The following is a 57368-nucleotide window of genomic DNA, read 5'->3' as shown; positions in this document are numbered from 1 at the left end:
TGCCGCAGACCGATGTTGGTCTGGTACAGGTTGGCCTGCGCGTTGACCGCAGACACATTGGTGACGACCGAGAACGATGCCATGCCTACTCCTCCGGGTGCGGAGCCTTAAGGGGCTCACAAGGGCAAATCGGCGGGTGTGTGCGCAGCTTGAGCGGTAGGCGCACACGCGCCGCACACCGCCCTCTCACCAGCCACACCGGGACAATCCAACATCCATGCCGGTTTCCTGATCGGATTCGGGGCTGGCCTCCCGTTTGCTCCTGTCTGCAGCAGCATGGAGACCTCGATGCTCACACTTCGCGTAGATTCCACGTTAATCCCCGGCGTCAACGTGCCGATTACGGTCGATGCGGTGCTGTCGGCCGTCGAGCCGGTGCTCGCGCAAGGCAAGCGCATAGTGACGGCCGTCCGCATCAATGGTGTCGACGAACCGGCATTCCGCGAGTCCGGGGTGCTGGAGCGGGTCCTGCACGACGCCGATGCCCTCGACGTGGACACCACTCCGGCGGGGGAGATGGCTGCCTCGGCACTCGGTGACGCCCTGCGGTACCTGCCCGAGCTGTCGCAGGAAGCCCGCGGACTCGCGACGACGCTGCGTGGGGCCAGTGCGCAGGAGGCCGGTCCCCAACTGGCGCCGCTGGCCGACAACCTCGCGCTGCTGGCCGCCCTGGTCCATACCGCAGACCTCTGGGCGCGGCAGGCGGGCTTGGCACCGACCGACTGGTTGGGGGACGATGTGGCCGAGATCGACCGGGTGGCCGCCGTCCTGACGGGCGCGGCCGAGAGCGCGGATTGGGTTGCCGTCGCCGACGCCCTGGAACACGACCTGACCACGGCGCTCGCGTCCTGGCAGGTCAGGCTGGCCGAAGGCCGGGCGCAACTGCACGCCCTGCAGTCGGCGCCGGTGGCCTGACGGCCACCCACTCGAGCCGACGAGCGACCATGTCCACCGGCCCCAGAGGCCAGACCGGCCCCGCCTTCGTGCCCCTCGCGCGCCCCGACATGGGCGACGCCGAGTTGTCGGCACTCGCCGAGGTCATGGCGTCCGGCTGGCTGACGACCGGGCCGAAGGTGAAGGCCTTCGAGGCCGCCTTCGCGCAGTTCACCGGCGCACCGGAAGCGGTCGCCCTCAATTCCTGCACGGCGGGGCTGCACCTTTCGCTGCTGGCGTGCGGGGTCGGGCCGGGCGACCAGGTGCTTACCTCGCCGCTGACGTTCTGCGCCACGGCCAACACCGTGCTCCACGCCGGCGGGACCCCGGTCTTCGTGGACGTCGACCGGGACACCGGCACGATGGATCCCGGCGCGACGGCCGCGGCGGTGTCCGAGCGGACCCGAGTGCTGTTGCCGGTCCACTACGCGGGGCGGCCTGCCGACCCGCTGGCGTTCCGCGCCCTGGCCGACGCGCGAGGGCTCCGCCTGGTGGAGGACGCCGCGCACTGCATCGATGCGCGCGTCGACGGCCGCCGCATCGGCACCATCGCCGACTTCACCGCCTTCAGCTTCTACTCGACCAAGAACCTCGCCACCGGCGAAGGGGGGATGGTCACCACGGCCTCCTCCGAGGATGCCGACTGGATGCGGGTCGCCGCGCTGCACGGCCTGTCGCGCAACGCCTGGGCGCGCTACGCTCCCGGTGCGCCGGCGCAGTACGACGTGGAGATGCCCGGCTACAAGTACAACATGATGGACCTGCAGGCGGCGCTCGGCCTGGTGCAGCTCTCGCGCCTCGAGCAGATGCAGGCCCATCGCGAGGCGTTGTGGGCGCGATACGAAGCCGGGGTCGTGGGGCTGCCGCTGGTCCGCCCCGCGCCGCTGCCCGCCGGCTGGACCCATGCGCGCCACCTCTATACCGTCCTGGTGGACCCCGCGCACTGCGGCTGGACGCGCGATGCCCTCCAGGTTGCGCTCGCACGGGAAGGGATCGGCACGAGCGTCCATTTCCGCGCGCTGCACCTGCACACCTATTACGCGCAGCGCTTCGGGCTCGCGCGCGGCATGTTCCCGAACGCCGAGTACCACAGCGACCACTCCTTGTCCCTGCCGTTCTGGAGCGGGATGCCCCTTGCCGACGTCGATCGCGTGATCGAGACGCTCGACCGGCTGCTGGCGGCGGCCCCGTGACCTTCGCTCTCCTTCGCGTCGCGGCCGGACCTCGACTCGGACACGGCCACCTGCGTCGCGCCGAGGTGCTGGCGCGCGCGCTCGGCCGCCCGTGCGTCGTGAGCATCCGCGGACGCGGCGCGCCCGATCTCACGCTCCCGACCATTGCCGGCGGGGCCGCCGGCGCCATCCTCGATGCGGTGCGGCCACGCGTGCTGGTCCTCGACGATCCGAGGGAGCGCGCCAGCCGCCCGTGGTGCGTCGCGGCGCGACGCCGGTCGGTGCCGGTGGTCTCGATGCACGATCTCGGTCTGGGACCCCTCCCGTCCGACCTCGCGGTCGACGGCAGCATCGTCTGTCGCGGCCGGCTGCCGGCCAGGCGCGTGCTGCGCGGCCCCGCATATGCAACCGTTGCCGCGCGGCCAGCGCGGCGCGGCGATCAGGTGCGCCGCGTGCTGGTGTCGCTGGGCGGCGGCCCGCGCGCCGCCCTGACCCGTCGCATCGCGTCGACGCTGACGCGTCGGTGGCCGTCGCTCGACGTGATTGCCACGGGAGGCTCGGGGCCCGCCGATGGGTTCGCGTGGGTCGCGGCGCCGGCGGGCCTGTCGCCCTGGATGGCGCAGGTCGACGTGGCGGTGGTCGGTGGTGGCGTGACGCTCTACGAAGCCGTCGGCAGCGGCGTGCCGGCCATCGGCGTCGCCGTGGTGGCGGCCCAACGGCCCACCATCCGCGGCTTCGCGGCCCGAGGACTTGCGCTCGACGGCGGCCTGGCCGCCGGGGGTCGCGATGTCGTCCCGTCGGTGTGTCGCGCCATGACCAGGCTCCTTGCAGACGCGCCCTGGCGACGTCGCGTGGCGATCGAGGGACCGCGCCTCATCGACGGCCGCGGCGCGGATCGCGTGGCGCGGGCGATCCGCGACCTCGCGGAGGGACGCGGTCGTGCCTGAGCCTGTGGCGGTCATCTTCGACCTCGACGACACGCTCTACCGGGAGCGGCGGTTCGTGCTCAGTGGCCACGCGGCGCTGGCGCGGGTCGTGGCCGACGAGACCGGGATGCCGGCCCGGGTCCTCTTCCGGTTCCTGGCGCGCCGCTTCCGGCGTCACGGCAGGGAGGGGCTCCTGCAGGCGTTCTGCGCCGCCTACGCCCTGCCGGTCGCCGAGGTGCCGAGGTACGTCGAGATCATCAGGACCCATGCGCCGCGGCTGCGGCTGCCACGCACCTCGCGCGAGGTGCTCGCCGCGTTGCGGGGGCAGGGGCGTCGCCTGGGCGTGCTGACCAACGGCCTGCCCGGCACGCAGCGCGCCAAGGTGGCCGCGCTCGGCCTGGCCGCGCACGTCGACGTCGTGACGTACGCGCAGGAGCACGCTCCGGAAGGCAAGCCCGCCCGTGGATGCTTCGTCGCGGCTCTCCGCGCCCTCGGCGTCGACGCGGGCCGCGCCGTCTTCGTGGGCGACCATCCGCAGAAGGACATCGCCGGCGCCGCGGCCCTCGGCCTGCGTACGATCTGGCTGCCGGATCGGGCCACCGCGATCGCGACGACGCCGGCCGATGCCGTCGCGCGCACGCTCGCCGACGTGCCGCCCCTGGTGGCACGCTTGCTGGAGGATCGCCATGTCCGTGCCTGCTGAGATTGCCGGGCAGTCGATCGCGCCGGGCGCACCGATGCGCGTCATCGCCGAAATCGGCCTCAATCACAATGGCGACCCGTCGCTGGCGCATCGCCTGGTGGACGCCTGTGCCGATGCCGGCGCCTGGGCGGTCAAGCTGCAGGTCTTCGATGCCGACGAGCTGCTGGTGGCCGACGCGCCAGCGCCGGTGCACGTCCAGGCGGCCTCGCTGCGTGCCTTCTTCGGCCGCTTCGAACTGGCCGACGAGGCCTATGCGGACCTGGTCCAGCACGCCCGCGATCGGCAGCTGGCTGTCATCGCCACCGCCTTCGACAGCCGGTCGGTCGAGATGCTCGATGGTCTCGGCATCGACGCGTTCAAGGTGGCCAGCGGGGATCTGACCCACGTGATGCTCATCGAGCAGGTGGCCAGGACCGGACGTCCGGTGGTGCTGTCGACCGGCATGAGCAACGAGGGCGACGTCTGGAACGCCATCGACTGGGCGGTCGGGTCCGGAGCCCGGTCGCTCGCGCTGTTGCACTGCGTGTCGGCGTACCCGACGCCTGATGCGCAGCAGAACCTGCGTGCGGTGGGCACGCTGGCGGGCGAGTACAAGCTGCCCACCGGCCTGAGCGACCACGGGATGGGCGGCGACGCGGCGTTGCTGGCCTACGCGCAGGGGGCGACGTTGTACGAGCGTCACGTCCACCTGCCGGGCACCGATGCGATCGACGCACCCGTGTCGTCCTCGCCCGAACAGCTGCGGGACATCGTCGACCGTCTCGCGCGGGCGCACGCCGCGACGGGCGAGGGGCGCCGCGCCCCGATGCCGGCCGAGGTCGCCAACATCGTCCCCAGCCGGCGTGGGCTGTATGCGCGCCGGGCGATCGCGGCCGGGGCGCGCATCGAGGCGGCCGACGTCGCGGCCCTGCGACCGCAGGGCGCGCTCGGCGCCGAGTACGCCCGCGCCCTCATCGGCGCGCGTGCCCCGCGCGCCATTGCCGCGGGTGCCGCGTTCGAGCCCGCGGATCTCGGCCCGCACTCCGACGGAGGAGGCCACCGTGATCCGGCCTGACGTGCTGGTGACGGCGGCGTCGCGTCGCGTCGCGCTCGTCCGCGCGCTGCAGCAGGCGCAGGGGCGGCTGACGCCGCGCGGGCGCGTCATCGCCACCGACATCGACCCGTTCTCGCCGGCCGTGCACGTCGCCGACCTGGCCGCCGCGGTCCCGCGCAGCGACGCGCCCGACTACGTGGACGCGCTGCTGGACGTGTGCGTCGCCCACGACGTGGGCGTGCTCGTGCCGACCATCGACGACGAACTCGGGATCATCGCGCAGGCCGCTGACCGCTTCGCGCGCGCCGGCGTCGTGGTCATGGCACCGAGTGCCGCGACGGCGCACATCTGCCGAGACAAGCTGCGCACGGCCAGGCACCTGCAGTCGCATGGCATCCCCGTGGCCGACACGTGGACGCCCGACGAGGTGCGGGCGCGCGGCCTGCCGCCACCCTTGTTCGTCAAGCCGCGGCGCGGTCGTGGCAGCGTCGGCGCGTTCCCGGCCCTGACGCCGGCACACCTCGACTTCTTCCTCGAGTACGTCGAGGACCCCGTCGTGCAGCAGTACCTCGACGGTCCGGAGTACACGATCGACATGTTCTGCGACCTTCAGGGCCGGCCGATCTCGGTCGTGCCTCGCCAGCGCCTGGTGATCAGGTCGGGCGTGAGCGATCGCGGCCGCACCGTGAAGAGTCCCGTCCTGATGGACCTGGCGGTCCGGTGTGCCGAGGTGCTCGAGTTCCGCGGCGCCGTCAACGTGCAGTGCCGGGTCGTCGACGGCACGCCGATCATCTTCGAGATCAACCCGCGGTTCAGCGGCGGCATCCAGTTGACCCTCGCGGCGGGCGCCGACTTCGCGGAGTGGACGATCCGGGCGGGGCGCCGTGAGGCACTTCGCCCGTGCATCGGCGAGTTCACCGACGGCCTGCGGATGAGCAGCCACGAGGCCTCGCTCTTCCTCACCGACGCCGACGCCGAAGTGCTCGCGCCGAGGATGCGCAGCCTGGCCGGAGGGAACGCGTGACGGCGCTGGTCGTCCTGCAGGCGCGGCTCGGGTCGCACCGGCTGCCCGGCAAGGTGCTGGCCCCGATCGGTCGCTGGCCGCTGCTCGAGTACTGCGTCACCCGGCTGCGTGCGGCCGCGGTCGGTCCCGTGGTCGTCGCCACCACGACGCGTCCGGAGGACCGGGAGGTGGTCGCGGCTGCCGAGCGGCTCGGCGCGCAGGCCTTCGCCGGGCCGGAAGACGACGTGCTGGCGCGCTATGCGCTGGTGGCGCAGGCCCATCCCGACGCCGAGATCGTCCTCAGGGCCACCGCCGACAACCCGTTCGTGGACTCCGAGGCGCCCGCGCGCATCCTCAAGGCGCTCGCCGACGGTGCCGATTACGGCGTCGAGGAGGGCCTGCCTGTGGGGACGGCCGTGGAAGGCGTGCGTCGCGACATCCTGCTGCAGGCGCAGCGCGAGGCCTCGACGCCCTACGATCGCGAGCACGTGACGCCGTGGGTCCGCCGGGCCGAGGGCGTCGTGCGCACGGTCCCGTCCGCGCCGCCCGCGCTCCGGGCGCCCGACCTCCATCTCACCGTGGACACGCCCGCCGACCTCGCATTCGCCCGCTGCCTCGCCGATGCCCTGTGGGCCGACGGCCTCGACCCGCGTGCGGCGCCGCTGTCGCGGGTCATCGCGGCGGCGCGCCGCCTGCCCGCCCCGGAGGTCGCATGATCCGCGTCACTCGCCTCGATGGCACGGCGTTGCTGGTGAACATCGACCAGATCACGTGGATCGAGTTCAACCCCGACACCGTCATCGCGCTCGCCAACGGCGAGAAGCTGCTCGTCCGTGATGCGCCCGACGACATCGTCGCGCGGGTCCAGGAGTACAAGCGCGGGTTGCTGGCGCCGCCGGTGCGGGAGCGTCGTGGGGAGGTCACGGCGCTCCGCGCCGTGGAGTAGCGCGTGGCCACCAGGACCCCCGCTCGCGCCTGGGATTCGCTGTCGCTGATCGGGCTGCCACTCGGCGTGGCGATGATCGTCGGCGGACACGTGGCCGAGGGCGGGAAGCTCGCCTCGCTGCTGCAGGGCGCGGCCGCGCTCATCGTCTTCGGCGGCACGCTCGGCGCCGTCCTGCTCAGCCATCCGCTGCGTGACGTGAAGCAGGCCTGGCGCAGCCTTCGCGACGTGTTCGTCGACGACCTCCCGCCGGCCACCCAGGTGCTCGACGTGATCGGTCGCCTGGCGATCAAGGCCCGCAAGGACGGCATCCTCTCGCTCGAGGACGAACTGGACTCGATCCCCGATCCCTTCATGCGCCGCGGACTGCGCCTGGCGGTGGATGGCACCAACCCCACGACGCTCCGCGCCATGCTCGAAGCCGAGAACGACGGGCGCGAGGAGTTCGAGGAAGGTCCGGCGCGTGTGTACGAGGCGGCCGGCGGATACGCTCCGACGGTCGGCATCCTCGGCGCGGTGCTCGGGCTCATCCACGTGATGGAGAACCTCAGCGATCCGAGCAAGCTCGGCGCCGGCATCGCCGTGGCGTTCGTGGCCACGGTCTACGGCGTCGGATCGGCCAACCTGATCCTGTTGCCGATCGCGGCCAAGCTGCGCGGGCGGGCGCAGCGCCGGGCGCGGCGCCGCGAGGTGATCCTCGAAGGCGTGCTCGCGATCCAGGAAGGCCAGAACCCGCGGATGATCGACCAGAAGCTGCGCGGCCTGCTCGCCGCCGATGAAGCCGCAGCTCCGGCGGGGGCGAGGCGGAGGGCCGCGTGACGGCCGACCGGCGCGGGCGCCGCAAGCGCGTCGCGCACGCACCGAGTCACGAGCGTTGGCTGGTCTCCTACGCCGACTTCATCACCCTGCTGTTTGCGTTCTTCACGACGATGTACGCCATCTCCACCGTCGACGCCAGGAAGCTGTCGTCCATGGTGGAGTCGATGAACGAAGCCTTCGACTCGCGTGGCCTCGCGGTGCCGTCGCCCGACACGGCGCCGGCGCGCAAGGCCGATGGCAAGACGCGGGCCGTCCCCTCCCCGGAGGAGCGGGAGCGACGACTGGCGCAGATCATCAGGGAGCGTCTCGCGGGCACGGCCGTGGACGTCGAGATCGACAGGCGGGGCATCGTGGTGTCGCTGCGCGAGGCCGGCAGCTTCCCGACCGGGAGCGCGGATCTCGCGCCCGAGGCGCGCGAGATCCTGGCCGGGCTGGCGGCCACCATCGGCAGCGACCCCGACACGAAGCTCCGCGTCGAGGGGCATACCGACGACGTCCCGATCCAGGGCGGTCGGTTCCGGTCGAACTGGGAGCTCTCGACGGCACGCGCCACCTCGGTGGTCACGTTCCTGGTCGAGCAGGTCGGCGTCCTGCCAGCCCGCCTGTCGGCGGCCGGGTACGGCGAGTTCCACCCTCGCGTGCCCAACGACACCCCGGCCGATCGCGCCCGCAACCGGCGCGTCGACATCGTCATCCTCAATGAGGGCACCGCGCGGGCCGAGGAACCCGGCCGCGCCGGATCGCCCAACGGCGCCGCGGCCAGTTCAGCCCCCTCGAACCTCCCGAGCGGTCGCGTCTTCGCCGGGGAGTGATTCTCCTGCCGCCCGGCCGGCGTTCCGCCGACAGGCCCTCGCTTGGTGCGGCGGCCTGCGCGGCCCCCTGCTAAGATCGCGACGCGCATGCGCATCGCGCTCCTCCAGCTCGACCCCACCGTCGGGGCGCTCGACGCCAACGCCGCCCGCATCGAAGCGGCGGTGCGTGCCATCGGCAGCCGCGCCGACCTGTGCGTGACGCCCGAGATGGCACTGACCGGCTATCCACCGCGCGATCTCCTCTTGATGCCGGGCTTCGTGGCGCGCTGCCGTGAGGTCGCCGATCGCCTTGCCGCGTCGCTCGCGACCGCGCCGGGCGTGCTGCTGGGGATGCCCGTGCCCTCCGGCGTCGAGGCCGGCCGGCCGCTGCTCAATGCTGCGGTGCACCTGCGGGCAGGCACGGTGGGGGAGTCATTCGCCAAGACGCTGTTGCCCACCTACGACGTGTTCGACGAGGACCGGTATTTCGAGCCCGGTCGCGCCGTGGGGGCGCTCGCGGTGGGTGAGCGCCGCGTCGCGGTGAGCATCTGCGAGGACGTGTGGAACGACCCCGACGTCTGGACCACGCGTCGCTATGGCGGCGACCCGGTGGCGGCACTGCGCGACCTGGCGACGCCGGTCATGGTCAACATGTCGGCCTCGCCGTACGCGCAGGGCAAGCTGGCGCAGCGGGAGCGGCTGCTGGCGCACCTGGCGCGCAAGTACGGGGTGTGGGCGCTGTACGCCAACCAGGTCGGCGCCAACGACGACCTCGTCTTCGACGGGCGCTCCCTGGCCTTCGCACCCGACGGCACCTGTGTCGCCCGTGGCGCGGCGTTTGCCGAGGACACCGTCATCGTCGACACGTCCTCGCCGGTGCGTGCGGTCGTCCCTGACGAGACGCCCGTGGAGGCCGAGGTGTTCGCCGCGCTCGTGCTCGGCGTGCGCGACTACGCGCGCAAGTGCGGGTTCCGCGACGCGTTGCTGGGGCTCTCCGGAGGCATCGACTCGGCGCTCACGGCCGTCATCGCCGTCGAGGCCCTCGGACGCGAGCACGTGACCGGCGTGCTGATGCCGTCGCCGTACTCGAGCCAGGGCAGCGTGGCCGACGCCGAGACCCTTGCCGCCACGCTCGGCATCCGCACGCAGACGCTGCCGATCGCGCCGGTCATGACGGCCTACGACGGGGTGCTGGCCGGACCGTTCGCCGGCCTGGCGCCGGACGTGACCGAGGAGAACCTGCAGGCGCGCATCCGCGGCGCCCTGCTGATGGCGCTGTCCAACAAGACGGGCGCCCTGCTGCTCACCACCGGCAACAAGTCGGAACTGGCGACCGGCTACTGCACGCTGTACGGCGACATGAACGGGGCGCTGGCCGTGATCGCCGACGTCTACAAGACGCTGGTCTACCGGGTCGCGCGCTGGGTGAACCGCGGCGGCGTCGTCATTCCGGAGGCGACGATCACCAAGGCGCCGTCGGCGGAGCTCCGGCCGAACCAGACCGATCAGGACAGCCTGCCGCCGTACGACGTGCTCGACGCCATTCTCGAGGGCCACGTCGAGCGGTGCCTCGATGGCGCGGCGCTGGTCGAGGAAGGCTTCGACGGCGAGGTGGTGCGACAGGTGCTCCGCCTGGTCCGGATCTCCGAGTTCAAGCGCAAGCAGGCCGCGCCCGTGCTCAAGGTCACCTCGCGCGCGTTCGGCACCGGGTGGCGCATGCCGATCGCGCGGGCCTGAGCCGTCGCCACGCCAACCAACGGTAGTGGTGGCCCGCCGGAACCCCTACCGGCGGGGGGCAGGGGGGCGGGAAGGTCCAGCCATTGAAGTGAGGCGCGGCTCGGGCCGATTGCCCGTGCGGAGCGGCAGGTCGGTCCTGCTCTCCGGAGCCTCTCATGCACGGTTCTCTCGACGCGTCCTCGTTGCTCTCCCTGGTGTCGCCGCCCCCCGACTCGCCGCGCGCGTCGGCCGCCGCCGACCCGACCGGGGTCCTGACCCACGTGCAAGGCCTGTTGACCGCCGCAGCGGCGGCCGGCGTGGCCCCGACCTCTCTCTTGCTGTCGGCCCTGGCCCGCCGCGACCGGGCGCTCGCCGCCCGCGCCCGACGGACGGCCGAGTGGGCGCGCCTGTTGGCCGAGGCGATCGAACTCGACGACCAGGCCACGCAGGTCGCGCACGACGTGGCGCTGCTTGCCGACATCGGCGCGCTGGCCGTGGTGGCTCGCGCCGACAACCCCTGGCTGGAATGGCAGCGCCGGCGCGCGGCGCACGATCTGCTGCAGGCCGTGCCGGCCCTGGCGCACCTGGCGCCGGCGGCCCTCGCGGTGAGCGAGCGGTTCGACGGCGACGGCCTGCCGCTCGGCCTGCACGGCGACGAGATCCCGCTGGCTGCCCGCATCGCCCGCCTCGTGCGCGACTTCGACCTGGCCAGTCACGGATGGTGGCCCGGGCAGCCGGCTGCCGTCGGCATCCGGGCCTGCGCGGAACTGGTTGCGCTGGCGGGACAGACCGTCGACCCTGCCCTGGTCCACAGCTGGCTGCGCGTGCTCGACCGCGAGGTCGCGGCCGACGTCGCCTAGAGGATTCCTGACATGCTGCTCATCGTCGGGTCCCTGATCGTGCTCGGTTCGGTCGCCGGTGGCTTCCTCATGCACGGCGGCGTTCTCGGCGCGCTGTGGCAGCTGAACGAGTTCATCATCATCGGCGGCGCGGCGCTCGGGGCGCTGGTCATCGGCACGCCGATCTCGCTCATCAAGGCCCTGCTGGCGCGATTCGGCGGGTTCTTCCGGACCCCGCCGACCAAGGACATCTACCTCGACCTCCTGGCGCTCCAGTACCAGTTGTATCGCCTGACGCAGCAGTCGGGCGTCATGGCGCTCGAGGCCCATGTCGAGGAGCCGGAGAAGAGCACGATCTTCAGCAAGTTCCCGACGTTCCTGGCCAACCACCACGCGGTGTCGTTCCTGTCGGATTCGGTGCGCGTGATCATCCTCGGCGGCGTCACGCCGCACGACCTCGAGTCGCTGATGGACGAGGACCTCGAGGTGCACCACCACGAGGCGCTCAAGCCGGCGCAGACGCTCGGCAAGGTGGCCGACGCGCTGCCCGGGCTCGGCATCGTCGCCGCCGTGCTGGGCATCGTCATCACGATGCAGAAGATCGGCGGCCCGCCCGAGGAGATTGGCCACAGCGTCGCGGCGGCGCTGGTCGGTACCTTCCTCGGCATCCTGGCCTCGTACGGCTTCGTGCAGCCGATGTCGGTGGGGATGGAGCACCAGGTGGAGGCCGAAGGCCGCTACCTCACGTGCATCAAGGCCGGCCTGCTGGCCGTCTACAAGGGCTTCCCGCCGGCGATCGCCGTCGAGTTCGCTCGACGCACGCTGCCCGAGGACGTCCGCCCCACGTTCACCGAGACCGAGCAGGCCTGCAAGGGACAGAAGGCCGACGTCGCGGCCGCGGCCTAGGACAGCACGATGGCAGCCCAGCACGCGCCCGTCATCATCATCAAGAAGAAGAAGGGGGGCCATGGCGGCCACCACGGCGGGGCGTGGAAGGTCGCCTACGCCGACTTCGTGACGGCCATGATGGCGTTCTTCCTGGTGATGTGGCTGGTCAACCAGAGTCCTGCGGTCAAGAACGCGGTGGCCGGTTACTTCCAGGATCCCGGCATCTTCGAGTACGAGCACGGCAGGTCGCCCATCGCCGCGGGCGCCGGCATCGTCGGCAACGGGGCGGGCAGCAGCGCGACGCCCGACGTCGCGGCGGCGACCGCGGCGCTGCAGCGCGCGGCGGAGCGGATCAAGGAGAACATCAAGGCCATCCCCGGCTTCAAGAACCTCGAGGACCTGATCGAGATCAAGGTCACGGCCGAGGGCCTGCGCATCGAGCTGCAGGAGGGCGGCACCTCCACCTTCTTCGACTCGGGCAGTTCGCAGGTGAAGTCCGAGACCCGCGAGGTGCTCCAGATCATCGCCCGGGAACTCGCGCAGCTGCCACAGGCGATCGCCATCGAGGGGCACACCGACGCGCAGCCGTTCGGCAGGGACCACTCGTACACGAACTGGGAGCTGTCGGCCGACCGCGCCAACGCGGCGCGCCGCATCATGGAGGACGCAGGGCTGCCGCCGAGGCACGTGAAGGCGATCCGGGGATTCGCCGACACGATCCTGCGCACCCCCGAGGAGCCCCTGAACCCGCGCAACCGTCGGGTCTCGATCGTCGTGCAGAACGACCAGGTGCCGCGAATCGCGAAAGCCGCGGGCCAGGCGCCTGTGGCGCCGGAACATCCCTCGCCGGCCGCCCCGGAGGCGCATGCGGCCGCGACGACGGCGCCCCCTCAGGGGCACGCGTCCGCGCCGGCCGCGCACCCGGCCGAGGCGACGCGCCCCGGGCACTGACGCACTCGCTCGCGCCAGCCGCCGCTGTCGGATCGAAGGATGGTAATGTAACCCTCGAGCCGCGTGGCCGGCGCCCGCGGAGCGCCGCGACCTCCCCACGCCGCCGACGCGCACACCGTGAAAGCCCTGATCGTTGACGACGAACCGACCGTTCGCCTGCTCCTGTCGCGCATCCTCAGGCGCGAGGTCGATTGCGCGGTCACCGAGGCGACCAACGGCATCGAGGCCCTCGACCTGCTGGCTCGTCACCACTTCGATTTCGTCGTGATCGACATCATGATGCCGATCATGGACGGCATCGAGACGCTCGAAGCGATCAGGAACACGCCGCAACTGCGCACCCTGCCCGTCATGGTGCTGTCGGCGGTGCGCGACGAGGCGCAGGTGCGCCAGCTGGTGTCGCTCGGCGTCAGCGCCTACCTGACCAAGCCGCTCCGTCCCTCGGACGCGTCGGCGCGCGTGCAGCGCTTCGTGGCCTCGCTCGGCGCGAGCACGCACGCGCCGCAGCAGGGGCAGGGGAGGACGCTGCTCGGGCTGCCCGATGGCGCCCAGATCCTCGTGGTCGACGGCGATGCCGACTTCCGACACTTCGTGCGGTCGACGCTCGGCCACCAGTACGTGATCGCCGAAGCGGAGGGCGGCGCGCAGGGCCTGCGGGCCTGCCTCGACGGTCGGCCCGCCGCCATCCTGCTCGGACAGAATCTCGGCGCGGTGCCGGCGCCGCTGTTCCTGCGCAAGCTCCGCAGCCTGCCGACCCTGGCCTCGGTGCCCGTGGTGGTCGCCGGCTCGCGCGGCAACGAGGCCCCGTTGGCCGATGCCGACGCCATCATCCAGCGCACCTTCGTCCCCGAGGCGTTCAAGAAGCAGTTCGCCCGCCTGGTCACCGGCGGCTCGCCGGAGCAGCGGGTGCTGCTGGCCCGCCCGGAACTGCGCCCGCAGATGATCTCGGCGACCGAGCAGGTGTTCGGGATGATGCTCGGCATCGAGGTCTTCGCCGATGCCGTCGAGCCGCCGCCGCCGGCCGCCGGTGCCGACCACGCCTGCGTGGTGCTGTCGCTGCCGGCCGAGGACAGCGACCTCGAGTTCGGCGTGGCGACGGCCCGCGAGATGAGCGAGCGCATGACGGCGCTCTTCCTGCAAGGTGCCGAGGTCGTCACCGACGAGGACGTCGCATCGACCCTGCAGGAGGTGGCCAACATCATCAGCGGACGGCTCCAGAACGCCCTGCGCGGCCGCGGCGACGAGGTGACCATCGGCCTGCCGTTGGTGTCGGTGCTGGCCGAGACGCTGGCCGTGGCCGACACCTGGGCGGGCGTCGGCTTCCACAACGCGGCGGGCGACATCCGGTTCACGGCCTATCTGCGCCCGGTGCCGCGCCACGCGCCGACGACGGCTGGCGCCTCGGCGTCCTGAGCCCCGCCGTCGGGACGGTCCCGGGTTGAAGGCTGCCACGCCTCGTGCCGATTCCGCACATGTGACGTCCTGCGCGCACCCCCGGCCTCGATCCGACGAGCGGGGGCCATCATGAAGGCCCTGATCGTCGACGACCAGCCGAACGTGCGCCTGCTCCTGTCCCGGATCCTGCGCAGGAAAGCCGGTTGCACCGTCAGTGAAGCCACCAACGGCCTCGAGGCGCTCGACCTGCTGGGCCGGCAGCAGGTGGACTTCGTCGTGCTCGACGTGATGATGCCGCTCATGGACGGCATCGAGACGCTGGAGGCCATCAGGCGCACGCCGTCGCTGCGACACCTGCCGGTCATCGTGCTCTCGTCGGTTCGCGACGAGTCGAAGGTGCGACAACTGGTGCGTCACGGCATCTCGGCCTACCTGGCCAAGCCGCTGCGGCCGCTGGACGTGGCCGACCGCATCCAGGAGATCCTGGCGCGCCTCAAGGCGTCGCCCGGCCAGCCCTCGCGCAGCCTCTCGGGCGTGCCCAAGGGCTCGCGCGTCCTGGTCGTCGACGGCGACGCCGACTTCCGACGCATGGTCCGCGAGAGCCTGCGTGACTACATCGTCGTCGAGGCGGCGGCCGGGGCCGAAGGGTTGCGGACCTGCCTCGACCAGCGCCCGTCGCTGGTGATCGTCGGGCAGGACCTCGGGGCCATCGCCACGCCGATGCTGCTGCGCAAGCTGCGCAGCCTGCCCGAACTGTCGTCGGTCCGCGTCGTCGCGGCGGTGACCGGCGACGTCAACCAGCCGGTCGTCGACGCCGACGCCGTGCTGCAGCGGACCTTCGTCGCCGAGAGCTTCCGGCAGCAGTTCGCGCGGCTCGTCGTCGAGGAGCCTCCCGAGCAGCGCGCCCTTGCGTCGCGGGCCGATCTGCGGCCGCAGATGATCTCGGCCACCGAGCAGGTCTTCGGGATGATGCTCGGCATCGAAGTGCTCGCCACGCCGAGCAGCCAGCCGCCCGCGCCCGGCGACGACCTCGTGCGGGTCGCGCTGCGGCTCGACCGCGAGGATTGCGACCTCGAGTTCCTGATCTGCGCGCCGCGCGCCATGAGCGAGCGGATGACCGCGCAGTACCTGCAGGCCGGCGACGTGGTGACCGACGCGGACGTGTCGGCCACCCTGGGCGAGATGGCCACGATCATCAGCAGCCGCCTCCAGACCGCGCTCCGGCAGCGCGGGGAGGAGGTGTCGATCGGCGACCCGGTCGTGGCCCGCATCGGCCGCGATGCAGATCGCGACGCGCCCGGCATGCGGGTGTGCTACGCGACGCCGGCCCAGGACCTCCGCTTCATGACCACGCTGCGCGCCGTGCCCGCGCCCCGGCTGCCGTCGACAGCCCAGGCCGCACCCGCCGCCGCCCCGAGGACGACCCCGATGGACATGCCCCAGCCCCTGCCACCTCCCGTCGATGCCGAAGTGCTCGAGATGCTCGCCTCGCTCCAGGAACCGGGAGAGCCCGACCTGGTGGTCGAACTCGTGTCGCTGTTCCTGCGCGACACGCCCGAGCGCCTGCGCGACTTGCGCGGCCGGCCGCTCGAGGCCGGGCCGGTGGCCCGCGTGGCGCACTCGGTCAAGGGCAGCGCGGGCAACCTGGGCGCCTCGTACCTGCAGGAACTGGCCAGCCGGCTCGAACAGGCCGGCCACAGTGGCGCGCCGGCCGCCACGCTGGCGACGATGGCCGAGGCCGTGTGCGCGGAGTTCGGCCGCGTGGAGCAGCACCTGCAGGGCGTGCTCCGCGAGCGGGCCGGCAGTGGCACCGCCATCGGGCTCTGAAATGCCTTGCCTTGTCGGACGCTCGACCGTGTCGGACGCCGCACACACATAACCAAGGGCAGGACGCGCGAGGCCGCCGCGACGGATTCGCGGCTTTTGTGGAGGAATTGGTGCCGGCACGCGCTGGCACCGGACTTGAAGTCCAGCAGTGCGCCACGAGCTGCGCGCCAGCACGACGCCGACCGCCGCCCGGGCGTTCATCCCAACCACGTTGCGTCCCTCGCCAGGGAAGGGCGGGAGGCGCGGGGAGGAAGCCCACCATGGGAACGCCGAGGAACCGGGGCGCATTGGCCCTGAGTTCACAACAGACCGACCAGACACACGACGCCGACTTCGAACTCCTGACCCTGCGGGGACAGCTGGCCGCGCTCGACAAGAGCCAGGCCGTGATCGAGTTCGAGATGGACGGCACGATCATCAGCGCCAACGAGAACTTCCTGCATGCGCTCGGCTACCGCCTCGACGAGATCAAGGGGCAGCACCACCGCATGTTCGTTGAGCCCGCCTACGCGGCCAGTCGTGAGTACCAGCAGTTCTGGTCGGACCTGCGCGCCGGCAAGTACCAGGCCGCCGAGTACAAGCGGATCGGCAAGAACGGCAAGGAAGTCTGGATCCAGGCCTCCTACAACCCGATCATCGGACCCGACGGCAAGCCGTTCAAGGTCGTCAAGTACGCCACCGACACGACCCAGAGCAAGCTGCAGAGCGCCGACTATGCCGGCCAGCTCGCGGCCATCAGCAAGGCGCAGGCGGTGATCGAGTTCGAACTCGACGGCACCGTGCGTACCGCCAACGACAACTTCCTCACCACGCTCGGCTACCGCCTCGACGAGATCCAGGGCAAGCACCACCGGATGTTCGTCGAGCCGGCGTTCGCGCAGAGCCGCGAGTATCAGCAGTTCTGGGCCGACCTCGGCGCCGGCAAGTTCCAGGCCGCCGAGTACAAGCGCATCGGCAAGGGCGGGAAGGAAGTCTGGATCCAGGCCTCCTACAACCCGATCTTCGACCTCAACGGCCGCCCGTTCAAGGTCGTCAAGTTCGCCACCGACATCACGGCGAGCAAGCTCCGCAACGCCGACTTCGAAGGCCAGCTCGCAGCCATCAGCAAGGCGCAGGCGGTGATCGAGTTCGATCTCGACGGCACCATCCGCACCGCCAACGACAACTTCCTCGCGACGCTCGGTTACCGTCTCGACGAGGTGCAGGGCAAGCACCACCGCATGTTCGTGGAGCCGGCCTACGCGGCCAGCAGCGAGTACCAGCAGTTCTGGGCCGACCTCCGGGCCGGCCGCTACCAGGCCGCCGAGTACAGGCGCCTGGGCAAGGGCGGCAAGGAGGTCTGGATTCAGGCCTCGTACAACCCGATCCTCGACATGAACGGCGCCCCGTTCAAGGTCGTCAAGTACGCCACCGACATCACCGAGCGCGTCCGGCAGCAGGAACGCCTCAAGCAGCTGCTGCTGCAGATCTCGGCCCATGCCGACACCCTGGCGAGCTCGGCCGAGGAACTCACGGCGGTGAGCACCCAGATGGGCGCCAACGCCGAGGAGACCTCCGCGCAGGCCAACGTCGTGTCGGCGGCCTCCGAGCAGGTGAGCCGCAACGTGCAGACGGTGGCCACCGGCACCGAGGAAATGGGCGCGAGCATCCGCGAGATCGCCAAGAACGCCGCCGACGCCGCCAAGGTGGCGTCGCAGGCGGTGCGCGTCGCCGACACCACCAACGCCACGGTCACCAAGCTCGGGGAGAGCAGCGCCGAGATCGGCAAGGTGATCAAGGTGATCACCTCGATTGCGCAGCAGACCAACCTGCTGGCCCTCAACGCCACCATCGAGGCGGCGCGGGCCGGCGAGGCCGGCAAGGGCTTCGCGGTGGTCGCCAACGAGGTCAAGGAGCTGGCCAAGGAGACCGCCAAGGCGACCGAGGACATCAGCCAGAAGATCGAGGCGATCCAGGGCGACACGCGCGGGGCGACGCAGGCGATCGCCGAGATCAGCGCGATCATCAACCAGATCAACGACATCTCCGGCACCATCGCCAGCGCGGTGGAGGAACAGACGGCGACCGCCAACGAGATCTCGCGCAACGTCACCGAGGCGGCGCGCGGCACGGCGGAGATCGCCCAGAACATCACGGGCGTCGCCCAGGCGGCGCGCAGCACGAGCGACGGCGCCTCCGACTCGCAGAACGCGTCGGCCGGCCTGGCCAAGCTCGCCAGCGAGCTGCAGCAGCTCGTGTCCGGGTTCAAGGCGTAAGTCGCCGCGGACCTATCGCAGGTTCATGTCGGCGGACTGTCATGGTCGACGCACCATCGGCAGTCCGCCCGCTGGACCCCGCGATTCCCTCAGCCATCCGGGCCGAACCCGTGCAGTTCCGCCTGGCACGTCCCTTGAAGCTCAGCACCGACATCGCAGGCATCGGCGGGGCAGTCACATTCAAGACTGCAATCCGACAGTCGATTCCTGTGCGTAGCCAGACTGCCCTTCGGCACCCTGGCGCGGAGGCAACGCCGTGAGCGAGTCCGACGATCTCATTCGAGAATTCCTGATCGAAAGCCACGAGGGCCTGGATCGGCTCGATCAGGACCTGGTGGAGCTGGAGAAGGATCCGCGCAACCGCGAGACGCTCGGCAGCGTCTTCCGGGCCATCCACACGATCAAGGGGACCTGCGGCTTCCTCGGCTTCACCAAGCTCGAGGGCGTGAGCCACGTGGGCGAGAGCCTCCTGAGCCGCCTGCGCGATGGCGACATGGTGCTCGATGCCGACATCACCACGGGCCTGCTGGGCATGGTGGACGCCATCCGCGAGATCCTGGCGGCCATCGAGAGCACGGGGGCCGAGGGCGATGCCGACTACACCGCCGTCATCCAGCGGCTGCAGGAACTGAACGAGCAGAAGGGCCAGGCCGCCAGGACGGTGGCCGCTCCCGCGGCGCCGCCCGTCGCCGCGCCCGCCGTCGTCGAAGTGCCGTCCGCCGCCGCGCCGGCCGCACCGGCCCCGCCGCCCCCGGCTCCGGTGGCCGAGGCCGTCGTGGCGCATGCCGAGGACGCCGAGCCGGTGACCACCGACGATCGCAAGGGCGCCGTGTCCGACAGCTCGCTGCGGGTCGACGTCGGCCTGGTCGACAAGCTGATGAACCTGGTCGGCGAGCTGGTGCTGGCGCGCAACCAGATCCTGCAGTTCACCACCACGCAGAACGACGCCTCCTTCGTCAACGCGACGCAGCGCCTGAACCTGGTCACCTCCGAGCTGCAGGAAGGCGTCATGAAGACGCGCATGCAGCCGATCGGCAACGTGTGGAGCAAGTTCCCGCGCGTCGTCCGCGACCTCGCCTCGATGTGCGGCAAGCAGGTCCGCATCGAGATGGAGGGCAAGGAGACCGACCTCGATCGCACGATCATCGAGGCGATCAAGGATCCGCTCACCCACATCATCCGCAACTCGGTGGACCACGGCATCGAGTCGCCGGCCGACCGCATCGCGCGCGGCAAGCGCGCCGAGGGCACCATCCGGCTGCGGGCCTTCCACGAGGGTGGGCAGATCAACATCGAGATCAGTGACGACGGCGCCGGCATCGCCGCCGAGAAGGTGCGGCAGCGCGCGCTGCAGCGCGGCCTGGTCACCACCGACCAGTCGCAGCGCCTCTCGGACCACGACGTCATCAAGCTGATCTTCCTGCCGGGGTTCTCGACCGCCGAGAAGATCACCAACGTGTCGGGCCGTGGCGTCGGGATGGACGTCGTCAAGACGAACATCGAGAAGATCGGCGGCACCGTCGACATCCAGAGCGTGGCCGGCAGCGGCACGACGCTCAAGATCAAGATCCCGCTCACCCTGGCCATCATCCCGGCGCTGATGGTCTCCTCGGGCGGCGAGCGCTTCGCCATCCCGCAGGTCAGCCTCCTCGAGCTGGTGCGCCTCGAGGGCATGCAGGCCTCGTCGGGCATCGAGCGGATCGGCAAGGCGCTGTTCTATCGCCTGCGCGGCAACCTCCTGCCGCTCGTCCACCTGCACTCGGCGCTGCGCCTCGACCCGGTCAACACGACCGACGATGCGGTCAACATCGTGGTGCTCAAGGCCGACCAGCGGCAGTTCGGGCTGGTGGTCGAGACGGTGCACGACACCGAGGAGATTGTGGTCAAGCCGCTCGGCAAGCAGCTCAAGGGCCTCACCGCCTTCGCCGGCGCGACGATCATGGGCGACGGGCGGGTGGCGCTGATCCTCGACGTGCTCGGCCTCGGCCAGATGGCGCAGGTCGTCTCCGAGACACGGTCGTCCGGCAACGCCGCCGCCGCGAGTTCCGAGGCCGCCGCGTCGACCTCGGAGGACACGCGCACGCTGCTGGTCTTCCAGGCCTCCGAGCGCGACCGCATGGCGCTGCCGCTGTCGCTGGTCGCCCGCCTCGAGGAGTTCCCGCGCAGCCTGCTCGAGCAGTCGGGCGACCGGACCGTGGTGCAGTACCGCGGCGAGATCCTGCCGCTCGTCTCGCTGGCGCGCTACTTCCACCGGCCGGAGGCTCAGGTCGACCCGCTGCAGGTCATCGTCTTCTCGTTCCACGACCAGCACGTCGGGCTGATCGTCGAGCGCATCGTCGACATCGTGCAGCAGGTGGTGGTGGTCGACCAGCGGCATCGCCGCCGCGGCATCATCGGGTCGACCGTGCTGCAGCAGCAGGTCACCGACCTGCTCGATGCCGATGCCGTCATCGCCGATGCCGGGCTCTTCGAAGCCGCGGTCGCGTGAGGTCCGTCATGACGCCCAGTGAATTCGCCCATGCCACCGACCAGCGGACCCCTCCGCGCCAGGTCGCGACGTTCATGCTGGACCAGCTGTACTTCGGCGTCGAGGTGCTCAAGGTGCAGGAGGTGATCCGGTACCAGGAGCTCACCCGCATCCCGCTGGCGCCGCCCGTCGTCGAGGGGTTGATCAACCTGCGGGGCCAGATCGTCACCGCGATCGAGTTGCGGCGCCGCCTCGGGCTCGCCGACCGCAAGGACGGCGCGTTGCCGATGAACGTGGTGGTCCGCACGTCCGACGGCGTCGTCAGCCTGCTGGTCGACGAGATCGGCGACGTCGTCGAGGTTGCCGAGGCCCAGTTCGAGCAGGCGCCGGACACGCTGGCCGGGCCGACGCGCGACCTGGTGCGCGGCGTGTACAAGCTGAAGGACCGCCTGCTGCTGCTCCTCGACGAGGAGCGCGCGGCCGTCGTCGACGGCAGCGATGCGGGCGAGCGCGCCCACTAGAGCGGCCGCGGCCGACGACAAGGAGCTCCCCCCGATGTCCACTGCGACCGTGGCGGCCGTGCCGCTCACCACCCTGTTCGAGCGCCTCGGCGGCGTGCCGGCCATCAAGGCGGCCGTCGACGCGTTCTACGTGCGCGTCCTGGCCGACGAGGCCCTCGCGCCCCACTTCGCCGGCGTCAACATGCGCTGGCTCAAGGGCCGGCAGAACGCCTTCTTCATCCAGGCGCTCGGCGGGCCGCAGGTGTACCGGGGGCGCGACATGAAGACGGCGCACGCGCACCTGGCGATCACGGCAGAGGACTTCGGGCGGGTCGCCACGCACCTGTCGGCCGCCCTCGCCGAGGTCGGGGTGCCGGCGCCACTGGTGGCCGAAGTGATCGCGGCGGTCGCGCCGCTGCAGTCGGATGTCGTCAACACCACGGCCGCGGCCACGACGCCGCGCCCGGTCCCGCAGGGCGGGACGCGTTCCCGCAAGAAGGAGTCCTCGATGGCCAACGGTCGGTTCAAGGGCGGGGTCATGGCGGCCGTCGCCGAAGAGAACATCTCGGCGGCGCAGGCAGTGGCGGGGGAGAGCGAGGTCGCGAAGTACCGCGAGCAGCTCGCGACGATCCAGGACGAGCTGGCGCGCAACACGGCGATGCTCGATCTCGCGCCGATCAACATCATGTACGTGGACCTCGACCTGACGCTCCGCTACATGAACCCGGCGTCGACGCAGACGCTCAGGACGCTCGAGCACCTGCTGCCCGTCAAGGTCGACGACATGATCGGCACGTCGATCGACGTCTTCCACAAGAACCCCGCGCACCAGCGGCGGCTGCTCGCCGACCCGAAGAACCTGCCGTACCACGCGCAGATCCACGTCGGTCCGGAGACCCTCGAGCTCGAGGTCCACGCCGTCACCGACCGCGCCGGCGCCTACATCGGCGCGATGGCGACCTGGGCGGTCGTGACCGAGAAGCTGAAGCTCGAGGCCGAGATGGCGCGCGTGATGAGCATGATGGAGAGCGCGCCCATCAACATCATGTACGCGGATCGCGACCTCTGCATCCGCTACGTGAATGCCGCCTCGAAGGCGACGCTCAAGACCATCGAACACCTCCTGCCCATCAAGGCCGACCAGATCCTCGGGCAGAACATCGACATCTTCCACAAGAACCCGTCGCACCAGCGCCGGATGCTCGCCGACCCGACCAACCTGCCGCACAAGGCCAACATCCGCCTCGGCGAGGAGACCCTCGAGCTGCAGGTGAGCGCCGTCCGCGACCACAAGGGCGAGTACGTCGGCACGATGGTCAGCTGGGCCGTGATCACCGACAGCGTGCGACTGGCCGAGGAAGCCCGCCTGTCGCGGGAGCGGGAGCGGCAGGCCGCGCAGGAGCTGCAGCAGAAGGTCGACGCGATCCTCGACGTGGTCAATGCCGCGGCGGCCGGCGACCTGACGCGCGAGGTGCCCGTGCACGGCGCCGACGCCATCGGCCAGATGGGCGAGGGGCTGCAGAAGTTCCTCGCCGACCTGCGCGCCAGCGTCGGGGCGATCGCCCACAACGCGCAGACCCTGGCGAGCTCGTCGGAGGAACTCACGGCGGTCGCGACGCAGATGGGCGCCAACGCCGAGGAGACCTCCGCGCAGGCCAACGTCGTGTCGGCGGCCTCCGAGGAAGTCTCGCGCAACGTCCAGACGGTGGCCACCGGCACCGAGGAGATGGGCGCGAGCATCCGCGAGATCGCCAAGAACGCCAACGACGCCGCCAAGGTGGCGACGCAGGCGGTGCGCGTGGCCGAGACCACCAACAGCACCGTGGCCAAGCTCGGGGAGAGCAGCGCCGAGATCGGCAAGGTGATCAAGGTGATCACCTCGATTGCGCAGCAGACCAACCTGCTGGCCCTCAACGCCACCATCGAGGCGGCGCGGGCCGGCGAGGCCGGCAAGGGCTTCGCGGTAGTCGCCAACGAGGTCAAGGAGCTGGCCAAGGAGACCGCCAAGGCGACCGAGGACATCAGCCAGAAGATCGAGGCGATTCAGGGCGACACGCGCGGGGCGACGCAGGCGATTGCCGAGATCAGCGCGATCATCAACCAGATCAACGACATCTCGAACACGATCGCCAGCGCGGTGGAGGAGCAGACGGCCACCACCAACGAGATCGCCCGCAACGTCACCGAGGCCGCACGCGGCAGCGCCGAGATCGCGCAGAACATCACAGGCGTCGCCCAGGCGGCGCGCAGCACGAGCGACGGCGCCTCCGACTCGCAGAACGCGGCGTCGGGCCTGGCGCGCATGGCCTCCGAGCTGCAGCAGCTCATCTCGCGCTTCCGCTACTGATCGCCCTCGTCGGGGCGGCCCCAGCGGCCGCCCCGGTTCCCCCAGCCGCCTCCGTCATGTCCCTCGTCCTGCTCGGCGTCGACTTCCGTCAGGCGGCCCTCGATCTCCGGGTGGCCCTGTCCTACGACGCGCCGGCGGCGCGCGCCCTGCTCGCGCGGGCCCGCGAAGTCGAGGGGCTGCGCGAGGCCGCCATCCTCTCGACCTGCAACCGCACGGAGTTCTACCTGGTGGTCGACCACCAGGACGCCGCCGCGCGTTGGCTGCAGCTGCTGCGGCGCGACCGCCCGACGGCACGCGCGACCGATCCGGCGTGCCTGCTGACGCGCCACGTCGACGCGGCGGCCGCCGGCCATCTCTTCGCCGTGGCGGCGGGACTCGACTCGGCCATCCTCGGCGATGCCCACGTCAATGGCCAGGTCAAGCGCGCCTACGACCAGGCCCGCGAGGCCGGCACGCTCGGGCCCGTCCTGCATCGCGCCTTCCAGCAGGCCTTCGCCGTGGCCAAGCGGGTGCGGCGCGAGACGGCGCTCGGTCGCGGGCACGTGAGCATCGGCGGCTGTGTCGCGCACCAGCTCGCGTACGCGGCGCCGCTGGCCCGCCGGGTGAGCATCATCGGGACGGGCGCCGTGGCGACCGACGTGGCTCGCCACCTGGCCAAGCGCGGCATCTACGACCTGACGATCGTCAGCAAGGATCGGGGCAGGGCCACCGAGCTGGCCACCCACGTCGGCGGCCGCGGCGCGGTGGTGCCGCAGTTGGAGGACTGGCTCGCCGATGCCGATGTTGTAATTGGCGCGACCGGTACCTCGGTGCCGGTCCTGACCTCCGCCATGCTCGCACTCGCCGGAAGCGCCTCGTCCGCACGCCAGGGCCACCGGCCATCGCGCCTGGTGGTCTGCGATCTCGGCGTGCCGCGCAACGTCGACGCCGACATCGAGGCGCGGGTCTTCACCATCGACGACATCCGGGCGCGGCAGGACGCGGCCCTGACGGCGCGCGAGTCGGCCGTGCCCGCGGCCCGTCGCCTGGTCGACGCGGCGGTGGAAGGCTGGACCGCCTGGCACAGGGAGCGCGCGCTCGTGCCGGCCATCGTCGGACTGTACGCGCGTGAACGGGCCCGCCGCGAGGAGATGGCGGCGAGGCTGTGGGGGCGGGCTGGCCGGGCGCAGGTGCACCTCGACGCGCGCCTCCGGCGGGCGGGCCGTCAGTTGCTGCATCGACAGGTCGTGGCCCTGCGCGCCAAGGCGGCAGGGTATCCAGGGACACCCGGCGGCCCCGCCGCGCGCGTCACCGTGCAGGGATGAGATTATGAAAGCACTCGTCGTTGATGATTCCCGGGCCATGCGCCTGATGCTGTCCCGGATGCTGCAGGACCTCGGCTTCGAGGTCGCACAGGCGGGGCATGGCCGCGAGGCCCTGACCCACCTGCAGCAGCACGAGGACACCGATCTCGCGCTGGTCGACTGGAACATGCCGGAGATGAACGGGCTCGAGCTGGTGGAGGCGGTGCGGCAGGACACGCGGTTTGCCAACCTCCGCATGATGATGGTGACCACCGAGACCGAGATGTCGCAGATGGCCCGCGCCCTCGGCGCCGGCGCCAACGAGTACGTGATGAAGCCCTTCACGCGCGACGTGATCGCGGACAAGCTGCGCCTGCTCGGACTGACCCAGTAGATCCCGAAAGCCTCCCGCCATGTCCCGCATCCGTGTGCTCATCGTGGACGATGCCGTCGTCGTGAGGCGACTGGTCTCCGATGCGCTGGCCGACGATCCCGAGATCGAGGTGGTCGGCACCGCGGCCAACGGCCGCATCGCCCTGCAGAAGATCCCGCAGGTCAATCCCGATGTCGTCACGATGGATGTGGAGATGCCGGAGCTCAACGGCATCGAGACCGTCCGCGCGCTGCGGCCGACGTACCCGAAGCTGCCGGTGATCATGTTCAGCACGCTCACCGAGCGTGGCGGCACGGCGACGCTCGATGCCCTCGCGGCGGGCGCCTCCGACTACGTGACCAAGCCGGCCAACGTCGGCAGCGTGGCGCTCGCGCAGCAGCGCGTCCGCGAGGACCTGATCCCGCGCATCAAGACGCTGGCGGGCCGGATCGTGGTGCCGGTGGCGGCTGCAAGGCCGACCGCGCCGCCCGTTCCCCCGGCGCCCCGGGGCGCCGCCACGTCGGCTCGCCCGTCGCATCTCGGCGACGCGCGCCCGTCGATCGTCGCCATCGGCGTGTCCACGGGAGGGCCGAACGCGTTGGCGGCGCTCATCCCGTCCCTGCCGGCCGACCTGCGGGTGCCGGTGGTGATCACGCAGCACATGCCGCCGATGTTCACGCGGCTGCTGGCCGAGCGACTGAACCAGCAATCGCCCCTCGAGGTACGCGAAGGCGCCCCCGGCATGCTCGTGACGCCGGGGACGGTGACGATCGCGCCCGGCGACTACCACATGGTGCTCGAGCGCCAGGGCACGGAGGTGCGCGTGGCACTCAACCAGGACCCGCCGGAGAACTCCTGCCGGCCCGCCGTCGATCCCATGTTCCGGTCGGTGGTGGCCCTCTACGGCCACCGCACGCTGGGGGTGATCCTCACGGGCATGGGGCAGGACGGGCTGCGCGGGTGCGAGGGCATCCGCGATGCCGGAGGGCAGGTCCTGGCACAGGACGAGGCCAGCAGCGTCGTGTGGGGCATGCCCGGATTCGTCGTCCGCGCGGGGCTCGCCGACAAGGTGCTGCCGCTGCCGGACATCGCCGCAGAGATCACGCGGCGCGTGACTGCGACTACGACGACCGGCTGGATCGCATCCCAGCCGGTGATCCCCCGCGACAGCCGTCGCACGGAAGTGGTGTGAGCATGGCGATCACCCAGGCAGAGTTCGACATCGTCCGGACCCTGATTCGCGCGGAAGCCGGTATCGTGCTCGAGCAGGGCAAGGAATACCTGGTCGAGGCGCGCATCAGCCCGCTGGCCCGACGCGAAGGGTTCGCCTCGTCGGCAGAACTCATCGCGAAGCTGGTCGGTCCCAAGGGCCCGCTGCACGTCAAGGTCGTCGAGGCGATGACGACCAACGAGACCATCTTCTTCCGTGACATCGAGCCCTTCGAGGTCCTGCGGAAGGAAGTCCTGCCGGCGATGATGGAAGCCCGTCGCGCGACCCGGCGACTCCACATCTGGTGCGGCGCGTCCTCGACGGGACAGGAGCCGTACTCGATCGCGATGACGCTGCTCGACATGCCGGAACTGGCCAACTGGACGGTCGAGATCCTGGCCACCGACATCTCGACCGACGTGCTGACGCGCGCCCGCAACGGCCTCTACTCGCAGCTCGAGGTGAACCGCGGACTGCCCGCGACGCACCTGGTGAAGTACTTCGAGAAGAAGGGCCTCGAGTGGCAGATCAACCAGAAGCTGCGCTCGATGGTCCGCTTCGAGTACCTGAACCTGATGAAGCCGCTGCCGGCCATGACCGCGCCCGACATCGTCTTCCTCCGCAACGTGCTCATCTACTTCGACACGGTCGACAAGAGCGCCATTCTCTCGAGGATCCGGACGGCGATGCGCCAGGACGGCTTCCTCTTCCTGGGCGCCGCCGAGACGACGCGCAACCTCGACGACCGGTTCGAGCGGCTGCCGTACAGCAAGACCGGTTGCTACCGCATCTCTTCGGAGCCGCAGCCGGCGCTGCGCGCCCTGGCCTAGCCCGAGGACGGAGACGCCATGCAGTACCTGGAGCAGGAAATCATCTCCCTGACGCAGTACATCTGGGGTGCGACCCTGAACCTCGAGGCGACGCCTCACGACACGCCCGTGACGCCGATGCCCGGAGGGCGGACGCTCGACGGGGTGATCAACATCACCGGTGCGTGGGCCGGCGCCCTCGTGCTGCAGGTGCCCGAGCACGTGGCGCGGCGGGCGGCGGCGGTCATGTTCGAGGTGCCCGAGGCCTCGGCCTCGCTCGAGGACATGCAGGACGCGGTGGGCGAACTCACCAACATGACCGGTGGCAACGTCAAGGCGCTGCTCGACGGGCATTGCCAGCTGTCGCTGCCCGCGGTCGTCGAGGGCCGCGACTACTCGATTCGCGTGCCTGGCAGCGAAGCCGTGACGCGGGTGACCTTCGACATCGACGGCGAGCCGTTCGTGGTGAGCCTGCTGGCCCGCAGCGACGCCAACCGCTCGGCCGAGCGGCGCTCGGCTTCGGTCGCCTAGCCCGCGCACCGGAACGAGCGGCAGGACCCGGGGGCGGCGCGAGGCGCCGCCCTTCGTCGTTTGCGCACGGGTGTGCCGCGGTCTCGCTCCGGGAGCCAGGGGCGTACACAGGTGTCGGCCGGATCGCCGCAGAAAGAATCCGCCCGCGGCGACGAGCGCCGGGGCGGTGGGGGAGAGTCGCGCGATGCGCTCGGGAGCGGGCCTCGCGGGCCAGTGGCTTGGCGGTCACCGGGGAGTCGATCGCCGCGTCCTGCAGGCGATGCTCACGTATCGTCCCGCACGTCGGGGCCTGGGGTGCCCCGCTCCCGATCTCGAGTCGTGCCGAGGGCCAGGGCCACGGGGGCCGAGCGCCCCGCACCCTGAGCCTCGGGTCGTCGCCTAGGTATGGCTGGCGCCGGCCGGGTCGGCCAGCCACGTGAAGGCGGGGTTGGGACCGTCGGCGCCGCGCACGAAATCGACCTCCCAGGTGCCCTGCCAGTTGCTGAACTGGAACTTGTCGCCCTTCACCCAGTCGATCTTGTGACCGAGGGCTTCCATGCCCTGCTTGATGTTGGCGTTGAACCAGCTCTCGGCCTCGGTCTTGGTGGCCGGCACGGCGCCTGCCGCGCTTGCCAGGCTTGCGAAGGCGTCCTTGGCGGACTTCTCGACGTTCTGCTCGCGGTCGAAGTTGAAGCCCTCGAACAGGTCGCGACGCAGCGCGCCCTTGGACAGCGTCTGCAGCCCGGTGGCCTGCGTCGAGGAGGCCGACAGCGTGCCGTTGGCCGTCTGGATGCCGCCCATCAACTGCGTGAGGAACGAGCCGAACTCGTCCTGCCCGAGCTGTCCATCGCTGTTGGCATCGAAGGTCTTGATCAGCGTCTGCGCCAGATCCTGGACGGCGGTCGCCGACGTGGCCTGCACTGTGCTCATGGTGTCCTGTGCCTCCCGGGAGCGCCGGCTCCCGTGCTCGATCCCTCAATCGAGCAAAGCGGGTGCCAGCCTCGGCAGAGCGCATTCATGCCGCTCGCCCGCGGGCCGATTCCCGTCGTATCAGCAGGAATCGGCCGTGATGCGGGCGCGGCCGTCCTGGCGCCAGCGCCTGACAGCCTGCGCGAGGTGTCGTTGAACCGACAGGCAGGGCCGTCGGTACGTCGGCCTGCGCGGCGGGTGGCCAGGGGCGGTTGACGCCGCGCTCCCTCGCCACAACAATCGACGCATGCGTCCAGCCTCGTCCCCTCGTCGCCTCGCCACCCTCGTCCTGCTGTTGGCTGCCGGCCTGCTCGCAGCCCCGACCACGCGCGCCGCCGAGGACGCCGGCAAGGTGTATGGGGAGGGCGTGACGGCCAAGCGGGCGGTCCCCATTGCCGCGTTGCTCGACAAGCCGACCGCGCACACGGGGAAGACCGTGCGCGTGGATGGCGTGGTGACGCAGGTCTGCCAGTCGATGGGGTGCTGGATCGAGATCGGGGATCCTGCCCTCGGCCGGGGCGTGCGCTTCAAGGCGAAGGACGGCGTGATCGTGTTCCCGAAGGAAGCGGTGGGACGCAAGGTGTCGGCGCAGGGCACGTTCGAGGAGATCGCGACCTCGCCGGTCCGGGAGGCGCACGCCGAGCATGCCCGGTCCGCCGAGAACAGCGGCAAGCCGCCGGTGACCACCCCGGCCGAGAAGATCTACTGGGTGCGCGTGACCGGCGCGGTCCTCTACTGATGCCACACGGTGGGGCGTTGCCCGCTGACGTGCTCGAGGCCCAGCGTCGGAAGGCCGAGGCCATCGGTCTGCCGGCCACCAGACGGCACATCCTGCTCTGCTGCGATCAGGCCAAGCCCAAGTGCTGCGACCGTGAGCGGTCCATCGTCGCCTGGGACCACCTCAAGGCGCGCCTGCTCGCGCTCGGCCTCGCCGACCAGGGAGGCGTGGCCCGCACCAAGGCCAACTGCCTGCGGATCTGCCTGGGCGGTCCGATCGCCGTGGTCTACCCCGAGGGCACCTGGTACGGTGCCTGCGATCCCCCGGTGCTCGATCGGATCATCGACGAGCACCTGATCGGCGGGCGGGTCGTGGAGGAATACGTGATCGCGATCCAGCCGCTCGGCGGCTGACCGGCCATCACGAATGCCGCGATGCCGTCAGCCGAACGTCGAAGGGCGACGGCGCAACAGGACAGGCCCGAAGAGCAAGGCCGACGGCCGAATGACGACGGCCGTCAGTGAACGGTGTACGGCCCGCGGAGATCGAACCTCGCGATGTCGACGTCGAAGGTCTCGCCGGTGGGCGTCACCATCTGATAGGTGCCCACCATCGAGCCGAGGGGGGTCGCGAGCGGGCAGCCCGAGGTGTATTCGAAGGCCTCGCCCGGCATCAGCACCGGTTGCTCGCCGACGACGCCCGGGCCGCGAACTTCCTCGACACGGCCGTCTCCGTCGGTGATGATCCAGTGGCGGTTCTGCAACTGGACGGTGAGATCGCCGGTGTTCTCGATGCGGATCGTGTACAGGAAGAACCAGTGCTGACGTTCCGGATTCGAGTGCTCGGGAGAGAAGCGTGCGTCCACGCTGACGCGAATGCCTCGCGTCGTGGCCGTCGAGGAGCTCATCTGGAGCTCCGGTGCACGGTGACCGCTGTCATGGAGCGATTGTAGTATGGTGCCGGCAGGGGAATGCGGCACGTGCCTGCAGGCTCAGGTCGTGCGGTCGTCCCGTGGTGGGATGTTCGTCCTGTGCCGGCGCTCGCAGCGCGACGCGCGCTTCCCGAAGTATCCGGCCCTGCCGCGGTCGCAGTGCGCGGGCTACGACCCTCCTCCTGCCGACGTACCCGACGTGCCCGAGTCCTCCACCCCTGTCTCGATCCTGATTCGTGTCGCCACCAGCGACGACGTGCCGGTCATCCGCGGCTTCATCGAGCAACTGGCCGACTACGAGCGCCTGCGGCACGAAGTGCTGGCCACCGACGACGGGTTGCGGGACACGCTCTTCGGGCCCCGTCCGGCGGCCGAGGTGCTCATCGCCACCGTCGACGGGCAGGATGTCGGCTTCGCCTTGTTCTTCCAGACGTATTCCACGTTCCTGGCCCGCCCCGGCATCCACCTCGAGGACCTGTTCGTGGTGCCCGAGGCGCGAGGGGCTGGCGTCGGGCGTGCGCTGCTGGCGCGGGTGGCGGCACTGGCCGAGGCCCGGGGCTGTGGCCGTCTCGAGTGGGCCGTGCTGACCTGGAACGAACCGGCCATCGGCTTCTATCGTCGACTCGGGGCAATTCCCCTTGACGAATGGCAGACCTACCGTCTAGATCGAGAAGGCATTCGGGCCCTCGCCGCCAGCACCGTTCCCCCTCCCACGCACCATGACTGACGCGCCCGGTATCCCTCCCACCGACGACGAGGCCTTCGACAACGACCCGGCGCTCGATGCCACGGTCGAACTGCTCAATCGCGCCCAGCAGGGCGATGCGGAGGCGGTCAACCTGCTGTTCAGCCGGTACCTGCCGCCCCTCCGACGGTGGGCGCGCGGGCGGCTGCCTCAGTACGCCCGCGACCTGCTCGAAACCGAGGATCTCGTGCAGGAAACACTGGTGCACGCCTTCCGGCGCCTCAAGGGCTTCGAGATGCGGCACGACGGGGCGCTGCATGCCTACCTCCGGCAGGCGGTGATCAACCGTATCCGCGACGAGGTGCGGCGCGCGCAGCGGCGACCGGCCCCCGAGGAGCTCGAGGCCGACCAGCACACCGACAACACCGCGTCGCCGCTCGAGTCGGCCATCGGCACCCAGGCCGTGGAGCGCTACGAAGGCGCGTTGTCGCGTCTCCGGGACGAAGACCGCCAGGCGATCGTCGCAAGGGTAGAGCTCGGGTTGTCCTACGCCGAGGTGGCGCAGGCGCTCGGCAAGAGTTCCCCTGATGCGGCGCGGATGGCCGTGGCCCGGGCGCTGGTGAAGCTGGCGCAGGAGATGGGCAAGCCATCGGCGCCCGCCGATCCCCGGTAAGCGTGTCCTCAGCTCATCCCGATCTCCGCAGCTTCCTGCGTCGGCTCAAGGGCGACGGCGACCTCGTGGTCGTCGACGCCCCGGTCGATGCCCGTCTCGAAGTCGCCGAAATCCACCGGCGGGTGATTGCGGCCGGCGGCCCGGCGCTGCTGTTCACGCGCGTCAAGGGCGCGGCATTCCCGCTGGTCACCAACCTGTTCGGGACCCCGTCGCGGGCCGCGCAGGCCTTCGGCGACCACCCCCTGGCCTTCATCAAGGGCCTGGTGCGGCTGGTGCAGGACATGCCGCCGACCCCGGCCAAGCTGTGGCAGGCGCGCGATCTGGCGACGGCCGCCGCGCGCGTCGGGCTGCGGCGGGTCGAGCGCGGCCCCGTCACCGAGGTGATGACGTCGGAGGTGCGCCTCGACCAACTGCCGGCGTTGCAGTTGTGGCCAGAGGACGGCGGGCCGTTCGTGACCCTGCCGCTCGTCTACACCGAGCATCCCGACGGGCACGGCCACAACCTCGGCATGTACCGCATGCACGTGCACGGGCCCTCGCACACCGGCATGCACTGGCAGATCGGCAAGGGCGGTGGGTTCCACTACCAGCTGGCCGAGCAGCGCGACCAGCCCTTGTCGGTCACGGTGTTCCTGGGCGGGCCACCGGCGCTGATCCTCTCGGCGATCGCGCCGCTGCCGGAGAACGTGCCGGAACTGCTGCTGGCCTCGCTGATCGCCGGCAAGCGCCTGCCGCTGGTCGAAGGCGCGGCGCCGCATCCGCTGGTGGCCGACGCCGAGTTCGCGCTCATCGGCGAGGTGGCCCCGCACGTGCGGCACCCCGAGGGCCCCTTCGGCGATCATTACGGGTACTACTCGCTGCAGCACGACTACCCGGTGTTCCGCGTCCGCCGCCTCGCTCACCGGCACGACGCCATCTACCCGGCGACGGTGGTGGGGAAGCCCCGCCAGGAGGACTTCTTCATCGGCGACCTGCTGCAGGACCTGCTGTCGCCGCTGTTCCCCCTGGTGATGCCGGCCGTGCGACAGCTCTGGAGCTACGGCGAGACGGGCTACCACTCCCTGGCCGCCGCGGTGGTCAGGGAGCGCTACGGACGCGAGGCGCTGGGCAGCGCGTTCCGGATTCTGGGCGAGGGGCAACTCGCCCTGACGAAGTTCCTGTTGCTGACCGACGGTGACGTGGACCTGCGCGACTTCCGGGCCACGCTCACCCACGTGCTGGCGCGCACGCGACCGGAGACGGACCTCTACGTCTTCAGCCACACGGCGATGGACACGCTCGACTACACCGGCCCCATGGTCAACAAGGGTTCCAAGGGCGTGCTGATGGGCCTCGGCGCGCCGGTGCGCGACCTGCCGCAGGCGTTCCACTCCGCCGAGTTGCCACAGGGCGTCACGACGGCACGCGTCTACTGCCCTGGGTGCCTCGTGATCGACGGGCCGTCGTATGCCGACGAGCCCGAGGCGGCCGCGCGCCTCGTGGCCCATCCGGCCTTTGCCGACTGGCCGCTCGTGGTGCTGAGCGACGAGCCGCTGCGCGCGACTGCCAGCGACATGAACTTCCTGTGGACGACGTTCACGCGCTTCGAGCCGGCGGCCGACATCCACGCCGCGTCGCAGCGCGTGGTGCGCCACCATGTCAGCTACGCGCCGCCGATCCTCATCGACGCGCGCATGAAGCCGTGGTTCCCGAAGGAAGTGGAGTGCGATCCCGACACCGCAGCGCTCGTCGAGCGACGTTGGAAGGAGTACTTCCCGCATCGCCGCATCGAGATGGGCGATAGCCACCGCGGGCATCTCGACCCGCCAGCCTCCAGGTAGGGCGCGGTCTCCGACCGCGCCGTCAAGCCGCCAACGGCGGGGTGGGACACCCCGCCCTACCTCCGCGTGGAACGCCAGTCGCGCCAGAGCCACCGCAGCGTGTCGGGGAAGATCGCGCGGCCGTGGCGGTTGTTGTGGAAGCCCTTGCCGAACTCGAAGCGGTAGTCGTAGCCGGCCCACGCCAGTGAGCTGGCCAGCGTCTGGTTGGCCAGCGGCCAGCTGCCGTGGACGTTGTCGAGGTCGTTGGCGCCGTCCTGCAGGAACACGCGAATCGGCTTGCGCGGCGTCTTGCGCACCAGCGCCTGGTAGTTGTGGCCGCCCTCCCGCAGGGTGGCGCCGCTCGCGATGTTGGTGAAGCTGCCGATCCACGACACGACCTTGCTGAACGCGTCGGGACGCTCCCACGCCACCGTGAAGGCGCAGATGCCCCCCGAACTCGCGCCGACGATCGCACGACCGGCCGCATCGTGCCGGAGGGTCACCGTCTTCTCGACTTCAGGGAGTATTTCCTCGAGGAGGAAGCGGGCGTAGCGGTCCGACAGCGTGTCGTACTCGACGCTGCGGTTCGACTTGCCGTCGGCGAAGGTGCCCGGGTTGATGAAGAGCGCGACGGTGACCGGCATGTCGCCCGAGGCGATCAGATTGTCGAGCACGGTAGGCACCCACGTCCGCACGCCGGCGCCGTCCTGGAACACCATCACCGCGGACGGCACGTCCTGCCGATGTTGCGCCGGTACGTACACCCACCAGTCGCGCGTCGTGCCCGCGAAGATCGTGCTGGACCAGGGCGCTTGCGCCGTCGTGACGCCGCGCGGTACGCCCGGGTGCTCGAGGCTGTCGGCGTGGACCTCGTACACCTCGAGTTGTCCGCCGCCGAGGCGCTGCGTGCCATTGGCGAAGTGCCAGCTGAAGGCATCGCCATGCGCCAGCGTCGCCACCACCGCATGCACCCCGGTCGTGCCGATGCGGACGAGCCGCCTGGTGAAGTGGACGCCGTCGGACTCGACGATCGGCACCGGTGCGTCGGCGGCCAGCGGCACGGGCACCTCCAGCGCCCATGCCACCTGTCGCCCGTCGATCTTCGGAGCGGCCGTGCCGGCCAGCAGCGCCTCGCGGCCGCCGAACCACGCGCGCACGCGTTCGGCGAGGCGCTCGGCCTCGGCGCCGGCGGGACCCGCCGCCAGCGCGGCGTCGAGCGCCTGCGGCGTGAGGTCGCCGACCGCCGTCTGTGCCGACGCCGACGCGGCGGCGAGCAGCAGCGCCGCGAGGGCGCACACGACGGCGCGCCGCATCACGGAGCGAAGGACCGCTGGAACAGCGCGGCAATCGCCGCCGTGCCGGCCGGCGTCAGGGTGCGGGTGCCGGTGCCGGTGAAGTGCACGTGCTCGATCTTCGGCAGGTCGGCGCCGGTGCGTGCCACCCACTGCCGGTCGTCCCAGGTGAACCAGCCTTCCTTCTCCTGGTCGAAGACGTGCAGCGGCTTGTTGCACAGCTTGGCGAACTCCGCACCCCAGCCGGTGCCGCCCTTCACGTGGTTGTCGGGGAGGATCGTCCCGACGACGTAGATCTCCTGCCCGCTGTTGACCTGATACCAGATGCTCTGGAGCACCTTGCGGAAGGTCGGCGTGTCGGTGTAGCGCCGGTTCATCAGCTGCGACACGTAGGCGAGGCTCACGTCGCCGGCCTTGAGCTCCTCGTGGTTGAGCATGCGCAGGCCGCGCGTGCGCACGGCGATGTGTCCTTCGAAGCCGAAGTTCACCTCCTCGATGCCGAACCGCTCCGCTTGCGCGCCGAACTCCGCCTCGGCCCCCGGGGCCCCACCGCTGAACAGGATGTAGTCGTTGCGATCCACGTCGATCCTCGCCTCGGCCGCGTGGCACACGCGGCCCTCCCGTGACTCGTCACGTGCCGGCAGCGGTGGCGGTCGGAGACCGGACGCGCGCGGCGCCCCACGCCGCCTTCCGCGTGCCGGGGGCAGTGTAGCCCGTCCAGACGCCCTTCCGGTAGGATCGTCGCCGTGACTGTCTTCGTGCCGGACCCCACGCTCGATACCACGTTCGCCTCGGCTCCCGGAGGCTCCCGGGCGCGTGCGGAGGTGCCCGAAGCGGAACGCTGGAACCTCGCCGACATCTTCCCGTCGTGGGAGGCCTGGAAGGCCGCCTTCGACGACCTCGAGGGACGCGTCCGCGGCTATGCGACGCGCAAGGGGACGTTGGCCTCGGGACCGGGTGCGCTGCTCGAGGCCCTGCGCGAGTCCGACACGATGGGGCAGCTGGCCTACAAGGTCTGGTATTTCGCCTCGCTGGCCCACGACGAGGATCAGCGCGACAACGCGGTCGGGGCCCGCCGGCAACAGGTGCAGCTGCTGTTCGCGCAGTGGCGCCAGGCGACGGCGTGGTTCAACCCCGAACTGCTGGCCGTGCCACTCGACACGTTGCGTGCCTGGATGGACGCCGATGCCGGCCTGGCCGTCTACCGCTTCATGATCGAGAACCTGTTCCGGCAGCAGGAACACGTCCTCGACGAGCGTGGCGAGCACCTGCTGTCGCTGGCGGCGCAGCTGACGCGCGTGCCCGACGACGCCTACGAGGCGCTGTCGACGGCCGACATGCGCTTCCCGACGATCGAGTTGAGCACCGGCGAGCAGGTGCAGGTGACCTACCCGCGCTATCGCGCGCTGCTGGCGACCAACCGCGTGCAGGCCGACCGCGCGCGGGCGTTCGAGGCGCACCACGGCGCCTTCGAGGCGTCGATCAACACCTACGCGGCGCTCTACAACGGCGTGCTGCAGCGTGACTGGTACCAGGCCCGGGCGCGTGGCTACGCGACGACCCTCGAGGCCGCGCTGCACGGCGACAACATCCCGGTGGCCGTCGTCGAGAACCTGATCGCCTCGGCGCGCGCCAACGTCGGCGCCTTCCAGCGCTACGAGAAGCTCCGCCGCCGCGCACTGAAGCTCGACACGTACCACCTGTACGACGGCTCGATCCCGCTGGTCGACTTCCGCGAGCACTACCCGTACGAGCAGGTGGTCGCGTGGATCGTCGAGTCGGTGGCGCCGCTCGGGCCGACCTACCAGCAGCGGCTCGCCGACGGCTTCGCCCGTCGCTGGGTGGACATCTACGAGAACGACGGCAAGCGCTCGGGCGCCTATTCGGCGCCGGTCTACGGCGTGCACCCGTACGTGCTCATGAACTACAACGACACGCTCGACGCCGCGTTCACGCTGGCCCACGAGATGGGACACTCGATGCACACGGTGCTGTCGCACGAGCGGCAGCCCTTCGTGTACTCCGACTACACGATCTTCGTCGCCGAGGTGCCCTCGACGCTGAGCGAGGCGTTGCTGCTCGACTACCGCCTCGCGCACGCGACCGACCCGCTCGAGCGCATCGTGCTGCTGCAGCATGCGATCGACGGCATCACCGGCACCTTCTTCACGCAGGTGATGTTCGCCGACTGGGAACTGCAGGCGCATCGTCTCGTGGAAGCCGGCGAGCCGGTGACCGCCGACGGGCTGAGCGCGCTGTACGACCAGACGCTGCGCGCCTACCACGGTGACGCCATCGACTACGACGCGCTGTCGCGCGTGACCTGGGCGCGCATCCCGCACTTCTTCGGCTCGCCGTACTACGTCTACCAGTACGCCACCTGCTACGCCACGAGCGCGCGCCTGCTCGTGGGCCTGCGCGACGGCGACCCGGCGGTGCGCGAGGCGACGATCGCCCGCTACCTGGAGCTGCTGGCCGCCGGCGGCAGCGATTACCCGATGGCGTTGTTGCAGCAGGCGGGGATCGACCTCGCCGAGCCGTCGACCGTCGGCGCCGTCGCCACCCTCCTCGACACGCTGGTCGACCAGCTCGAGGAGGCCCTCGGGACCCGCGGGCTCCTCTGAAGGACATCCATGTTGCGCAAACCCGTCGTGCTCATCACGGGCGCGGGCGGTGAGATCGGCCACGGCCTCATCACCCGCCTCGCTGCTTCCGGCCGTCAACGCATCGTCACGCTCGACCTGACGCGACTCGATCCGGAGATCGGCCGGCTGGTGACGCGGGAGTTCACCGGGTCGATCCTCGACACGGCGCTGCTCGAGCGCATCCTGGCCGAGTTCGAGATCGACCTGGTCTTCCACCTCGCGGCGTTGCTGTCGACGCGCTCCGAGTTCACGCCGGTGATGGCGCACCAGGTGAATGTCGAGGGCACCCTGACGCTGCTCGAGTTCGCGCAGAAGGAAGGCGAGTCGCACGGCCGCCCGGTGGTGTTCGTCTATCCGTCCAGCATTGCGGCCTACGGGTTGCCCGATGCCGAGACACGCAAGGCAGCCGGCCGCGTCAACGAGGACCAGCACACGACGCCGACGACGATGTACGGCTGTAACAAGCTGTATTGCGAGTTGCTCGGCACGTACTACGCCCGGCATTACAAGCAGCTCTCCGCGGCGCCTGCCGCGAGTCGGGTCGACTTCCGTGCCATCCGCTTCCCGGGACTGATCTCGGCGGCGACGTTGCCCTCTGGAGGCACGTCGGACTACGCGCCGGAGATGCTGCATGCCGCGGCCCGCGGCGAGGCCTACGACTGCTTCGTGCGGCCCGACACGCGCATCCCGTTCATGGCGATGCCCGATGCCGTGGAGGCGCTGCTCAAGCTGGCCGCGGCGCCGCGCTGGGAGCTGACGCGCACCGCCTACAACATCGGTGCCTTCAACCCGTCGGCCGAGGAGATCCGGGCGCGCGTCCTGCACGCGTTCCCCGACGCGCAGATCGGCTTCGAGATCGACACCAAGCGGCAGGGCATCGTCGACAGCTGGCCCGAGGACGTCGACGACTCCGCGGCGCGTGCCGACTGGGGCTTCGCCCCGGCCTACGACTTCGACCGCGCCTTCGACGAGTACCTGCTGCCCGCCATCAAGGCCCGCTACGCCGACGGCGGCGCCTGACGGCCGTCGTCATTCGGCCGTCGGCCGTGCGTCGAGCTGAAGCTCGACGCCCACGAACGGCATGGCCGCATGGCCTCGTGGCCGTCGATCTTCTTCGTGACCGTCGACCTTCAGGTCGACGGTCAGTGATGCCCGGCAGATCCTGAGGTGGCCGCGAAGGCCCTCGTGGGGTGAGCCCCGCGTCATTCGCCGACGCGCGACCGCCGCTCGCCGGAACCGGATGGCGGTCAGTCTCCACGCCTCGTATCGTCACCGTGGGAGCAACGACGTGACGACGATGGCGCTGGAACGCAGGGCGATGGGCGGTGGGTGGCGGTGGCGCGGCAGCCTCGAGCACGGAGGCGTGGTCGCGGCGCTGCTGGCGGGCCTGGTGTGCCTGTGGAGCGCGGTGGCCGTGCTGGTGGCGCTGCTCGCACAGCCGGAGCCGACCATGGCGACGCTGGAGCGGCATGGCGTGCGGGGCGTACCGATGGTCGTCGTGGAGGGTTCGGTGACGGTGCTTGACCGACTGCGGGCCCGTACGACGGGGGCAACGCGATGAGCCGGCACGAGTGCCGCTCGACCCGCGGGCAGACCATCGTCACCGGCCTGATGTTCCTGATGTCGGGCGTCGCGCTGCTCGGCGTGATGCGTGGCTGGTGGGTCGTGGAGCGGTACTGGGACTACTGGCCGCTCGTCTTCGTCTTCCCGGCGATCAACAAGCTGATGGGGCCGCCGCCGGAACGGCACCTGGTCGCCGGCCTCGCCTGGCTGGGGCTCGCCGTGGCCCTGCTCGGGCGCAACCTCGGCTGGGTGCACTGGCAGGCGCGCACGGCGGCGCCGGTGCTGCTGGTCGTGGCTGGCAGTCGCCTGATTTACCTGGCGGTCACGCGCAACCGGAGCCTGCGATGACCCGCGAACGCCCGCGTTCGGCCGGGCAGGCGCTGGCCGGCCTGGGCCTGCTCGCGGCTGGAGGCCTGCTCTTCGCACACAACCTCGACCTCATCGACATGCGCCAGTACTGGCGCTACTGGGGCGCGATCCCGCTGCTGATCGGCATGGCGAAGCTGCTGGCCGGCGGGTCCCGGGGCGACAGGGGCCTCGGCGTGCTGCTGTCGATCGTCGGCGGCAGCCAACTCGCCAAGGCGCTCGGCTACTGGTCGCCGTCGCCGGCCGACGTCGTCGCGCTGATCTTCATCGGCATCGGCCTGCACTTCATCCTGCGTGGCCTGTTCGGGCGGCCCGAGCCCGAAGTGCGGTCCGATTCCTCCGACTGGATCTCGGCGTTCGCCTTGCTGTCGGGTTTCGAGCGCTCCGTCAACGCACAGGCGTTCAGGGGCGGGGACATCACGGCCGTGATGGGTGGGTGCGAACTCGACCTGCGGGCGGCGTCGATGCGGGCGCCGGCGAGCATCGACGTGTTCGTCATGTGGGGCGGGATCGAGATCAAGGTGCCCGAGGACTGGACGGTCGACCTGCAGGGCGTGCCGTTGTTGGCCGGCTTCGTCGACAAGACGAGGGCCCCGGCGGTGGCCACCGAGAAGCGTCTCGTCATCCGTGGCGTCGCGTTGATGGGCGGCGTCGAGATCAGGAACTGACGCGTGCACCCGCTGCTGGGCCGGGGCGCCGGCCTCTCCGTGTACCTGGGGCTGTGGCTGGTGCTGGGCGCCGGCGCCGCCACGACGCTGGTGCTGCGCCTCGGCTGGCCGTGGGGCGCGGCCCTGAGCGGGGCGGTGCCGCTGGCGCTGGTCTACGGCGTGGTCTGCCTGGCGGCCTGGTACGTGTGCCGCGCGTTCCCGCTGGAAGGCGCCGGCTCGCTGGCGCGCGTGCTGCTCGCGCAGGGCAGCGCGGCCCTGCTGACCAGTGCACTCTGGGTCGCGGTCGCGCAGTGGTGGATGCCGGCGCACGGTGCCTCGTCCTCGCCCTGGACGCGCGACGGCACGCTGCTGCTGACCGGCGTCGGCGTGCTGCTGTTCCTGCTGTCGGCGGCCATGCATTACGTGTTCCTCGCCTTGCAGGCGCAGGCGGCCGCCAGGCGTCAGGCGCTCGAGTCGGCGGTGCTCGCGAGGGAAGCGGAACTGCGAGCGCTGCGGGCGCAGGTCAACCCGCACTTCCTGTTCAACAGCCTGCATTCGATTGGCGCGCTGGCCGGAACGCGCCCGGCCTCGGCTCGCGAGATGGCCATCGCACTCGGCGAGTTCCTCAGGCAGAGTCTCCGGCTGGGCAGCCAGTCGAGCGTGCCGCTGCGCCAGGAGGTGGACCTGACCCGGCAGTACCTGGACATCGAGCAGGTGCGCTTCGGGGATCGCCTTCAGGTCAGCGTCGAGGTCGAGCCGGCGGCCGGGGAGGTGCTGGTGCCGCCGCTGCTCCTGCAGCCGCTGGTCGAGAACGCCATCAAGCACGGCGTGGCCGGACTCCTCGACGGTGGGCTGGTGCACCTGCAGGCGCGTCGTGAGGGCAACACCTGCGTGGTGACGGTGCGCAACCGGTTCGATCGCGAGTCGGCGCCACGGGCGGGTACCGGCACGGGCCTGCGCAACGTGCGTGACCGCCTGGCGACGCACTTCGGGGCCTCGGCGACGTTCGAGGCGCGAGCCGAGGAGGAGGACTACATCGTGACGCTCACGTTTCCGCAGACGACCGCTCGGTCCGAAGGCCTTTCGTCATGACCGGACGCGTGCTGCGGGTCCTCGTGGTCGACGATGAGGCGCTGGCCCGACAGGTGGCGGTCGAGTACCTCGGGCGTTGCGCCGACGTCGAGGTCGCCGGCGAGTGCGCCAACGGGTACGAGGCGGTCAAGGCCGTCAGCGACGCCATGCCGGACGTGCTCCTGCTCGACGTCCAGATGCCGAAGCTGTCGGGATTCGACGTGCTGGAACTGGTCGGGCCCGGCCCGGCCGTGATCTTCGCGACGGCGCACGACGAGTTCGCCCTGAAGGCGTTCGAGGTCCATGCGGTCGACTACCTGCTCAAGCCGTACAGCGAGGCGCGACTGGTCGCCGCGCTCGACCGGGCGCGCGAGCGCCTGGCCGCGCGAGCGGCCCAGCCCGCCGATCAGCTGCGCACGGCGTTGCGCGCGGTGCGCATCACCCGCGTCCTGGTGCGTGACGGCGCCAAGGTGTTCGTCGTGCCGGTGGACGCCGTCGAGCACGTGCAGGCCCAGGACGACTACGTGCTGATCCACGCACAGGGCCGCAACCTGCTGAAGGAGCAGCCGATCAGTAGTCTTGAGGCCCAGCTCGACCCGGACCGGTTCGTCAGGATCCACCGGTCCTGGCTCATCAACCTGGCCCACCTCGACCGGGTCGAACTCGAGGCCAAGGACCGCCGTGTGGCAATCCTGCGCGACGGCACCCGCCTGCCCGTGAGCCGCACGGGCCACCAGCGCCTGCAGGCGGCCCTGGGCCAGGGGTGATGCCAGACAGGTCTGGACCTCGACCGTCCGCCCCTTCCGCCCCCGGGGGGCGGCGGGTGACCTCGACCCACGTCCAGTTTGCATTGTTGCATCAATGCATGTAGATTCGCGTATGTGAAGGACCTGTCTGCCTTCTGTCGGTTGTTGGGCGACGACGTGCGCCTGCGGCTCATTCGCCTGTTGGGCAAGGAACAGCTCAACGTGAAGGAACTGACGGCGATTCTCGGCATCGCGCAGTCGGGGGTGTCGCGCCATCTGGGCCTGCTCCGCAAGAGCGGCCTGGTCGAGGAACGGCGCGAGGGCGGGTTCGCCTACTACTCGCTGCGCCCCGATGGCGCCGGGGTGGCCCGGCCCATGTGGGAGGCCCTCGAGGCATCGCTCCCGACCGCCGACGATGACGACGAGCTGAAGGCCGACGACGCGCGCCTGCTCGAGGTGCTTCGCCTGCGCAAGGAGGACTTCACGGCGCACGGCAGCAGCGCCGGACAGCTGGTGCCGGGCCGTAGCTGGGCGGCGTGGAGCCGGGCCCTCGGCCACCTGCTCCCGCCCCTGGTCGTCGCCGACGCCGGCTGCGGTGAGGGCTACCTCTCCATGGAGGCGGCGCGCTGGGCCGAGCAGGTGGTCGCGATCGACAGTTCGCGCGAGGTGCTCAAGCGGGCGCGGCAACTGGCCCGCAAGCGTGGCATCGCCAACATCACCTGGAAGGAAGGGCGGATCGAGGCGTTGCCGCTCGAGGACGCCTCGGTGGACGTGGTGCTGCTGTCGCAGGCCCTGCATCACGTGCCCAAGCCCGATGCGGCGCTGTGCGAGGCGGTGCGGGCCCTCAGGCCGGGCGGCACCGTGCTGGTGCTCGACCTGCGGGCGCATGGGCAGGACTGGGTGCGCGAGCGCCTCGGCGACCGGTGGCTGGGCTTCCGGGACGAGTCGCTCGAGGACTGGATGTTCCGGGCAGGGCTCGAGGACGTGCGCGTCGAGGTCGGCGCGCGGTTGAAGGGTGATCCGTTCACCGTGCTCGTCGCCAGCGGCCGCAAGGCCGGCGGCTCGAAGGGCGCGGGACGCGGCAGCGTCGGTCACGCGACGCGGGGGAGTGTGCGATGAGCAATGCGACTGCACTGAAGTTGAAGGAAGCCTGTCGACGCCGGCTGCTGTTCATCGACGGCGCGATGGGCACGATGGTGCAGCGTCACCAGCTCACCGAGGCGGACTACCGCGGCGAGCGCTTCAAGGATCACCCCGACGACCTGCGCGGCAACAACGACCTGCTGGTCCTGACCCGGCCCGACGTCATCCAGGGCATCCACGAGCAGTACCTGGCGGCCGGGGCCGATATCGTCGAGACCAACACCTTCAATGCGACGGCGATCGTGCAGGCCGAGTACGGCCTGGCCGATCTCGCGCATGAACTGAACGTGGCGGCGGCCCGGGTGGCGCGCGCCGCCGTCGACGCGTACACCGCGAAGACGCCCGCGCAGCCCCGCTACGTCGCCGGCGCGATCGGGCCGTTGAACCGCACGCTGTCGCTGTCGCCCGACGTCAACGATCCGGCCTACCGGGCCGTGACGTTCGACGAGGTGGTCGCCGCCTACGAGGTGCAGGTGGAGGGCCTGCTGGACGGCGGCGTGGACGTGCTGCTGGTCGAGACCATCTTCGACACGCTGAACGCCAAGGCGGCGGCCATGGCGATTCGTCGGGTGTTCGACCGCCGGCACGTCGAGATCCCGGTGATGATCTCGGTGACGGTCACCGATCGCAGCGGCCGCACGCTCTCGGGCCAGACCGTCGAGGCGTTCTGGATCTCGATTGCGCACATCCGGCCGTTCAGCGTCGGCCTGAACTGCGCGCTGGGCGCCGAGGACATGCGTCCGTACCTGAAGGACCTGGCGACGATCGCCGACTGCTTCGTCTCGTGCTACCCGAACGCCGGGCTGCCCAATGCCTTCGGGGGCTACGACGAGACGCCCGAGCAGATGGCGGGCGTGCTCGCCGGGTACGCGCGCGAGGGGTTGCTGAACATCATCGGCGGCTGCTGCGGCACCACGCCCGACCACATCGCGGCGATGGTGAAGGCCTGCCAGGGCGTGACGCCGCGCGCGGTGCCGACCGACATCCCGCGCTACAGCCGCTTCTCGGGCCTCGAGCCGCTCGAGATCCGCCCCGACAGCATCTTCCAGATGATCGGCGAGCGGACCAACGTGACCGGATCGGCGAAGTTCGCGCGCCTGATCAAGGCCGGCGACTTCACCGCCGCCGTCGACGTGGCCACCGAGCAGGTGCGCAACGGCGCCAACGTGCTCGACGTGAACATGGACGAGGGCATGCTCGACTCGGAGGCGAGCATGACGACGTTCCTCAACCTGCTCGCGACCGAGCCGGAAGTGGCGCGCGTGCCGTTCATGATCGACAGCTCGAAGTGGACGGTGCTCGAGGCCGGCCTGAAGTGCGTGCAGGGCAAGGCGATCGTCAATTCGATCAGCCTGAAGGAGGGCGAGGCCGACTTCCTGGCCAAGGCCAGCCTGGTGCGGGCGTACGGCGCGGCCGTGATCGTGATGGCCTTCGACGAGGCCGGACAGGCCGACACGATCGAGCGCAAGGTGGCGATCTGCCAGCGGGCGTATCGCCTGCTCACCGAGCAGGTGCAGTTTCCGCCCGAGGACATCATCTTCGACCCCAACGTGCTGGCCATCGCCACCGGGCTCGAGGAGCACAACGCGTACGCCATCAACTTCATCGAGGCGACGCGCCAGATCCGCGCGACCTGCCCGGGCGCGCTCGTGAGCGGCGGCATCAGCAACCTGTCGTTCAGCTTCCGCGGCAACGACGTGGTGCGCGAGGCCATCCACTCGGCCTTCCTGTTCCACGCCATCAAGGCCGGACTGACGATGGGCATCGTCAATGCCGGGCAGCTCGCGGTGTACGAGGACATCCCGAAGGACCTGCTCGCGCTGGTCGAGGACGTGCTGTTCAACCGTCGTCCCGACGCCACCGAGCGCCTGGTCGCGCACGCCGAACGGGTCAAGGGCACAGGGACCAGGCGCGAGGCCGACCTCGGGTGGCGCGAGGCTACGGTGCAGGCGCGCCTGGCCTACGCCCTCGTGCATGGCGTGGTCGACTTCATCGAGGCCGACGTCGAGGAGGCCCGGCAGCAGTACGCGCGTCCGCTCGAGGTGATCGAGGGCCCGCTGATGGACGGCATGAAGACCGTCGGCGAGCTGTTCGGTGCCGGCAAGATGTTCCTGCCGCAGGTGGTCAAGAGCGCCCGGGCGATGAAGCGCGCCGTGGCGGTGCTGCTGCCGTACATGGAGGCCGAGAAGGCCGCCGGCGGGGCGCGCACGCAGGGCAAGGTGCTCATCGCCACCGTCAAGGGTGACGTCCACGACATCGGCAAGAACATCGTGTCGGTGGTGCTGGCCTGCAACAACTACGAAGTGGTCGACCTCGGCGTGATGGTGCCGACGGCGAAGATCCTCGACGCGGCCGTCGAGCACCAGGTGGACGTCGTCGGGCTGAGCGGCCTGATCACGCCGTCGCTCGACGAGATGGTCGGCGTGGCGCGCGAGATGGAGCGGCGCGGCATGCGCCTGCCGCTGCTGATCGGTGGCGCGACCACGAGTCCGCAGCACACCGCCGTGAAGATCGCCCCGGAGTACTCGGGACTCGCCGTGCACGTGCTCGACGCGTCGCGCGCCGTCGGCGTGGTGTCCAGCGTGCTGTCGTCCACGCAAGGCGAGACCTTCGCGGCCGGCGTGCGCGCCGAGCAGGCTCGCATGCGCGACATGCACCAGAAGCGCCAGGAGAAGCCCATCCTGTCGCTGCGACAGGCGCGCGAGAACCGCACGAAGATCGACTGGGCGGCCGAGGCGCTGCCGACCCCCTCGTTCACGGGCCGACGCGAGGTGGTGGTGCCGATCGGCACGCTGCGGCCGTACATCGACTGGACCTTCTTCTTCAACGCCTGGGAACTCAAGGGGAAGGTGCCGACGATCTTCGACCACCCGCAGTACGGGGCCGAGGCGAGGTCGCTGTACGAGAACGCCCTCGCGATGCTCGATCGAATCGAGGCCGAGGAGGCGCTGACCTGCCGCGCCGTCTATGGGTTCTGGCCGGCCAACGCCGAGGGCGACGACATCGTGGCGTACGCCGACGACGGCCGGACGCGTGAAGTGGCGCGCTTCCCGATGCTGCGGCAGCAGGAGCCCAAGCCCGACGCGAAGCCGAATCGTTCGCTGGCCGACTTCATCGCGCCGGTCGGCGCGGGCGCGGACCACCTCGGCGCGTTTGCCGTCACCGTGCACGGGGCCGAGGGGCTGGCCAAGGCGCACGAGGCCGCCAACGACGACTACAACGCGATCATGGTCAAGTTGCTGGCCGATCGCCTGGCCGAGGCCGGGGCCGAGTACCTGCATCAGCAGGCGCGCCACGAGTGGGGCTACGGCGCCGACGAGCAATTGACGGCCGAGGACCTCGTGGCGGAGAAGTACCGCGGGATCCGGCCGGCGTTCGGGTACCCGGCGTGCCCGGACCACACCGAGAAGCGGACTCTGTTCCGGCTGCTCGGGGCCGAGGCCATCGGCGTGTCGCTCACCGAGAGCTGCGCGATGTGGCCGGCGGCCAGCGTGTCGGGCCTCTACTTCTCCCACCCCCAGGCGGCGTACTTCATGATCGGCCGACTCGGGGAGGATCAGGTGGAGGATTACGCCCGGCGCAAGGGCATGACGCGAGAAGAAGCCGAGCGGTGGCTGGCGCCGAACCTCGCGTACGCCGCGGTGGGCGTCGGCGCCTGCTGAGGCAATTTGGAATTTGACATTTGAAATTGATGGGGCGGCCGGCCTGTCGGCCTTGCCGCTCGACACATCCCGAGGCGGCGGCGGAGCAGCGCCCCGCGAGAATTTCGAATTCCGAATTTCAAATTGCCAGGGGCCGCGCTCTTTGCGGCCCTTCTCGTTTATCCGGCTTGACGGGTGAAGTACTCGGTGCTACTGTCAATCCGGATAAAGTGATGAATCACCTCGCCCTCCCGGTCCTCGCGCACCTGAACGTCCTCGGCGACGTCCTGCGTGCGCGCCTGCTCCTCGTGCTCGAGGGGCAGACGCTGTCGGTCGGCGAGCTCTGCGACATTCTGCAACTCCCCCAGTCCACCATCAGTCGGCATCTCAAGACGCTGACCGATGGCGGGTGGGCGCAGGTCCGCCGCGAAGGGACGAGCCGCCTGTACTCGCTCGTGCCCGAGGACCTCGACGAGGCGTCGGTCGAGTTGTGGCGGGTCGTCAAGGCCCACCTGGCGACGATGCCGGCGGTGGCTCAGGACCGGGTGCGGTTGGCGCGCGTGCTGGCCGACCGGCGAGCCGAGTCGGCGGCCTTCTTCTCGCGATCGGCGGGCGAGTGGGATGCCCTCCGCGACGACCTCTACGGCAGCACATTCCACCTCGAGGGCCTGCTGGCCGTCCTTGACCCGTCGTGGACCGTGGCCGACCTCGGTTGCGGCACCGGCCGGACGTCCTCCGTCCTGGCGCCCTTCGTGCGGCAGGTGGTGGCCGTCGACGCCTCGGCAGAGATGCTGACGGCGGCACGGGGCCGGCTCAAGGCGGTCGAGAACGTCGACCTTCGGGAGGGCGCGCTCGAGGCGCTGCCCATCGCCGATGGCTCGGTGGATCTCGCGCTCCTGGTGCTCGTGCTGCATCACCTGGGCGATCCGGCGGCGGCGCTGCGCGAGGCGCGTCGCGTGCTCGTCCCGGGCGGGCGGTTGCTGGTGATCGACATGCAGCCTCACGACCGCGACGAGTACCGTGGCCAGATGGGGCACGTGTGGCTCGGGTTCTCCGAGGCGCAGATTGGCCGGCTGCTCGTGGGCGCCGGCTTCACGGGAGCACGGGTGGTGCCGCTGCCTCCCGCGCCGGCCGTCCGCGGCCCGGCGCTCTTCGTTGCCTCCGCCTCCGCCAGAGCTTCGGCGGATCAGGCGGTTCCTGTCAGATAGTTCGGACACGACGGGCCGGCTCGCATGAGCGTGGCCCATTTGAAGCCGCGGGACCACACCGCGAAGGAGCAATCGAATGACCCCTGCAGTCGCAACCGAGACGTTGCACGCGTTTGCCCAGGCCGAGCAGGCCGGGCGCCCGGCCTTCAAGGTCAAGAACCTCGCCGAGGCCGACTTCGGTCGCAAGGAGATCCGGCTGGCCGAGCAGGAGATGCCCGGCCTGATGGCGATCCGCGAGGAGTACGCCGGCAAGAAGCCGCTCGCGGGCGTGAAGATCATGGGCAGCCTGCACATGACCGTCCAGACGGCCGTGCTGATCGAGACGCTCGACATCCTCGGCGCCGACGTCCGCTGGGTGTCGTGCAACATCTTCTCGACGCAGGATCACGCCGCCGCGGCGGTGGTGGTCGGTCGCCCGGAGACCGGCGGCACGGTGCAGAACCCGAAGGGCATCCCGGTCTTTGCGTGGAAGGGCGAGACGCTCGACGAGTACTGGTGGTGCACGAAGGAAGCCCTCGTGTGGCCCGACGGCTCCGGCCCCGAGCAGATCGTCGACGACGGCGGCGACGCGACGCTGTTCGTGCACAAGGCGCTCGAGTACGGCACGGCCGACAAGGTGCCGGCGTTCAACGCCGAGACCGAACCCGAGGAGTGGGGCATCATCCTCCGCACGCTGCGCGAGGAACTCGGCAAGGCGCCCGAGCAGTGGCAGGCGATCGCCCGCGGCATCAAGGGCGTGAGCGAGGAGACCACGACCGGCGTGCACCGCCTGTACGAGATGATGGCCGCCGGTTCGCTGCTGTTCCCGGCCATCAACGTCAACGACGCGGTGACCAAGAGCAAGTTCGACAACCTGTACGGCTGCCGCCACTCGCTGACCGACGGCATCATGCGCGCCAGCGACGTGATGCTCTCGGGCAAGGTGGCCGTGGTGTGCGGCTACGGCGACGTCGGCAAGGGCTGCGCGCAGTCGCTGCGCGGCCAGGGCGCCCGCGTCATCGTCACCGAGATCGATCCCATCTGCGCGCTGCAGGCGGCGATGGAAGGCTACCAGGTGACGACGCTCGACGAGGTGCTGTCGACGGCCGACATCTTCATCACCGCGACCGGCAACAAGAACATCATCACCGCCGACCACATGGCGAAGATGAAGGACAAGGCGATCGTCGGCAACATCGGCCACTTCGACAACGAGATCGACATGGCCGGCCTGAAGAAGGTGCCGGGCATCGAGCGGATCAACATCAAGCCGCAGTACGACGAGTGGCGCTTCGCCGACGGCCACAGCGTGATGATCCTCGCGGAAGGACGCCTGCTGAACCTCGGCTGCGCGACCGGCCACCCGAGCTTCGTGATGTCGGCCTCGTTCACCAACCAGGTGATGGCGCAGATCGAGCTCCACACCAACAACAGCGCGTACGAGAAGAAGGTGTACACGCTGCCCAAGCGCCTCGACGAGAAGGTGGCGCGCCTGCACCTCGACAAGCTCGGGGTCAAGCTGACGGTGCTCGCCAAGGAGCAGGCCGACTACATCGGCGTGCCGGTCGAGGGGCCGTACAAGCCGGAGCACTATCGCTACTAGGCGGTGATGCCGGAATGCCGGAATGCCGGAATGCCGAAGTGAATCACGAGGCTGAGGGCGGAAGGTAGATGGCAAGGGCGGGCCTGCTCCTGGCAACAGGGGCGGGCCCGTTCTGCAGGTGCGTCACGCCCGGCATCGGCTCATGCTCATCTCGCCCACACCACCGCCGTGGCCGTCCGCGCCGACACGTACACGCGGCTGAACAGCGACGCCGGCAGCAGCCCGACCTCTGGCGACATCGGCCACGCCTCGCGCGGCAACCGCACCACCGGCACCGCCGGGAGGTCCAGGCGGTCGAAATGCAGCGACGCATGGTGCTCGACCTCCACGGACCGGCGCCCGACGTGCGTGTCGAGGTCGGCTCGTCCCCGGCTGGCCACGGGCACCTCCCCGATGGTGGCGCGGGCCGCCGTCGCCTCCATCACCAGCACGTCGGCGCCAGAGTCCAGCACCAGGCCGACCCGGTCGCCCGCGGTCGCCACCTCGACGACAGGCCGGCCGACACTCCACCCCAGCGGCAGGACGACGCCGGCCGGCGGCGGCTCGAAGCGCCCGACGCGCAGGCGCCGGCGCGGCAGGTCGAGCAGGTAGTCGTACCGCGCCAGGACGTCCTGCCCGAGGATGCCGGCGGCCTCGGGCGCCGCCCGCCGGACGGCCGCAAGATCGTGGACGGCGACCTCCAGCTCATGTCGCTCGGGCATCCCGACGAGCCTGAAGTTCGTCAGATGTGCCGTGGCCACCGTGGCGCTGCCCCCGAGGGTGCCGATCCGTGTCGTGCCCCCGGCCGGCAGGGCGAGCGAGGCGGCCAGTTCCGTCGAGAGGGTCGTGCCGGTGGCGGCCGTGTCGAGCACGAACCAGGCCCGCCGCCCGGCCGCGACCTCGACTTCGACAAGTGGCAAGCCGCCTGAGCCGATCCTCAGGGGATACTCCACCGTGACCATGGGCGTTCGGTTCGCTTCGGGAACTCCGGGGGCCACCAGCATCGTCAACAGCAGCACGATCGACGTCACGCGTCCTCCTTGGAAGGGCCGGTGCGCGTGGGTACGACACGGTTTTCCGAGCGACGTGACGGAATCCTGAGGTTCTCGATGAACGGCGTGATTTACCGGTTCGGCGAGGTCGAGGTGGACGTCCAGGGACGCGACGTCCGCCTGGCCGGGCAGCGCGTGGCCATCGAGCCGAAGGCCCTCGACGTGCTCCTGCTGCTGCTGGCCGAGGCGGGGCGCGTGGTGGACAAGCGGCGACTGCTGAGCGAAGTGTGGGCCGACGTGCACGTCACCGACGGCTCGCTGGCGCGCGCCGTGACGCAGGTGCGGCGGGCGCTGGGCGACGACATCCGAGCGCCCCGCTTCATCGAGACGGTGCCCACCCGCGGGTACCGATTCATCGGCCAGCTGTCGAGCAGGCCGGCACCCGAACCGCCTCCGGGGGCCGTTGATGGCGCCGCCGCCGACCCGCCGAGGACGACCGACCGGCCGGCCACCAGCGCGGCGTCGGCTGTCGGCAGCGCGGTCGGCGCGTGGCGTCGACGTGCCTGGCTCGGCGCCGTGGCCACGCTGGTCCTCGTGGTGGCCATTGCCACCGCCCTGGCCCTGCGGCGGCCCGCGGCGCCGCTCGTGGCGGGCGCCGAGGACATGGGCGGACTCCTGCTCGGCGCGGCGGAACACGCGGCGGTCCAGTTGACGACCTCCAGAGGGTTCGACGCCGACCCGGCGCTGTCGCCGGACGGCGCGCAGGTGGCCTACAGCTCGGATGCGTCGGGGGCACTCGAGATCATGGTGCGCTCCCGGGTGTCGCCCGGCCTCGCGCGCGCGCTCACCAGCAACGGGGGCGACAATGTCGACCCCGCGTGGTCGGCCGACGGCCAATGGGTGGCCTATCACTCCCGGAAGTACGGTGGCATCTGGATCGTGCCGGCCGGCGGGGGGCCGGCGCGTCAGGTGGCGGCCGAGGGCTCGTCGCCGAGCTGGTCGCCCGACGGACGTCGTCTCGTCTACCAGACTGCCGGCAGCGCCGACGTGCTCGGTGGCACGGGCGGCTCACCGAGCACGCTCGCCATCGTCGACCTGGCCGACGGCCGGGTCCACGCGCTCACGCGTCCCGGCACGCCGCAAGGCTTCCATGGCAACCCCGTATGGATGCCCGGTCACGACACCATCGTGTTCGTGTCGGTGCAGGTGCCGGCCGCCGACGTCTGGGAGGTCACGCCCGGACGCGCGCCGGTGCGGCTCGGGCCGTGCCACGCGACCTGTCGTCCGTTCGCGTTCCGCAAGGGCGGAACGACCTGGGTCGGAGCGGTCCGGGGCGCCAAGGCGGGGGAGTTGTGGACGGCGCCGGTGAGTGCCGACGGTCACGTGGAGGTGTCGAGGGCCCGCCGTACCGCGATGCCGCGGACGGCCAGCATCACCGACATCGCGGTGTCGCGCGACGGCAGCACGCTGGCATTCTCCAACGCCGAGCGGACGAGCGAGGCCTGGTCGCTCGAACTGCCAGGAGGCGCCGCGCGGGCCGGCTTGACGCCGCGCGTGCTGCTGGCCGAGCGGCGGCCCCGGTACAGCGAGTTGAGCTTCTCGCCAGACGGGTCACGACTTGCCTACACGACGTCGCGTCTCGGCGACCGCCCAGAGCCGTGGATTCACGACCTGTCGACCGGGCAGTCGCATCCGCTGCCATCGCCGGTGGCCGGTTTCGTGCGTGGCTGGCTGCCCGATGGCCGCCACGTCGTGATGGTCGATCCCGCTGCGCCCTTCGGCCTGCAGTCGGTCGACGTGACGACCGGCCTGGCCAAGCCACTGGCCACTTTCGAGGCCTGGCGCCGCGAGCCCGATGCGGCCAGGCGCCTCTTCACCATGCGCCTGACGCCGGACGGCCGTCGCTTCCTGTTCACCACCGAGGCGGCGGGTCGCGCCGGTCTCTGGCTCGGTGCCCTCGACAGGGTGGGCGAGGCGACCCCGCTGGCCGCCGACGCGAGCTTCGGCGCGTGGTCCTCCGACGGCACGCGGGTCACCGTGCAGCGCATGCGTGGATGGCGCTCCGGCGTCGGGATCATGCGTCCGGGCGATGCCGCCATGACCGCGCTGGTGGAGGATGCCGATCTGGCCTGGCCGAACGATTGGTCGCCCGACGACCGATTCATCGTGTACGCCGCGATGCGGGGCGGCCGTTGGACGCTCGAGGCCGTCGAGGTCGGCAGCCGCCGGGTCACGACGTTGACGAGTCCCGGTGGACCCACCGAGTACGTGCGGTGGCCTGTGTGGTCGCCACGAGGCGACCGTGTCGTGTACGAACGCGGCTACTGGACCGGGAACGTCTGGGTGGCCTCCTTGTCTGCCGCCACCGAGGCGACCGGTCACCCCGGCACATAGGCTGGGCATCAGGCACGAGGACGGGGCGGCGCGCGGCCTGCGATAGCATTGGTCGCGGCCATGCTCCTCGCCATCGCCCTGGCAGGCATCCTCGCGCTGATCCTGCTGCTGGCCGTCGCGCGTCTCAACGCCTTTCTCGGCTTCCTGCTGGTCTGCCTGGGCGTCGGGTTGGCGGCAGGCCTGTCGCCGGTGCAGGCGGCCGCCTCCATCCAGAAGGGACTCGGCGACACGCTCGGCTCGCTGGCGATCGTCATCGGCCTCGGCGCGATGCTGGGCAAGATCGTCGCCGAGAGCGGCGCGGCGCAACGCATCGCCAGCAGCCTGATGCGCCTCAGTGGACCGGCCTACGTCCAGTGGGCACTGATGGTCACCGGCTTCATCGTCGGCCTGCCCCTGTTCTATGCGGTGGGGTTCGTGCTGGTGGTGCCCCTCATCTTCAGCGTCGCGGCGCAATACCGGCTGCCGACCATCTACGTCGGCCTGCCGATGCTCGCGGCGCTGTCGGTGACCCACGGATACCTGCCGCCCCATCCGGCCCCCGCGGCGCTCGTGCAGCAGTTCCACGCCGACATGGGCCTCACGCTGCTGTACGGCATCGTGATCGCCATTCCCGCCATCCTAGTCGCCGGGCCGTTCTACTCGCGCTTCATCCGCGACCTCGACCCGCGCCCGCACGACACGTTCGTGGCGCCGCTCAAGCCGGAAGCCGAGCTGCCGTCGCTGGCCGCCAGTCTGGTGAGCGCGCTCCTGCCGGTCGTCATGCTCGCCTCGGGCGCCGTGCTGCAACCGCTGGTCGGCGGTGGGGGAGCGGCATCGGTCGCGCGGGCGCTGTCGGACCCGACGCTGGCGATGCTGACCGCCGTCCTCGCCGCTGGCGCCCTGCTCGGGCTGGGGCAGGGGCGCACGCTGGGCCAGGTAATGGCCTGGTGCGAGCGCGCCGTGTCCGACGTGGCGATGATGCTGCTGATCGTCGGCGGGGCGGGCGCCTTCAAGCAGGTGCTCACCGACGCGGGCGCGAGCCGTGCGATCGCCGAGCTGCTGTTGGCCGTGCCGGCGCCGCCCCTGGTGCTGGCCTGGGCGATGGCCGGCCTGGTGCGCGTGTGCGTGGGCTCGGCCACGGTCGCCGGCCTGACGACGGCGGGCCTGGTGGCGCCACTGGTGGCCAGGGGCGCGGTCGATGCGAACCTGATGGTCCTGGCGACCGGCGCTGGCAGCCTCCTGCTGTCGCATGTCAACGACGGGGCGTTCTGGTTGTTCAAGGAGTACTTCAACGTCACCGTCGCCGAGTGCTTCCGCACCTGGACGGTCATGGAGACCATCGTGTCCATCGTCGGCCTGATCGGGGTGCTGGTGCTGGACATCTGGATCTAGGAAGATCACGGACCGTCCCGTCTTCGCGCTTCGCGCTTCGGCGGACAGCGCTGTCTCCAGCCCGGCCTTTTCCCGACTCCCGTTTCCCGACTCCCGTTTCCCGACTCCCGACTCCCGACTCCCGACTCCCGACTCCCGACTCTGACCATGCCTACCGCTGACGAACGCTTTGCCGCCCTCGGCCTCGAACTCCCGCCCGCGCCCAAGCCGATGGGCGTCTACAAGCCGGCCTTGATCGAGGGCACGTACCTGTACGTGTCCGGACACGGCACGATGAAGCCCGACGGATCGATGATCGTCGGCAAGGTGGGCCAGGACCTCGACGCGGACGCCGGCAAACTCGCGGCGCGGCAGGTCGGCCTGTCGATGATCGCGACCATCAAGGCGACGGTCGGCTCGCTCGATCGCATCGAGCGCGTGGTCAAGGTGCTCGGCATGGTGTGGGCCACCCCGGAGTTCGACCGGCACCCGTTCGTGATCAACGGCTGCAGCGAGCTCTTCTCGGCCATCTGGGGCGAGGAGAAGGGCGTCGGCGTCCGCAGCGCGGTCGGCATGGGCTCGCTGCCCGGCAACATCCCCGTCGAGATCGAGGCGCTGTTCCGCCTGAAGGACGCGTAGATGTTGCTCGTCGACGCGCACCTCGACCTCTCGATGAATGCGCTGGAGTGGAACCGCGACCTGCGCCTGCCGGTCGAGGCGATTCGGGCGCGGGAGGCGGGACTCACCGACAAGCCGGATCGTGGGCGCGGCACCGTGTCGCTCCCCGAACTGCGGCGGGGGCGGATCGGGCTCGTCGTGGCCACGCAGATCGCACGGTACGTGGCGCCGGGCAACCCGCTGCCGGGATGGCACTCGGCCGAGCAGGCGTGGGCCCAGACGCAGGGGCAGCTGGCGTGGTACCGCGAGATGGAGCGGGCCGGCGAGATGCGCGCCATCACCGACCTGGCCTCGCTCGAGGCGCACCTGGCCGCCTGGATGGCGCCCGGTGGCGACGTGCAGGCGCTGCCGATCGGCTACATCCGGAGCCTCGAAGGCGCCGACTCGCTGGTCACCGTCGACTACCTGGAACGGGCCGTGCGTGACGGCCTGCGGGCCGTCGGGCCTGCGCATTACGGCCCGGGCCGGTACGCGCCCGGGACCCACACGAGCGGGCGCCTCGAGGCACAGGGGCCGGCGCTGCTGGCGGCGATGGAGCGCCTCGGGGTCATCCTCGACGTCACGCACCTGAGCGACGACAGCCTGTGGCAGGCGCTCGACCTGTTCGGCGGCGCGGTCTGGGCCAGCCATCACAACGCCCGCGCGCTGGTCGACGACCAGCGCCAGCTACCCGACGACCAGATCAAGGCCATCGTCGCGCGTGGCGCCGTCATCGGTGCGTCGTGTGATGCCTGGATGATCGTGCCCGGCTGGGTACGCGGCAGATCGACGCCGCAGTCGACCGGGTGCACGTTCGAGCGACTGGCCGATCACGTGGTGCACATCTGCGAGCTGGCGGGATCGACCCGGCATGTGTGCATCGGCTCCGACCTCGATGGCGCCTTCGGCACCGAGCAGACGCCCGCCGACCTCGACACGTGCGTCGACCTGCATCGCCTGTGCGACGTGCTGGCCGCCCGGGGATTCTCCGAGGACGATCTCGAGGGGTTCCGCTGGCGCAACGTCGTCGAGTTCCTTCGCGCCCACTGGGCCGGACGGGAGTGGATCGCATGAAGAGACGGCAGTTCGTGCAGGCGTGCGCCGCGACGCTCGGCGCACTGGCCGCGCCGGCCGGTGCGGCCGGGGGGGCGCAGGCCGCCGCGGGGACGCTGAAGGTGATGACCTTCAACATCCGCTACGGCACGGCCAACGACGGCGAGGACCACTGGGACAAGCGCAAGGACTTCCTCGTCGACGTGATGCGCCAGGAGGCGGCCGACGTCGTCGGCATGCAGGAAGCGCTGTTCCCCCAACTGGACTACATCCTGAAGGCGCTGCCCGGCTACGCGATGGTGGGCGTGGGTCGCGACAACGGCGTGCGCGCCGGCGAGTACTCCTGCGTGCTGTATCGCACCGCGGCGCTGTCAGTGAACCGCAGCGACACCTTCTGGTTCTCGGACACGCCGGAGCAGGTCGCGTCGAAGTCGTGGGGCAACACGATCACGCGCATCTGCACGTGGGCACAGTTCACGACACCCGACGGCCGGCCCCTGTACGTGTACAACGTGCATCTGGACCACCAGTCGCAGCCCTCGCGGGAGAAGTCGGTGGCACTGCTGCGGGCACGCATCGCGGCGCGCGACCCGCAGGCGCCGGCCATCGTCACCGGCGATTTCAACGCCGGCGAGAAGAACCCGGCCGTGGTGTCGATGCTCGACGGCGGCCTGTTCCGCGACACGTTCCGGACGAGGCATCCCGATGCGTCGCCGGTGGGCACGTTCACCGGCTTCAAGTTCGGCCAGGTGAACGGCGAGAAGATCGACCACATCTTCGCAACGAGCGAGTGGGAGATCGTCGATGCCGCGATCGTCCGCACCGACCGGAACCAGCGGTATCCGTCGGATCATTTCCCGGTGACCGCGACGCTGCGCCTGCGGTAGGGGACGGCTCAACCGTGATGGCTCACTGATCCGCGCGTCGGTCAAGGCCGACGCCTACGGTCGCCGCAGGTGTAGCCGTCGCCCTTGGCGACGGTCAGTGATGTGGATGGAGGTCGTCTTGCGAGTGTTCACACGCCTCGGACCTGCGGGTCACGTGCTCGGCGCACTGCTGGTGACGGGCACGTCGATGCTCGCGCAGCCGCCCGTCGCGCCGGCCTCGGGGGCACAGGCCCTTACCGGCGCGGAACTGGTGCGGGCCACGTACACCAAGTACGAATACCTGGTTCCGATGCGCGACGGCGTGCGCCTGTTCACCGCCGTGTACGTGCCCAAGGACTCGTCGCGCACCTACCCGTTCCTGCTGACGCGGACGCCGTACAGCGTCGCGCCCTACGGCGTGGACAAGTACCCGACGCAACTGGGTTCCGAGCCACTCCAGAAGGAGGGCTTCATCTTCGTGCGGCAGGACGCGCGCGGCCGGTACATGTCGGAGGGCGAGTTCCGTCAGGTGCGTCCGTTCAACCCGGGGACGGGGCCGAAGGACGTCGACGAGCGCACCGACACGTACGACACCATCGAGTGGCTGCTCGCCCACGTGCCCAACCACAACGGCCGCGTCGGGATGATCGGCATCTCGCAGCCGGGGTTCCACGTGGCTGCGAGCATCATCGACTCGCACCCGGC

53 protein-coding genes (2 of these 53 cut by a window edge) are annotated in these 57368 nt (G+C 70.6%); 47 read left to right on the top strand and 6 right to left on the bottom strand.

The window, feature by feature from the left end; all coding sequences use genetic code 11:
- Positions 1–83 carry the start of a flagellin gene (locus tag TBR22_RS13525; RefSeq protein WP_239488369.1) on the bottom strand. It extends 733 nt beyond the left edge of the window, so only the first 83 of its 816 coding nucleotides appear in the window; it begins with the start codon at positions 81–83; its stop codon lies beyond the left edge, outside the window.
- 205 nt (positions 84–288) lie between these two features.
- Here TBR22_RS13525 and TBR22_RS13520 point away from each other — a divergent pair, with 205 nt between their 5' ends.
- The 25 genes from TBR22_RS13520 to TBR22_RS13400 all read left to right on the top strand — a co-directional run bounded on the left by TBR22_RS13520 (position 289) and on the right by TBR22_RS13400 (position 27714).
- Positions 289–915, top strand: coding sequence for a hypothetical protein (locus TBR22_RS13520; RefSeq protein WP_239488368.1), 627 nt, complete (start codon positions 289–291; stop codon positions 913–915).
- Between the two features lie 29 nt (positions 916–944).
- On the top strand, positions 945–2126 hold the full coding sequence (locus TBR22_RS13515; protein ID WP_239488367.1) for a DegT/DnrJ/EryC1/StrS aminotransferase family protein: 1182 nt from the start codon (positions 945–947) through the stop codon (positions 2124–2126).
- The gene (locus TBR22_RS13510) at positions 2123–3052 is read left to right on the top strand and encodes a hypothetical protein (protein ID WP_239488366.1); all 930 of its coding nucleotides are present in this window, start codon (positions 2123–2125) and stop codon (positions 3050–3052) included. Before TBR22_RS13515 ends, TBR22_RS13510 begins: the two co-directional genes overlap by 4 nt.
- The gene (locus TBR22_RS13505; RefSeq protein ID WP_239488365.1) at positions 3045–3734 is read left to right on the top strand and encodes an HAD family hydrolase; all 690 of its coding nucleotides are present in this window, start codon (positions 3045–3047) and stop codon (positions 3732–3734) included. The genes TBR22_RS13510 and TBR22_RS13505 overlap by 8 nt, the downstream gene beginning before the upstream one ends.
- Positions 3718–4788 (top strand): N-acetylneuraminate synthase family protein, encoded by a 1071-nt coding sequence (locus TBR22_RS13500; RefSeq protein WP_239488364.1) that lies wholly within the window; start codon positions 3718–3720, stop codon positions 4786–4788. The genes TBR22_RS13505 and TBR22_RS13500 overlap by 17 nt, the downstream gene beginning before the upstream one ends.
- Entirely contained in the window at positions 4775–5791 is a 1017-nt protein-coding gene (locus TBR22_RS13495) for an ATP-grasp domain-containing protein (protein ID WP_239488363.1), read from the top strand. The genes TBR22_RS13500 and TBR22_RS13495 overlap by 14 nt, the downstream gene beginning before the upstream one ends.
- A complete protein-coding gene (locus TBR22_RS13490; RefSeq protein ID WP_239488362.1) occupies positions 5788–6486 on the top strand; it encodes a cytidylyltransferase domain-containing protein in 699 nt (232 codons plus the stop codon). The genes TBR22_RS13495 and TBR22_RS13490 overlap by 4 nt, the downstream gene beginning before the upstream one ends.
- Entirely contained in the window at positions 6483–6716 is a 234-nt protein-coding gene (locus TBR22_RS13485) for a flagellar FlbD family protein (RefSeq protein WP_239488361.1), read from the top strand. Before TBR22_RS13490 ends, TBR22_RS13485 begins: the two co-directional genes overlap by 4 nt.
- A gap of 72 nt (positions 6717–6788) precedes the next feature.
- Entirely contained in the window at positions 6789–7532 is a 744-nt protein-coding gene (locus tag TBR22_RS13480; protein WP_370651525.1) for a flagellar motor protein, read from the top strand.
- Positions 7529–8344: a flagellar motor protein MotB gene (locus TBR22_RS13475; protein ID WP_239488359.1), complete on the top strand. Its 816-nt coding sequence runs from the start codon at positions 7529–7531 to the stop codon at positions 8342–8344. The genes TBR22_RS13480 and TBR22_RS13475 overlap by 4 nt, the downstream gene beginning before the upstream one ends.
- 87 nt (positions 8345–8431) lie before the next feature.
- Positions 8432–10060: an NAD+ synthase gene (locus tag TBR22_RS13470; protein ID WP_239488358.1), complete on the top strand. Its 1629-nt coding sequence runs from the start codon at positions 8432–8434 to the stop codon at positions 10058–10060.
- A 155-nt stretch (positions 10061–10215) separates the two neighbouring features.
- Positions 10216–10899: an HD domain-containing phosphohydrolase gene (locus tag TBR22_RS13465; protein ID WP_239488357.1), complete on the top strand. Its 684-nt coding sequence runs from the start codon at positions 10216–10218 to the stop codon at positions 10897–10899.
- Between the two features lie 12 nt (positions 10900–10911).
- Positions 10912–11784: a flagellar motor stator protein MotA gene (gene motA, locus TBR22_RS13460; protein ID WP_239488356.1), complete on the top strand. Its 873-nt coding sequence runs from the start codon at positions 10912–10914 to the stop codon at positions 11782–11784.
- A 9-nt stretch (positions 11785–11793) separates the two neighbouring features.
- The gene (locus tag TBR22_RS13455; RefSeq protein WP_239488355.1) at positions 11794–12717 is read left to right on the top strand and encodes a flagellar motor protein MotB; all 924 of its coding nucleotides are present in this window, start codon (positions 11794–11796) and stop codon (positions 12715–12717) included.
- 117 nt (positions 12718–12834) lie between these two features.
- The gene (locus tag TBR22_RS13450; RefSeq protein ID WP_239488354.1) at positions 12835–14130 is read left to right on the top strand and encodes a response regulator; all 1296 of its coding nucleotides are present in this window, start codon (positions 12835–12837) and stop codon (positions 14128–14130) included.
- A 111-nt stretch (positions 14131–14241) separates the two neighbouring features.
- A complete protein-coding gene (locus TBR22_RS13445; protein ID WP_239488353.1) occupies positions 14242–15939 on the top strand; it encodes a response regulator in 1698 nt (565 codons plus the stop codon).
- A gap of 260 nt (positions 15940–16199) precedes the next feature.
- On the top strand, positions 16200–18194 hold the full coding sequence (locus TBR22_RS13440) for a PAS domain-containing methyl-accepting chemotaxis protein (protein WP_239488352.1): 1995 nt from the start codon (positions 16200–16202) through the stop codon (positions 18192–18194).
- A 256-nt stretch (positions 18195–18450) separates the two neighbouring features.
- Positions 18451–20682 (top strand): chemotaxis protein CheW, encoded by a 2232-nt coding sequence (locus tag TBR22_RS13435; protein ID WP_239488351.1) that lies wholly within the window; start codon positions 18451–18453, stop codon positions 20680–20682.
- Between the two features lie 8 nt (positions 20683–20690).
- Positions 20691–21182 (top strand): chemotaxis protein CheW, encoded by a 492-nt coding sequence (locus tag TBR22_RS13430; RefSeq protein WP_239488350.1) that lies wholly within the window; start codon positions 20691–20693, stop codon positions 21180–21182.
- Between the two features lie 34 nt (positions 21183–21216).
- A complete protein-coding gene (locus tag TBR22_RS13425) occupies positions 21217–23508 on the top strand; it encodes a methyl-accepting chemotaxis protein (protein WP_239488349.1) in 2292 nt (763 codons plus the stop codon).
- 56 nt (positions 23509–23564) lie between these two features.
- A complete protein-coding gene (hemA, locus tag TBR22_RS13420; RefSeq protein WP_239488348.1) occupies positions 23565–24812 on the top strand; it encodes a glutamyl-tRNA reductase in 1248 nt (415 codons plus the stop codon).
- Between the two features lie 37 nt (positions 24813–24849).
- Positions 24850–25185: a response regulator gene (locus tag TBR22_RS13415; RefSeq protein WP_239488347.1), complete on the top strand. Its 336-nt coding sequence runs from the start codon at positions 24850–24852 to the stop codon at positions 25183–25185.
- A 19-nt stretch (positions 25186–25204) separates the two neighbouring features.
- Positions 25205–26356 (top strand): chemotaxis response regulator protein-glutamate methylesterase, encoded by a 1152-nt coding sequence (locus TBR22_RS13410; RefSeq protein WP_239488346.1) that lies wholly within the window; start codon positions 25205–25207, stop codon positions 26354–26356.
- A 2-nt stretch (positions 26357–26358) separates the two neighbouring features.
- The gene (locus TBR22_RS13405) at positions 26359–27204 is read left to right on the top strand and encodes a protein-glutamate O-methyltransferase CheR (RefSeq protein ID WP_239488345.1); all 846 of its coding nucleotides are present in this window, start codon (positions 26359–26361) and stop codon (positions 27202–27204) included.
- 18 nt (positions 27205–27222) lie between these two features.
- Positions 27223–27714 carry a chemotaxis protein CheX gene (locus TBR22_RS13400; protein ID WP_239488344.1) on the top strand — a complete coding sequence of 164 codons (492 nt, stop codon included), beginning with the start codon at positions 27223–27225 and terminating at the stop codon, positions 27712–27714.
- Between the two features lie 378 nt (positions 27715–28092).
- Here the strand turns inward: TBR22_RS13400 and TBR22_RS13395 are convergent, their stop codons facing one another.
- The gene (locus TBR22_RS13395; RefSeq protein WP_239488343.1) at positions 28093–28623 is read right to left on the bottom strand and encodes a hypothetical protein; all 531 of its coding nucleotides are present in this window, start codon (positions 28621–28623) and stop codon (positions 28093–28095) included.
- A gap of 286 nt (positions 28624–28909) precedes the next feature.
- On the opposite strand from TBR22_RS13395, the gene TBR22_RS13390 reads away from it, so the two are divergent.
- Both TBR22_RS13390 and TBR22_RS13385 read left to right on the top strand, forming a co-directional pair.
- Positions 28910–29401 carry a DUF4920 domain-containing protein gene (locus TBR22_RS13390; RefSeq protein WP_239488342.1) on the top strand — a complete coding sequence of 164 codons (492 nt, stop codon included), beginning with the start codon at positions 28910–28912 and terminating at the stop codon, positions 29399–29401.
- Positions 29401–29793: a ferredoxin gene (locus tag TBR22_RS13385; RefSeq protein WP_239488341.1), complete on the top strand. Its 393-nt coding sequence runs from the start codon at positions 29401–29403 to the stop codon at positions 29791–29793. The genes TBR22_RS13390 and TBR22_RS13385 overlap by 1 nt, the downstream gene beginning before the upstream one ends.
- 104 nt (positions 29794–29897) lie before the next feature.
- Here TBR22_RS13385 and apaG read toward each other — a convergent pair whose 3' ends face one another.
- Positions 29898–30287: a Co2+/Mg2+ efflux protein ApaG gene (apaG, locus tag TBR22_RS13380; protein ID WP_239488340.1), complete on the bottom strand. Its 390-nt coding sequence runs from the start codon at positions 30285–30287 to the stop codon at positions 29898–29900.
- A gap of 91 nt (positions 30288–30378) precedes the next feature.
- On the opposite strand from apaG, the gene TBR22_RS13375 reads away from it, so the two are divergent.
- The 3 genes from TBR22_RS13375 to TBR22_RS13365 are packed head-to-tail and all read left to right on the top strand — an operon-like array spanning position 30379 to position 33489.
- Positions 30379–31038 (top strand): GNAT family N-acetyltransferase, encoded by a 660-nt coding sequence (locus TBR22_RS13375; RefSeq protein ID WP_239488339.1) that lies wholly within the window; start codon positions 30379–30381, stop codon positions 31036–31038.
- Positions 31031–31669 carry an RNA polymerase sigma factor gene (locus tag TBR22_RS13370; RefSeq protein ID WP_239488338.1) on the top strand — a complete coding sequence of 213 codons (639 nt, stop codon included), beginning with the start codon at positions 31031–31033 and terminating at the stop codon, positions 31667–31669. The genes TBR22_RS13375 and TBR22_RS13370 overlap by 8 nt, the downstream gene beginning before the upstream one ends.
- 2 nt (positions 31670–31671) lie before the next feature.
- Complete coding sequence (locus TBR22_RS13365; RefSeq protein WP_239488337.1) at positions 31672–33489, top strand: UbiD family decarboxylase; 1818 nt, start codon at positions 31672–31674, stop codon at positions 33487–33489.
- Between the two features lie 56 nt (positions 33490–33545).
- Here the strand turns inward: TBR22_RS13365 and TBR22_RS13360 are convergent, their stop codons facing one another.
- Positions 33546–34781 carry an esterase family protein gene (locus tag TBR22_RS13360; RefSeq protein WP_239488336.1) on the bottom strand — a complete coding sequence of 412 codons (1236 nt, stop codon included), beginning with the start codon at positions 34779–34781 and terminating at the stop codon, positions 33546–33548.
- Positions 34781–35347, bottom strand: coding sequence for a hypothetical protein (locus tag TBR22_RS13355; protein WP_370651524.1), 567 nt, complete (start codon positions 35345–35347; stop codon positions 34781–34783). The genes TBR22_RS13360 and TBR22_RS13355 overlap by 1 nt, the downstream gene beginning before the upstream one ends.
- Positions 35348–35506: 159 nt before the next feature.
- Between TBR22_RS13355 and pepF the strand changes: the two genes are divergently transcribed.
- From pepF to ahcY, 11 genes are all read left to right on the top strand, one after another.
- Positions 35507–37384: an oligoendopeptidase F gene (pepF, locus tag TBR22_RS13350; RefSeq protein ID WP_239488334.1), complete on the top strand. Its 1878-nt coding sequence runs from the start codon at positions 35507–35509 to the stop codon at positions 37382–37384.
- 9 nt (positions 37385–37393) lie between these two features.
- The gene (locus TBR22_RS13345; protein ID WP_239488333.1) at positions 37394–38425 is read left to right on the top strand and encodes an NAD-dependent epimerase/dehydratase family protein; all 1032 of its coding nucleotides are present in this window, start codon (positions 37394–37396) and stop codon (positions 38423–38425) included.
- A gap of 268 nt (positions 38426–38693) precedes the next feature.
- A complete protein-coding gene (locus tag TBR22_RS13340; RefSeq protein ID WP_239488332.1) occupies positions 38694–38966 on the top strand; it encodes a hypothetical protein in 273 nt (90 codons plus the stop codon).
- On the top strand, positions 38963–39316 hold the full coding sequence (locus tag TBR22_RS13335) for a hypothetical protein (protein ID WP_239488331.1): 354 nt from the start codon (positions 38963–38965) through the stop codon (positions 39314–39316). The genes TBR22_RS13340 and TBR22_RS13335 overlap by 4 nt, the downstream gene beginning before the upstream one ends.
- Complete coding sequence (locus tag TBR22_RS13330; RefSeq protein ID WP_239488330.1) at positions 39313–40002, top strand: LiaI-LiaF-like domain-containing protein; 690 nt, start codon at positions 39313–39315, stop codon at positions 40000–40002. The genes TBR22_RS13335 and TBR22_RS13330 overlap by 4 nt, the downstream gene beginning before the upstream one ends.
- Positions 40003–40005: 3 nt before the next feature.
- Positions 40006–41073, top strand: coding sequence for a sensor histidine kinase (locus TBR22_RS13325; protein ID WP_239488329.1), 1068 nt, complete (start codon positions 40006–40008; stop codon positions 41071–41073).
- The gene (locus TBR22_RS13320; protein WP_239488328.1) at positions 41070–41819 is read left to right on the top strand and encodes a LytTR family DNA-binding domain-containing protein; all 750 of its coding nucleotides are present in this window, start codon (positions 41070–41072) and stop codon (positions 41817–41819) included. The genes TBR22_RS13325 and TBR22_RS13320 overlap by 4 nt, the downstream gene beginning before the upstream one ends.
- Before the next feature lie 114 nt (positions 41820–41933).
- Entirely contained in the window at positions 41934–42917 is a 984-nt protein-coding gene (locus TBR22_RS13315; protein ID WP_239488327.1) for a metalloregulator ArsR/SmtB family transcription factor, read from the top strand.
- On the top strand, positions 42914–46603 hold the full coding sequence (gene metH / locus TBR22_RS13310; protein WP_239488326.1) for a methionine synthase: 3690 nt from the start codon (positions 42914–42916) through the stop codon (positions 46601–46603). Before TBR22_RS13315 ends, metH begins: the two co-directional genes overlap by 4 nt.
- Positions 46604–46815: 212 nt before the next feature.
- On the top strand, positions 46816–47790 hold the full coding sequence (locus TBR22_RS13305) for a metalloregulator ArsR/SmtB family transcription factor (RefSeq protein WP_239488325.1): 975 nt from the start codon (positions 46816–46818) through the stop codon (positions 47788–47790).
- 76 nt (positions 47791–47866) lie between these two features.
- Positions 47867–49372, top strand: a complete 1506-nt coding sequence (gene ahcY, locus TBR22_RS13300) for an adenosylhomocysteinase (RefSeq protein WP_239488324.1) — start codon at positions 47867–47869, stop codon at positions 49370–49372.
- A gap of 146 nt (positions 49373–49518) precedes the next feature.
- On the opposite strand, the gene TBR22_RS13295 is transcribed toward ahcY, so the two are convergent.
- Complete coding sequence (locus TBR22_RS13295; RefSeq protein ID WP_239488323.1) at positions 49519–50382, bottom strand: retropepsin-like aspartic protease; 864 nt, start codon at positions 50380–50382, stop codon at positions 49519–49521.
- Between the two features lie 78 nt (positions 50383–50460).
- Here TBR22_RS13295 and TBR22_RS13290 point away from each other — a divergent pair, with 78 nt between their 5' ends.
- The 6 genes from TBR22_RS13290 to TBR22_RS13265 all read left to right on the top strand — a co-directional run.
- Entirely contained in the window at positions 50461–52737 is a 2277-nt protein-coding gene (locus tag TBR22_RS13290) for a winged helix-turn-helix domain-containing protein (protein ID WP_239488322.1), read from the top strand.
- 60 nt (positions 52738–52797) lie between these two features.
- Positions 52798–54108 (top strand): gluconate:H+ symporter, encoded by a 1311-nt coding sequence (locus TBR22_RS13285; RefSeq protein ID WP_239488321.1) that lies wholly within the window; start codon positions 52798–52800, stop codon positions 54106–54108.
- Positions 54109–54255: 147 nt separating this feature from the next.
- On the top strand, positions 54256–54726 hold the full coding sequence (locus TBR22_RS13280; protein WP_239488320.1) for a RidA family protein: 471 nt from the start codon (positions 54256–54258) through the stop codon (positions 54724–54726).
- Positions 54727–55818, top strand: coding sequence for a dipeptidase (locus tag TBR22_RS13275; RefSeq protein ID WP_239488319.1), 1092 nt, complete (start codon positions 54727–54729; stop codon positions 55816–55818).
- On the top strand, positions 55815–56684 hold the full coding sequence (locus TBR22_RS13270; protein ID WP_239493472.1) for an endonuclease/exonuclease/phosphatase family protein: 870 nt from the start codon (positions 55815–55817) through the stop codon (positions 56682–56684). Before TBR22_RS13275 ends, TBR22_RS13270 begins: the two co-directional genes overlap by 4 nt.
- Before the next feature lie 187 nt (positions 56685–56871).
- Positions 56872–57368, top strand: partial view of a CocE/NonD family hydrolase gene (locus TBR22_RS13265; protein ID WP_370651522.1) — the 5' end (the start) only. 1369 nt of this gene lie beyond the right edge of the window; 497 of the gene's 1866 nt are visible here — the first part of the coding sequence; it begins with the start codon at positions 56872–56874; the stop codon falls past the right edge of the window.

The organism is Luteitalea sp. TBR-22 (assembly GCF_016865485.1).
In the GTDB taxonomy this organism is placed as follows: Bacteria; Acidobacteriota; Vicinamibacteria; order Vicinamibacterales; family Vicinamibacteraceae; genus Luteitalea.
Note: the sequence above shows the minus strand (reverse complement) of the source record. Positions and strands in the feature narration are given on the sequence as shown.

What these genes read in the sequence shown, in the direction of transcription:
- metH (WP_239488326.1), top strand. Translation starts at nt 42,914, where the DNA reads ATGAGCAATGCGACTGCACTGAAGTTGAAGGAAGCCTGTCGACGCCGG.
- TBR22_RS13480 (WP_370651525.1), top strand. Translation starts at nt 6,789, where the DNA reads ATGATCGTCGGCGGACACGTGGCCGAGGGCGGGAAGCTCGCCTCGCTG.
- TBR22_RS13285 (WP_239488321.1), top strand. Translation starts at nt 52,798, where the DNA reads ATGCTCCTCGCCATCGCCCTGGCAGGCATCCTCGCGCTGATCCTGCTG.
- ahcY (WP_239488324.1), top strand. Translation starts at nt 47,867, where the DNA reads ATGACCCCTGCAGTCGCAACCGAGACGTTGCACGCGTTTGCCCAGGCC.
- apaG (WP_239488340.1), bottom strand. Translation starts at nt 30,287, where the DNA reads ATGAGCTCCTCGACGGCCACGACGCGAGGCATTCGCGTCAGCGTGGAC.
- TBR22_RS13290 (WP_239488322.1), top strand. Translation starts at nt 50,461, where the DNA reads ATGAACGGCGTGATTTACCGGTTCGGCGAGGTCGAGGTGGACGTCCAG.
- TBR22_RS13405 (WP_239488345.1), top strand. Translation starts at nt 26,359, where the DNA reads ATGGCGATCACCCAGGCAGAGTTCGACATCGTCCGGACCCTGATTCGC.
- TBR22_RS13485 (WP_239488361.1), top strand. Translation starts at nt 6,483, where the DNA reads ATGATCCGCGTCACTCGCCTCGATGGCACGGCGTTGCTGGTGAACATC.
- TBR22_RS13385 (WP_239488341.1), top strand. Translation starts at nt 29,401, where the DNA reads ATGCCACACGGTGGGGCGTTGCCCGCTGACGTGCTCGAGGCCCAGCGT.
- TBR22_RS13335 (WP_239488331.1), top strand. Translation starts at nt 38,963, where the DNA reads ATGAGCCGGCACGAGTGCCGCTCGACCCGCGGGCAGACCATCGTCACC.
- TBR22_RS13415 (WP_239488347.1), top strand. Translation starts at nt 24,850, where the DNA reads ATGCGCCTGATGCTGTCCCGGATGCTGCAGGACCTCGGCTTCGAGGTC.
- TBR22_RS13425 (WP_239488349.1), top strand. Translation starts at nt 21,217, where the DNA reads ATGTCCACTGCGACCGTGGCGGCCGTGCCGCTCACCACCCTGTTCGAG.
- TBR22_RS13330 (WP_239488330.1), top strand. Translation starts at nt 39,313, where the DNA reads ATGACCCGCGAACGCCCGCGTTCGGCCGGGCAGGCGCTGGCCGGCCTG.
- TBR22_RS13400 (WP_239488344.1), top strand. Translation starts at nt 27,223, where the DNA reads ATGCAGTACCTGGAGCAGGAAATCATCTCCCTGACGCAGTACATCTGG.
- TBR22_RS13430 (WP_239488350.1), top strand. Translation starts at nt 20,691, where the DNA reads ATGACGCCCAGTGAATTCGCCCATGCCACCGACCAGCGGACCCCTCCG.
- TBR22_RS13470 (WP_239488358.1), top strand. Translation starts at nt 8,432, where the DNA reads ATGCGCATCGCGCTCCTCCAGCTCGACCCCACCGTCGGGGCGCTCGAC.
- TBR22_RS13345 (WP_239488333.1), top strand. Translation starts at nt 37,394, where the DNA reads ATGTTGCGCAAACCCGTCGTGCTCATCACGGGCGCGGGCGGTGAGATC.
- TBR22_RS13410 (WP_239488346.1), top strand. Translation starts at nt 25,205, where the DNA reads ATGTCCCGCATCCGTGTGCTCATCGTGGACGATGCCGTCGTCGTGAGG.
- TBR22_RS13390 (WP_239488342.1), top strand. Translation starts at nt 28,910, where the DNA reads ATGCGTCCAGCCTCGTCCCCTCGTCGCCTCGCCACCCTCGTCCTGCTG.
- TBR22_RS13465 (WP_239488357.1), top strand. Translation starts at nt 10,216, where the DNA reads ATGCACGGTTCTCTCGACGCGTCCTCGTTGCTCTCCCTGGTGTCGCCG.
- hemA (WP_239488348.1), top strand. Translation starts at nt 23,565, where the DNA reads ATGTCCCTCGTCCTGCTCGGCGTCGACTTCCGTCAGGCGGCCCTCGAT.
- TBR22_RS13455 (WP_239488355.1), top strand. Translation starts at nt 11,794, where the DNA reads ATGGCAGCCCAGCACGCGCCCGTCATCATCATCAAGAAGAAGAAGGGG.
- TBR22_RS13440 (WP_239488352.1), top strand. Translation starts at nt 16,200, where the DNA reads ATGGGAACGCCGAGGAACCGGGGCGCATTGGCCCTGAGTTCACAACAG.
- TBR22_RS13395 (WP_239488343.1), bottom strand. Translation starts at nt 28,623, where the DNA reads ATGAGCACAGTGCAGGCCACGTCGGCGACCGCCGTCCAGGATCTGGCG.
- TBR22_RS13445 (WP_239488353.1), top strand. Translation starts at nt 14,242, where the DNA reads ATGAAGGCCCTGATCGTCGACGACCAGCCGAACGTGCGCCTGCTCCTG.
- TBR22_RS13320 (WP_239488328.1), top strand. Translation starts at nt 41,070, where the DNA reads ATGACCGGACGCGTGCTGCGGGTCCTCGTGGTCGACGATGAGGCGCTG.
- motA (WP_239488356.1), top strand. Translation starts at nt 10,912, where the DNA reads ATGCTGCTCATCGTCGGGTCCCTGATCGTGCTCGGTTCGGTCGCCGGT.
- TBR22_RS13515 (WP_239488367.1), top strand. Translation starts at nt 945, where the DNA reads ATGTCCACCGGCCCCAGAGGCCAGACCGGCCCCGCCTTCGTGCCCCTC.
- TBR22_RS13500 (WP_239488364.1), top strand. Translation starts at nt 3,718, where the DNA reads ATGTCCGTGCCTGCTGAGATTGCCGGGCAGTCGATCGCGCCGGGCGCA.
- TBR22_RS13270 (WP_239493472.1), top strand. Translation starts at nt 55,815, where the DNA reads ATGAAGAGACGGCAGTTCGTGCAGGCGTGCGCCGCGACGCTCGGCGCA.
- TBR22_RS13360 (WP_239488336.1), bottom strand. Translation starts at nt 34,781, where the DNA reads ATGCGGCGCGCCGTCGTGTGCGCCCTCGCGGCGCTGCTGCTCGCCGCC.
- TBR22_RS13370 (WP_239488338.1), top strand. Translation starts at nt 31,031, where the DNA reads ATGACTGACGCGCCCGGTATCCCTCCCACCGACGACGAGGCCTTCGAC.
- TBR22_RS13520 (WP_239488368.1), top strand. Translation starts at nt 289, where the DNA reads ATGCTCACACTTCGCGTAGATTCCACGTTAATCCCCGGCGTCAACGTG.
- TBR22_RS13280 (WP_239488320.1), top strand. Translation starts at nt 54,256, where the DNA reads ATGCCTACCGCTGACGAACGCTTTGCCGCCCTCGGCCTCGAACTCCCG.
- TBR22_RS13305 (WP_239488325.1), top strand. Translation starts at nt 46,816, where the DNA reads ATGAATCACCTCGCCCTCCCGGTCCTCGCGCACCTGAACGTCCTCGGC.
- TBR22_RS13275 (WP_239488319.1), top strand. Translation starts at nt 54,727, where the DNA reads ATGTTGCTCGTCGACGCGCACCTCGACCTCTCGATGAATGCGCTGGAG.